Genomic DNA, 57671 nt, shown 5'->3' on the forward strand with positions numbered 1-57671 from the left:
GGCACCGCTGGACATACAGGTCTTAAATTTTGAAGCTGGTAACAATTTTTTCCAGCTGAACGGTCTGCTCTTCCATGGACTGCGCTGCCGCAGCCACTTCCTGCACCAGCGCTGCGTTTTGCTGTGTGGTGCTGTCGAGCTGGTTAATCGCCATATTAATCTGATCGATACCCTTACTTTGCTCGTTACTCGCCGAGCTGATCTCAGAGATTAAGGTGGTTACGCTCTCCACTTTTTCCACCAGGCCGTTCATGGTGACGCCGGCCTGCCTGACCAGACTTCCGCCCTGCTCGATATTCGCAACGGACTCTTCGATCAGCTTTTTGATCTCCTGCGCTGAGGTGGCGCTGCGCTGCGCCAGGGAGCGCACTTCTCCTGCGACCACCGCGAAGCCGCGTCCGTTTTCACCGGCACGCGCCGCTTCAACCGCCGCGTTGAGCGCCAGGATATTGGTCTGGAACGAAATCCCGTCAATGACGCTGATGATGTCGACAATCTTCACGGACGAGTCATTAATTCTGCTCATCGTGCTGACCACCTCGTTCACCACCGAGGCCCCTTCCCGCGCAGCGCCCGACACCTGGCTGGAGAGCTTATTTGCTGCCTGCGCGTTATCGGCATTCTGACGTACCGTGCTGGTCAGCTCTTCCATCGAGGCTGCGGTTTCCACAATCGACGATGACTGATCTTCGGTACGGGCTGACAGATCGCGGTTACCCCCGGCGATCTGGCGCGACGCCGAAGAGATCGCCTGCGCGCTTTGCCCGACCTGCTGCATTAGCTCCTGTAAATAGCTAATGAAGGCATTAAAGTTCTGAATAATGGCATTAAATTCCGGGCTTTTACTCGCGGTTAAACGTTGCGTCAGATCGGCACCGCCGCTGGACAGCGCTTCGATATTTTTATTTAACAGGCTGACGTTTCTGAAAATATTGCGCACAAAAATCATTAAGACGAGGATTAAGACGATCCCCAGCGTTAACTGAACAATGGTTAATTTGGTCAGAATAGAATTCGATGCCTGCTCCAGCTTACTGGCTGGCAGATCGACGGCCAGGAACCAGGGGCTGCCTTCAATGGGCAGCACAAATAATGCGTGCTCACCGTCAGATCCAGAATACTTTCCTTCATAAGACTTTTGTTGACCGGTATTCAGCAGCGACAATAATGCCTGAGAAGATGGCAGATTAAGGTCACGTAAATTATTCAGCGCCTTGCCGCCTTCTGTGGAAGCGCCATTACCGACGATTTTTCCGTCCTGCTCAATAATCAGAACGTTACCCTCAACCGCTTTACTCATGTCTGCGGCCAGCTGATTGAAAAAGCCGAGCGTCACGTCAATGGTCGCCACGCCCCAGGGTTTACCGTCACGCCATATCGCCATGGCGCAGTTAGTCCGCGGCTGTGGGCTGGCAGCATCCTGATAAGCACGCGCCCAGGCACATTCGCCTTTGGCGGCGTTCAGGCCGTCTTTATACCAGGCCTGCTCCCAGTATTTGTCTGCTTCCGGCTGGTTCCACACGGTATTGACCTGCAGTACTCCACCGGCATCGCGGGCAAAGAAGGTGCTGAACTTCTCGCGCTCAGGATCGCGCAGACGGGGTAATGGCCAGATACCGCCGCCGAACACATTCTGATCGCCATACTGGTTTACCAGATTTGGCAGCAGTTGATCGATCTGCGCACTGTCGAGGGTGCCGACAAGTTCAGTGATGGTTTTTTGCTGCGCTTTCACGCGGTTCATTTGTTCTTTAATAGCGTTACTTTGCAGGGCAACGGTATGACGAACCAGTTCCGTTTCCGTGGCGACAATTTGCGGCGAGACAAAATGCTTAATCACGAAAAACGTAACCAGCACTAAAATAAAGAAAAATCCAACAAGAAGCAGGCTAAAACGACCCTGGGTGGTTTTCCATAGCATGATAAATATGACTCAGGTAGGGGAGGTATAGAATGGATAACGGCATAACGCTCAATAACTTTAATTTTATAAATTAGTTAGCAGTGAACGCTTATATAATTAATGGCTGCGGAAAAGCGGAGAAATAAAATAGCCCGATTCTTATCGGGCTATTTGCTAAAAATATTTTGAGTCTATCAAAATTTATTTATCGCTGAGTGCCTGCGCACACGCCCAGGCGCTGGCCCAGGCCCACTGGAAGTTATAGCCGCCCAGCCAGCCGGTGACATCCATCACCTCGCCAATAAAATACAGTCCAGGCACATTACGCGCTTCCATGGTGCGTGACGACAGCTCATGGGTATCCACGCCGCCGAGGGTCACTTCCGCCGTGCGGTAGCCTTCGGTACCGTTTGGCTGCACCCGCCACCGGGTCAGCGTTTCAATAAGCGCCTGCTGATCGCGTGGGTTAAGCTGCTTCAGGGTCACATCCGGGATCTGTCCCAGCGACTGTAAGCACTCCACCAGTCGCTTTGGCAGGTGCATCGCCAGCGTGTTTTTCAGGCTCTGGTTCGGATGTGCCGCCCGCTGCTCATTGAGGACGCTTTCAGGATCGCATTCCGGCAGCAAATTAATGGTGACGAATTCACCCGGCTGCCAGTAGCTGGAAATTTGCAGGATCGCCGGGCCGGACAGACCGCGATGGGTGAAAAGCAGGTTTTCACGGAATACCGTGCCGTCTTCCGCCTCGATCACCGCGGGCACCGACACGCCGGAAAGCGTTTGTAACTGCTCCAGTAATGGTTTATGCAACGTGAAAGGCACCAGGCCTGCCCGTGTCGGCAGCACCTTCAGGCCAAACTGTTCGGCAATTTTATAGCCGAAGGGCGTAGCGCCCAGGCCCGGCATGGAAAGGCCGCCGCTGGCGATCACCAGTTTGTCGGCGCTGACGGTATCGCCGTTCAGCGTCAGCGTATAACCGTCGTCATCGCGGGCCACCTCAAGCACCTCAGTGCGCAGTCGCATCACTACTTTTCCCGCTGTACATTCTGCCACCAGCATATCAACGATCTGCTGGGCGGAGTCGTCGCAGAACAGCTGTCCGAGGGTCTTCTCATGCCACGCGATACCGCGCCTGCCGACCAGATCGATAAAATCCCACTGGGTATAACGTGCGAGGGCAGATTTACAAAAATGCGGGTTCTGGCTCAGATAAGCCGCAGGCTCGACATAAAGGTTAGTAAAGTTACAGCGGCCCCCGCCAGACATCAGGATCTTACGGCCCGGTTTTTTACCGTTATCGAGTAACAGGACGCGTTTACCTGCCTGTCCGGCCTGCGCGGCGCAAAACATTCCGGCCGCTCCGGCGCCAATTACGATGGCATCAAACCTTTCCACACGACGATCCTCTTGATTAATGAGCGGCGAATTGTAAATTTTCGCCGCTGGTCGCACCAGCAAAAATATGTCAATTCGATGACAGCTATTTGAAAAATAAAAGATAATTGTTTTTACGCTTTTACAACCTAAGGAAAATTATCAAAAAAAGTCTATATTTCACTTTCCCCGCACCGCGGTTGTCCACGATAATGCGCCGCGTTCATGACCTCAAAATGGCGTAACGTATATGCTACATTTATTTGCCGGCCTGGATTTACATACCGGGTTATTACTTCTTCTTGCTCTGGTCTTTGTCCTGTTTTACGAAGCCATCAATGGCTTCCATGACACGGCGAACGCGGTGGCAACGGTTATCTATACCCGTGCGATGCGTTCTCAACTCGCGGTCATTATGGCTGCGGTGTTCAACTTTTTCGGCGTTCTGCTGGGTGGACTGAGCGTGGCCTATGCGATTGTGCATATGCTGCCAACGGATCTTCTGCTCAACGTCAGCTCGGCGCATGGCCTCGCCATGGTGTTCTCAATGTTAACGGCGGCGATTATCTGGAACCTCGGCACCTGGTACCTGGGTCTGCCGGCCTCCAGCTCTCACACCCTGATTGGCGCGATTATCGGTATTGGTTTAACCAATGCGCTGATGACCGGCTCTTCTGTGGTGGACGCGCTTAACATTCCTAAAGTTATCAATATCTTCGGCTCGTTGATCATCTCGCCAATCGTTGGCCTGGTGTTCGCAGGCGGGCTGGTATTTTTGCTGCGTCGTTTCTGGAACGGCAGCAAAAAACGCGACCGCATTCATATGACTCCGGCAGAGCGTGAAAAGAAAGACGGCAAGAAAAAGCCGCCATTCTGGACGCGTATTGCCCTGATCCTGTCCGCTATCGGCGTGAGTTTTTCTCACGGCGCTAACGATGGTCAGAAAGGTATCGGCCTGATCATGCTGGTCCTGATCGGCGTAGCGCCAGCGGGCTTTGTGGTGAACATGAACGCCTCCGGTTATGACATCACCCGTACCCGTGACGCGGTAAATAACGTCGAGACCTACTTCCAGCAGCATCCTGCGCTGCTGCAAAAAGCCACCGGTGTGGATCCGCTGATCCCGACGCCGGAAGAAGTGGCGTCCAAACCGAACGAGTTCCATTGCCATCCGGGCCGCGCCATTAACGCGCTGGACCGCGCTAAAGCAATGCTGACCAATATCGAAAGCTACGACAAACTGCCGGTAGAACAGCGCGGCCAGCTGCGTCGCATTTTGCTGTGTATCTCTGATATTACCGACAAAGTGGCCAAACAGCCGGATGTCAGCGCTGAAGACCAGCGTCTGCTGAAGAAGCTGAAAGGCGACATGCTGAGCACCATCGAATACGCGCCGGTCTGGATCATCATGGCCGTTGCGCTGGCGCTGGGTCTGGGCACTATGGTGGGCTGGCGTCGTGTGGCGACCACCATCGGTGAGAAGATTGGTAAGAAAGGCATGACCTACGCACAGGGGATGTCGGCGCAGATGACCGCAGCGGTCTCCATTGGTCTGGCAAGCTATACCGGGATGCCGGTTTCCACCACGCACGTGCTCTCCTCCTCCGTGGCGGGTACGATGATTGTGGACGGCGGCGGCCTGCAAAGAAAAACCGTGACCAACATTTTAATGGCCTGGGTCTTCACCTTACCGGCGTCGATTATTTTGTCCGGCGGACTGTACTGGATCGCGCTGAAACTGATTTAAGCGCGGGCAGGAAGCATACAAAGCGGGTCAGTTTACTGGCCCGCTTTTTTTATGCTCAGTGCCAGATCATGAGGGCGATCAGGCTAACCACCACCAGGCCACACAGCGCGCTGGTTAAAATAAAATGCTGACGAACCCGCTGGCAGCGGCGAATAAACTCATCATCATGATGGTCCAGATAACGTTGCTGGTAGATATACCACACCAGGCGCATCTGCTTACTGGGCTGTCCGTGCGAGGTAAAAAATCCTCCGCCATCCACATATTGATAGAGCAACGGATCGCAACCACGAAGTACCACTAACAATGCGCGTAATGATGAGAAGTAACGCGCCATATTCACCACACAAACGACACACAAAGCCCAAAACAGCGCGACGGTGCTGACCATACCCCCTCCCCGGCGATCCGCCCACGGAGAAATCCCCCGGGACTCTCGCTCCCCGATACTCAGCGAAAACAGTTCAGTGAAGAGTGTTACCAGAAACCGAGCGGGATCACATTTATTTATCCGGACGGTTCATTAAATAGTGTAGGAGATCCGTTAATTTTTTTACCACAAGGTTAATCGTAATCATGGTCTGCAAATCGATTATTTGTTGCAGTAAAGCGTGAGCCAGGCGGATTGACGGCAGAGATCGTGCGTTATAAGGTAGAAATATCTACTACAATTATACTCTTAAGGCCGGGCATTCCCCGCGCAAATAGTATGCAGGACGCGGGACACAGCACAACGCAGGATGAGCTGCTAACCCACTGGTCATCGACAACTTATGGAAGGAGTAACATTATGGCTTACACACATATCCTGATCGCAGTCGATCTCTCCCCGGAAAGCAAAGTTCTGGTCGAGAAAGCGGTATCCATGGCGCGCCCTTACAACGCGAAGGTTTCGCTGATCCATGTTGATGTTAACTACTCCGATCTTTATACCGGCCTTATCGATGTGAATCTTGGCGATATGCAGAAGCGCATCTCCGAAGAGACGCATCACGCGCTGACCGAGCTGTCCACCAACGCGGGCTATCCGATCACCGAAACCCTGAGCGGCAGCGGCGATTTAGGCCAGGTGCTGGTCGATGCGATTAAGAAATACGATATGGACCTGGTGGTCTGCGGTCATCACCAGGATTTCTGGAGCAAACTGATGTCCTCCGCGCGCCAGCTGATCAACACCGTTCACGTTGATATGCTGATCGTGCCGCTGCGCGACGAAGAAGACGAGTAAGGTTCAGATACCCTCTCTCCCTGCGGGAGAGAGGAATTACTCCGGCGTTCCGGCGTAAATATCAAACCGGTGGCCTTTGGTGACCACCGCGTTTGGCGTGGCGACGCCCGCCAGTGGCGGCGCATAGTCCGGGCGCTTCACCACCACGCGCTTGGTCGCCAGCCGCCGCGCAGGTTCCAGCAGCCCGTCTGCATCCAGATCCGGCCCCACCAGCGACTGAAACACCCGCATCTCTTTTTTCACCAGTGCGCTTTTCTGCTTATGGGGAAACATCGGATCGAGATAGACCACCTGCGGGCGCGGCGTGATCTCATCAAGCCCGGTCAGGCTCGAAGCGTGGATCAGCTGTAAACGCTCCCGCAGCCAGGGGCCGATTTCCGCATCCGCATAGCCACGCGCCAGCCCATCATCGAGCAGCGCCGCCACCACCGGATTGCGTTCCAGCATGCGCACCCGACAGCCAATGGACGCCAGCACAAAGGCATCGCGGCCTAAGCCTGCGGTCGCATCAACCACGTCCGGCAGATAACTGCCCTTAACGCCGACGGCTTTCGCCACCGCTTCGCCGCGTCCGCCGCCGAATTTGCGCCGGTGGGCCATCGCCCCTTCGACAAAATCGACGAAGATGCCGCCGAGCTTTGGCTCATCGCGTTTACGCAGCTCAAGATGCGTCGGAGTGAGCACCAGCGCCATCAGGTTATCCGCGTCATGCTCCAGCGCCCAGCGGGCCGCAAGAACAGATAAGGCACCGTCTCCGGTGCCTGATTCATCTGACAAACAAATTTTCACGCTGTTGTCAGCCTTCGATGCCGTAATGCGCCAGCATGGCGTCCAGCTGCGGCTCGCGGCCACGGAAGCGTTTGAACAGCTCCATTGGCTCTTCGGAACCGCCGCGCGTCAGGATGTTATCCAGGAACGACTGGCCGGTTTCGCGGTTGAAGATCCCCTCTTCTTCGAAGCGGGAATAGGCGTCCGCCGCCAGCACGTCGGCCCACAGGTAGCTGTAGTAACCTGCCGCATAGCCACCGGCAAAAATATGGCTGAAAGCATGCGGGAAACGGCCCCAGGTCGGCCCCGGGATCACGGCGACCTGTTTTTTAATTTCCGCCAGGGTTTCGAGGACTTTCGCCCCCTGCTCCGGGCTGAACTCGGCATGCAGGCGGAAATCGAACAGGCCGAACTCAAGCTGACGCAGGATGAAGAGCGCGGCCTGATAGTTCTTGGCGGCGAGCATTTTTTCCAGCAGTGCTTCCGGCAGCGGCTCGCCCGTTTCGTAGTGACCGGAGATAAACGCCAGCGCTTCCGGCTCCCAGCACCAGTTTTCCATAAACTGGCTTGGCAGCTCGACCGCATCCCATGGCACACCGCTGATGCCCGAGACACCCGCCGCTTCGATACGCGTCAGCATATGGTGCAGACCGTGACCGAATTCGTGGAACAGGGTGGTCACTTCATCGTGGGTAAACAGCGCCGGTTTGCCGTTCACCGGGCGGTTAAAGTTACAGGTGAGGTAGGCGACCGGTTTTTGCAGCGAGCCGTCCGCTTTACGCATCTGACCCACGCAGTCGTCCATCCACGCCCCGCCGCGTTTGTTTTCACGGGCATAAAGATCGAGGTAGAAACTGCCGCGCAGTTCGTTGCTCTCGTCGTAAAGCTCGAAGAAACGCACGTCCGGGTGATAAACGTCGATATCTTTACGCTCTCTGGCGGTGATGCCATAAATGCGTTTCACCACTTCAAACAGGCCGTTAACCGCTTTTTCTTCCGGGAAGTACGGGCGCAGCTGTTCGTCGCTGATGCTGTACAGATGCTGTTTCTGTTTTTCGCTGTAGTAGGCAATATCCCATGGCTGAAGGTCATCCACACTGCACTCTTCTTTGGCGAAGGTACGCAGCTGGGCGAGTTCACGTTCACCCTGCGGACGGGCACGGCGCGCCAGATCGGTTAAGAAATCCAGCACCTGGGTCGGGCTTTGCGCCATTTTGGTGGCCAGCGATTTGTGCGCGTAGCTGTCGAAGCCCAGCAGTTGCGCCAGTTCGTGACGCAGGGCGAGGATCTCCGCCATTACCGGGCTGTTATCCCATTTACCGGCATTCGGCCCCTGATCGGAGGCGCGGGTGCTGTAGGCGCGGTACATCTCTTCACGCAGCGCCTGATTGTCGCAGTAGGTCATTACCGGCAGATAGCTTGGAATATCCAGGGTTAACAGCCAGCCTTCCTGCTCTTTGGCTTCGGCCTGCGCTTTGGCGGCGGCCAGCGCGCTTTCCGGCATGCCGGACAGTTCAGATTCGTCGGTGACGAGTTTCGACCAGCCCATGGTCGCATCCAGCACGTTGTTGCTGTACTGGTTGCCGAGTTCGGACAGGCGGGCGGCGATTTCGCCGTAACGTTGCTGTTTCTCTTTCGGCAGGCCAATGCCGGAGAGTTCAAAATCGCGCAGCGCGTTATCGACGGCTTTTTTCTTCGCCACATCCAGTTCGTTATAGGCGTCGCCATCGCGCAGATTGCGGTACGCCTGGTACAGACCTTCGTGCTGGCCGACCCAGGTGCTGTATTCAGACAGCAGCGGCAACGTCTGCTCGTAGGCTTCGCGCAGTTCCGGACTGTTTTTAACAGAGTTCAGGTGGCTGACGGGTGAGAACAGACGGCCCAGACGGTCATCCACTTCCGCCAGCGGCTGGCAGAGATTATCCCAGGTGTAAGGCGCGCCCTGTGCCACCACGCGCTCTACCGCCTCGCGGCAATCGTCCAGCGCTTTGGTGACGGCGGGGACGACGTGCTCAGGTTTAATGGCGGAAAACGGCGGCAATTCGAAAGGCGTCAGTAATGGATTGGTCATAAGCGCTGTCCTGGTTAATAAATAAGTTAAGCGCCCGATCAGCGCTTTTTCCGATAAGGTCTGGTATGGGGTTTAGTGTAGTTAATTTCAATGCCGGACGTTGCGCTTTCGCGGTGGCGGCCACTTTTCGGTATACTGTCGGCATACTTCTTTTCAGGTCATTGGAACGCGCTACATGCTCAGTTATCGTCACAGCTTTCACGCCGGCAATCATGCCGACGTCCTTAAACATACCGTTCAAAGCCTGATCATTGAATCGCTGAAAGAAAAAGAGAAGCCTTTTCTCTATCTGGACACCCATGCTGGCGCGGGTCGTTATCAGCTCGCCAGCGAACACGCTGAGCGCACCGGGGAATACCTCGAAGGTATCGCCCGTATCTGGCAGCAGGACGATCTGCCGGAAGAGCTGACGCCCTACATCACCGTGCTGAACCATTTTAACCGTAGCGGCACGCTGCGTTATTACCCCGGCTCCCCGCTGATTGCCCGCCAGCTGCTGCGCGAGCAGGACACGCTGCAATTAACCGAGCTGCACCCAAGCGACTACCCGCTGCTGCGTTCGGAATTTCAGAAAGATGCCCGTGCCACCGTGGCCCGTGGCGACGGCTATCAACAGCTGAAATCGAAACTGCCGCCGCCGTCCCGCCGTGGCCTGATCCTCATCGATCCGCCGTACGAAATAAAAACCGATTATCAGGCGGTGGTGCAGGGCATCAGCGAAGGCTACAAACGTTTTGCGACCGGCACTTACGCCCTGTGGTATCCGGTGGTGATGCGCGCGCAAATCAAACGTATGTTGAAAGAGCTGGAAGCCACCGGCATTCGCCGCATTCTGCAAATCGAGCTGGCGGTGCGCCCGGACAGCGATCAGCGCGGCATGACCGCCTCCGGCATGATTGTGATTAACCCGCCGTGGAAGCTGGAGCAACAGATGCAAAACGTGCTGCCATGGCTGCACAGCAAACTGGTGCCAGCCGGCACGGGGCATACGCTGGTGAACTGGGTGGTGCCGGAGTAATCGCAACCATCGGTGGAACCTTTTAAGCCGCGCGTTACACTGCGCTCAAATGCGACTCAAATAAGGAACGGTCATGACTAAGCATTATGATTATCTCGCCATTGGCGGCGGCAGCGGCGGCATCGCCTCGATCAACAGAGCGGCCATGTACGGTCAGAAATGTGCGCTGATTGAAGCCAAAGCGCTGGGCGGCACCTGCGTTAACGTCGGTTGCGTGCCGAAAAAAGTGATGTGGCATGCGGCGCAGATCCGCGAGGCAATCGAGCTTTATGGCCCGGACTATGGCTTTGATACCACCCTCAATCACTTCGACTGGAACAAACTGGTCGCCAGCCGTACTGCTTATATCGATCGCATCCACAACTCCTATGACAACGTGCTGGGTAAAAATCACGTTGACGTGATCCGTGGTTTCGCGCGTTTCGTTGACGCCCATACCGTGGAAGTGAACGGCGAAACCATTACCGCTGACCATATTCTGATCGCCACCGGTGGGCGTCCGAGCCATCCGGATATTCCGGGCGCAGAATACGGTATCGACTCCGATGGCTTCTTCGAATTACCGGCCATGCCGCAGCGCGTGGCGGTGGTGGGCGCAGGGTACATCGCGGTGGAACTGGCAGGCGTAATTAATGGCCTTGGCGCGCAGACGCACCTGTTCGTGCGTAAACACACGCCGCTGCGCAGTTTTGATCCCATGCTGAGCGAAACGCTGGTGGAAGCGATGGCGGCCGACGGCCCGACGCTTCACACCCACGCGGTGCCGAAGTCGGTGGTGAAAAATGCCGATGGCAGCCTGCTGCTGACGCTGGAAGATGGCCGCAGTGAAACCGTCGATTGCCTGATCTGGGCGATTGGCCGCGTACCGGCCAACGACAATTTCAACCTCGCGGTAACGGGCGTGAAAACCGACGAAAAAGGCTACATCGTCGTGGATAAGTTCCAGAATACCAGTGTGCCGGGGATTTATGCCGTGGGCGACAACACCGGTGCCGTTGAACTGACGCCGGTGGCCGTGGCTGCGGGTCGTCGCCTGTCCGAGCGCCTGTTTAACAACAAGCCGGATGAGCATCTGGATTACAACAATATCCCGACCGTGGTGTTCAGCCATCCGCCGATCGGCACCGTGGGCCTCACCGAACCGCAGGCGCGCGAACAGTACGGCGACGAGGCGGTGAAAGTGTATAAATCGTCCTTTACGGCGATGTATACCGCGGTAACGTCACACCGTCAGCCGTGCCGTATGAAGCTGGTGTGTGTGGGCGAGGAGGAGAAAATCGTCGGCATTCACGGCATTGGCTTCGGCATGGACGAGATTTTACAGGGCTTCGCCGTGGCGCTGAAAATGGGCGCGACCAAGAAAGATTTCGACAATACCGTGGCGATCCACCCGACCGCCGCCGAAGAATTTGTCACCATGCGTTAATGCCCTTCCTGCTATTTCAGCAATAAAAAAACTGGCGAGTTATCGCCAGTTTTTTTTCGCCATTACGCCGCTAAAAGTTTTTATCCAGCGACAGCGTGATATTGCGCTGATGGTAATCGTAGAAATTGATATTACTGTCGACGCGTTTATAGCTGAAATTCAGCTTCGGCATCACGCCAAATACATAGAGATCCCGGTGCCAGAGCGACAAATTATAATACTGCTCATTGTCTTTGCGGCGGGTGGAGAATATTTCACTGTCGGCCTGGTAATGACGTTTTGCGAAGGCCGTGGAGGCCGAAAATGAAATCTGCCAGGGTAAGTCCACCTGTACCCCGCCGCGCACGCCTGTCCGCTGATTAGTTTCACTTTTTGCCGCGGTTTGCTGATCCTGAATATCGACGCCCGCATAGGCTGACACCAGATTACTGAAGGCATGAGACAGCGTGGTGGAAGAATAACGGCTATAGCCGCGCAAAAAGCCGTATTCGTCGGCATCGTAATGGAGTTTTTGATATTCCAGCGCCTGACTTATCTGCCATGCGGGTGAAAGCAGGTAGCTGTATTCCGCCCGCACGCCGGGGCCGGAAGAATAGGCTTCCGTGCCGTACCATCTTTTTTCATAAAAAGGCAGCAGGGCGAACTGCTGGCGGTAATCCCGCCACTGATAACCAGCATAAAGGCGGCTGGTAATATCATCGAAATCATGATTATTCCAGTAGCTTTTGCCGTTCACTGTGCCCATAAAGCGCAGGCCATGCTGGTTATACAAAGAGACATCCTTTTGTAGTGCGCCGTTAAACCAGAAGCCCTCTCCCCGTTGCGGGAAACTGTCTTTATTGCGTAAAAAGAGCCGATCGCCGATGCGAATGGTTTTACTTGTCGAGGCATTATTGACGTTGCTGTCATTAAGATAGCTGACGCTGAGCCTGCCGGTCAGGTCGCTGCCCTGCTGAATACGCTCAATATAAACGCCAATGATCGCCTGAATATTTTCCGGCGGATTGCTTTGTAGCACGCGGCGAAACTGGTACTCCGCCGTATTGTACTGGTGGTTTTCAAACATGGCGCGCGCCATGTCGAGCCGCACCGCATCCAGTTCAGGGTGTTCACTCAGAATGGCGCGGTAGTGGGCGATAGCCTGATCGTAATTGCCCTTGCTGCGGGCCAGCCCCGCCTTTGCAAAGCGGATCAGCGTGGGATCGGCGCTGGCTGACGCTTCATACACCGGCAGAATGGCTTCCACCATCGGCCATTTGCCTTCGCGCACGGCCTGATCGAGCAGCGCCGTCGCCAGCTGTGGCTGTTCAGCAAGTTGCGCATTGTTAACAGAGATAAAGGTTCCGGCGGCGGAGGTGCTTTTATCCTGCTGTGTCAGACGATCAAAATGGGGTGCAGCGGGAATGACGTCAGTATCCGGCGGTGCGGCTAAGGCGGCGCCGAGCGGAAACAACAGGCTTATTGCGCCTGTACGCAGGACATTCATAGGGATTTATACCATCACGAAAAACCGGCCAGCCAGGCTGGCCGGGAGGCGAGTTACTGACGCGTTGCGCCAAAAGCTACGTTTTTGCTGGTGTCGGCGAAGCTGGCAAGACCGCCCAGCTCCTGCGCGGCAGGGCCATTGAAATGGCCGGTGAAGGTACCGTCCTGACCGCCTGACTGCGCCTTACCGGTGAAGCCGCCGTCCGCAATGGTGCCCTGCATCGCCACAGCGCTGCCGAAGGCGTCGCCTGCGGCAATGTTGCCGTTGATGGTTTTCGCGGCAAAGTCGACGTTGAAAGTGGCATCGCTGCGAATGTCTTCACGCATGCCGTTGCCGACATAGGTCGCTGTACCCTGCGTGGGCACGTTGGCGGCCAGCGTCGGCTCGCCCGTGTAGAACACGTCATGCTTGCCCGTTTTAAAGTCGGTCCAGGTGCCAAAGGTGGTGTAGCTCATACGGCCGCAGCACCAGGAGGTGGCGGAATGACGGGTGCCGTCCGTACTGGTCAGGGACTGAGTAAAGACATAGGCCGGTTCGATACCGGTACCGCGCATGGTATAGGAAAGGCCCTGCGGCGTGGTGTAGGTATAGCCTGACAGGGTGCCCCCGGTCGCCAGGCTTGTCGGCGCGCTGGCAGGCGGTTGCGGCGTGGTGCCGGTATTGTTATTGCCAGCGTTATTGCCAGAACCATTGTCTGTCTGCACCGGCGGCGTTGTGGTCGGCGGCGTTTTATCGCCACCACCGCCACCGCCACCGCCACCGCCRCCACAGGCGGTTAAAATACACACCGAAAGTAATAAGGCAGGCTTTAACGTGGTCATAAAATGAACATCCTTGGTTGTGAAATATGTTGCATTATTTCTGCACAAAATTTTTACATGAATTTACCGTAAAAAATCACGTGCGAACTTAATGAATGTTCATATAACAGGATTATGAGAATTATCTTAGTAAGAAAATACGAATTTTATCACTGGCAGACCCGCTAATTTACGCGGGCCTACCAATATTGGTGGGATTAATTACTTTGCTGCGGAACCGTCATTGGCATATTAACGGTCGATTGCGCGCCATTATCCGGCGTCCTGACCACCATGTTCGGCAGCGCCAGTTCAATATCATTTTCAATCAAGCCTTCCAGAATACGGATATTAATCTCCTGCTGAATATCCATATACTTGTTATAGTCGGCGGTATTAACAATATGTACCACTTCAAAATTCAGGCGATCCTGGGTAAAAGCCAGAAAATGCGCACGGTCAAACTTGGTTTCGCCCACATCCTCAATAATGTCCTGGACCATTTTGCCGATGATACGCAGCTTTTCGGGCGGCGTTGAACTGGCCACCCCAAAGTTGAACACAATACGGCGGGTCTGCATTCGCTTGTAGTTGTGGATGGTCTGCTGCAACAGGATGGCGTTGGCGCAGACGATCTGCTCGCCGCTAAGGCTACGAATTCGGGTGGTTTTTAAGCCAATATGCTCAATGGTACCGGCAACGTCGTTGAAAACAATGAAATCACCGATCTCAAAGGGCTTGTCGAAGCCGATGGACAGTGACGCAAAAACATCGCTGAGCACCGTCTGCACCGCCAGCGCAATGGCAATACCGCCCACCCCAAGACTGGCCACCAGCGCTGTGATATCCACGCCAGCATTGGCAAGGATCGACAGCAACATCATCGACCATACCAGCACCCGTAATATCATGCCCAGAATAACCATGGTGACCGGGTTACGGTTTGATCCCGGCGCATGAAGCAAACGATGCATCCAGGACTGCACGCCCTGATCGAGCCAGATTGCTACCTGCAACGCAAGGACCAGAAACCAGGCGTGGGAAATGGTGGAAAATAAGCGATCCGGCAGCGCGGTAAAACGCAGGCTGAACAGGAACGACGCGAACAGGATTAATAACCGGTTGGTCTTTCTCAGCATATCAAAAAGGATATACCGCAGATTACCGCCATCAGTATGTTTGTTATTCCAGTTCTCGATTGTCTTATAAGCAAATGAAATTAATCGCCTGATTAAGTAATAAGTGATCAGGGTAACGACAACGACAATCGCCACATTGATCCAGAAGGTGGTCGATAACAGTATATTGACAATATTTAATCGGGACAGATATTCCATTTTACCTCCAGTCAGTATATCGCGGTCTAAGTATAGACAGCCTGTCAGTCTGCGGGAGCAGCAATATCAATGTGTTGCATTGTATTAAATTACAGCTGTCGGGGTGCTAAACCGGTTAACAGGGCAGGTTTTGATAGAAACAATCGGCTAAACAGGTATATTAACATTCTGTTAGCAAAATCCGGCAAAGCCTATGACGACTCCTTCTCTGGAACGCACCGTTTATGTGGTTGATGATGAACAAGCGGTCATCTCATCGTTAAGCAATCTTCTCAGCGCGGAAGGTTATACCGTTTCAGCCTTTACCTCACCGCAGGCGTTTTTGTCCCATCCGCACTACCCTGCCCCCTGCTGCCTGATTGTCGATTTGAATATGCCTGATATGAACGGGCTTGAGGTGACGCGCAATCTACGCGAGCTGGGCTATGCCATTCCGGCTATTTTCCTGACCGGTTACGGCACCATCCCGGTTACCGTACAGGCCATGAAAGCAGGCGCTTACGAGTTTCTGACCAAGCCCGTGTTGCCCGATCCGCTGCTGCTGGCGGTGGCGGATGCGCTGGCCTTTTCTGAAGCAGAGATGGCCGTCGCAGAAGAAAGACGTGAACTGATGGCGCGCGCCCGCACCCTGACGCAGCGCGAAAACGAAGTGATGCAGTTGGTGGTGACCGGATTACTCAACAAACAAATTGCGGCGCAGATGGGCATCAGCGAAATCACCGCCAAAGTCCATAAACGCCGCGTGATGGAAAAGATGAAGGTGCGTACCCTTTCCGATCTGGTCAAAGCCACCGAAAAACTTAACCTCGATAATAAACATAGTTGAGGGCGATCAGACGCTCTCTTCCGGCTGCACAGGCAGCGTGAAAGAGAAAATGCTGCCGCCGCTCTCCCGGCTGGCGGCTTTCAGCTTGCCGCCGTGCCGCTTGATGATCTCGGCGCTGATGGTCAGCCCCATCCCCATGCCTTCGGCTTTAGTGGTAAAGAACGAATCAAAAATCTTTTCGATAAGCGCCTCTGTCAGGCCGCTGCCGTTATCCGCGACGTCAAACTGAATGGTTGCAGGATCCGGCTGGGAAGACGACAGCCGCAGGCTGCGCACGCCCATGTTGTCCGCCATCGCATCCATCGCATTGATCACCAGATTGAGCAACACCTGCTGGATCTGCACGCTGACGCAGAAAATGCGGTCATTGGTCGCCCGGAAATCCAGCTCCAGCGAGATGAAACGCCGCTCCATCTCCAGCCGTGACAGGGAGTGAATATTACGCGCCAGGCCATGCAGTCGGGCCTGGGCAAATTCCGCTTCCTGGTTGCGGGTCAGCGCCTGTAAGCCGCGAATAATATCCCCGGCGCGGTTTCCTTCGCTGATCACCTCATTAATACTTTTACAGGCGTTTTCCAGGTGCTGCGGGTCGCGTTTCAGCCAGCGCAGGGCCGCGCCCGCATTGGCGACGATGGACATCAGCGGCTGGTTGATCTCATGGGCGATAGAAGCCGTCAGTTGCCCTACCGTGGTGGCCCGCGCCACGCGCGCCAGATCGGCCTGAGCTATGCGCACCGCGTCTTCAGAGTTACGCTGAGCGGTAATGTCAGTGATGGTGCCAAAATACTCTTTCACTTCCGGCCAGTTTTCTACCGGCTCGCCGATGCCCTTGATGTAGCGGCACACGCCGTCCGGCCTGATAATACGAAACTCTGCCTGCATCGGCTGACCATTGCGCACGCTCATGGTCACCAGATCGTTGATAACGCTGAAATCATCCGGGTGTACGCGGGTCATAAAATCGGCCATCGACAAACTGCCCTGATGATCCGGTAGGCCGACGATACGCGTGTACTCCTCCGACAGCAGCATGATGTCCTGTTCCAGGTGCCAGTGCCAGGTACCGGTGTGACTGATTTTTTCCCCTAACATCAGCGACTTCTGACTGGCGCGCAGCTGTTTTTCCACTTTGCGGCGCTGGATGTTTTCATCCAGCAGTTCAGCGTACAATCGCGCCGTTTCCAGCGATACCGCCGCCTGCGCGCCCAGCATAGAGACGATCCGCGAATGCTCGGCGGTGAACACATCCGGCAGCAGACGGTTTTCCAGATACAGCACGCCAACCATTTGCGCCTGTTTAAACATCGGTACGCACATCACCGCCGCACCCGAGGCCACCAGATAATGGTCCTGACTGAACGGGCTGAAGGTTTCCGGTTTGCCGGTGCGGATCTCCTGCCCGGTGCGGATCACCGCCGCCAGTACGGAGAGCGGCAAATCGGTGGCCAGCGGTGTTTCTTTCACAATGTTGACTTTGATGCCTTCGGCGGTAGTGGTCGCCCGCGCCTGGATCTCGGGAATATTGCCGTCGATCAGACGGATCAGCAGACAGTGCTGCGCCCCGGCCCGTTCCACCAGCATCATCATCAGCGTGTTGATCAGGCGGTTAAGATTGATCTCCTCCGTCAGGGCGCGGATCGCGGTCACCATACTCTGGAGGTCGCTTATCTCGGCGTTCTGCTCGAAAGCGAGCGTATCCAGCGCTGTCTGCGTGCCCTGGGTGGTGAGATGTGGATAGCGGCTCTCCAGCTGACGTACTTTAGCGCCCGCGCCCCAGCGTTCCCACGCGCTGATTGCGCCTTTTATGTAGGCTTCCGCGGCAAAGCGCATGCCGGTGGTGGTGGCAAGGCGGGCGGCCAGTTCACAGGCCAGCGCCTGAATGTGATGGAACTGTCCGTCGCGCGCCAGCGCCAGCGCGGACTCATATTTTTCGGCCGCGCCGGTCGCGTCGCCTTTCAGCCGCAGCAGCTCCGCCTGCAACAGCGCCGCTTTATCGGAGAAGGTTTTCGTATTCTCGGCGCACCAGGTGGTGATTTTGTTCAGATGTCGGTTAAATTTTTCCAGCACGTCATCCGTCACCGCTGTCGGCGACAGGGGCACCGACAGGGTTAAAGCGCTGTAGAGATGGAAATCGAGCATATGGGTATGCCCGGGGATCAGCCCAGTCAGAGCGGCAATCTCCGCAAAGCAGCGGCTCGCGCAATCATATTCACCGGCTAAGAAGTGCGCTTTGCCTTTATACAACCCGGACCAGAACTGCATCAGGAAGATGGGCTCCACGGCGCTACCCGACTGCACAACGTGCAGCTCCGGCGGCGTGAAGCGATGACCGGAAAATCCTTCGCTGCAAGGCTGACGCAGGAACTGAACGTAATCACGTTGCATCAGCAGGATCACTTCGACGTCGCGATATTGCGCCTTGCGCACGTAGCTCAGGCCGCGCTCGATAGAGGTCAGCACGCCGTCCAGGTGATCGCCGCGCGCCAGATAGTTCATCACCACATGGCGCAACGCGAGGCAGGCGGTGGTGCGATCGCCAACTTCCACCGCCACGTCAAAGGTCGCTTTTGCCTGCTCAATGGCGTAAGTCACCGGCATCGTCCAGATGCTCACCTGGTCAAGCGGCAGCAGCGTGCGCGCTTTATAGCTGGCAAAATCGTGTTTATACACCAGCTGGCGGGCCAGCAGCGTGCTGGCAAATCCCCGGCTGTACTCGTCGTAATGATCGCCACACAGCACGCCATACCAGGAGAGCGCGAAGGTTGAGGCGCCGCTGATGCCGCGGGCCAGCGTCAGATGCAGTAGTTTGCAGAGGATCATGAACTGCAAACGCGGGCTGATAAAGGCCGCATAGGTGCTGGCGCTGGCCATTAAATTCATTACCGCTTCGGTTTCGCGGCAGGTCACTTTTGTCAGGTTTCTGAAACGGCTGTAGGGGTTTTTGCCCACATCCGCTTTCAGGGCCTGACGCGCCGTATCGCACTCCTGTTTGTCAGGATGGAGGTTCAACTTGATGCCGAACACCGCCAGCCAGGAGATTGCCGTTTCCAGCGCCAGCTGGCTGTCCGACTGACGCATATGGATCTCCGCCATCAGACAGGCGGCGATGGCTTTATCCGCCAGATCGCCCGGCGCGCCGAGCAGCGTGGCGCATAGTTCACGGGCCGCACAGAGGTTACCGTTGAGGAATTCGCATTCGGCTTCCTCCAGCATAAACATGGCGCGGGTGTCGCCGCTGACCAGCGCATTCAGATGGTGGGCAGTGTGCAGAAAACGCAGCGCCGAGGCGTAATCGCCGGTGACTTTGGCGCGTTTCACCGCTTTCAGGATCAGCGCCGCGAAGGCGTCGGCCTCAGGGCGCAGCAGGGCATAATTCTTGATCGCCCCGATGTGATGCACCGCCCTGAACAGCGGCTCACTGGAGATGGCATTGCCCGCCATTTCTGCCAGCGCGCTGGCCGCGAAGAGGTGCAGGCTGTCTTTCTCATCCGTCGGGATCAGCCCGGCTGCCGCTTCCAGCACGCTGGTGTGCATAAAGGCGTATTTTTTATCGGTCAGGGAAATGAATCGCGCCGTGGCGGCGGGCGTCAGACGGGCGACCAGTTCGGCGACCGACAGGTTAAGGATGTGCGCGGCCAGCATGGTGTCGCCTGCCCCGCCGATACAGGCGAGCCGTCCCAGCAACTGCCGGGCCTGCACCGGTAAGTTTTCCAGCCTGGCGACGATGCCCGAGGCGACATTATCGGAATAATGGAATGCCATGATCGCATGGCGATCCCAGGTCCACTTCATCGGTTTCTGCCAGTTGATTAGCCCGTCCTTTACCGCCTGACGGAACAGTTCATGGGTGAACTGCGGGTTGCCGCCGGTTTTCTCATGCAGGAGCGCCGCCAGCTCGGTGGTTTCGGCGGTTCTGGCATGGAACTGCCCCGCCAGCAGACGGGCAATATTTTTGACCGACAGCGGCTCCGGCGTGATGTCGATAATACGCGAGGCCGCCGCGCGAATGCGCGCCAGATTGGCGCTGGCAATCGGACATGGCATCGAGGCTTCGTCCCGGTGCGACAGCACCAGTAGCAGCGGAATATCATCGCTAAGGCTTAACAGATTCTGTAAAACCTGGAAGGTCGCCTGATCCGCCCAGTGCACGTCGTCGATCAGCATGACCAGCGGTCTGCCCGGCGTCGCAAAGGCTTTCACCAGGTTGCAGGCCATGCAGTTGAATTTGTCCCGCTCATCCAGCGAGTGCACATCGGTAAGCAAGGCCGCCTTTTGCCCGAGCAATACGCCGAGCTCAGGAATAATGCTGATCGCCAGCCCCGCGTAATCGCCCAGCAGTCGCTGAATATGCGTTTTCCAGCGCTGCATCTCCATGGCGGGCAGGCCAAGCAGATGCAGCGCGATGGTTCTGAATGCGGCGGTGAAAATGGCGTAGGGTAAAACCGGGGAGTGCTGATCCGCCTTCACGACGGTGAGCAGCGTTTGTTTCTGTTGCAGGATCTTCAGTGCTGAAGCCATCAGCGAGGACTTACCCGATCCCGGCGGCCCGGCGATCACCACCAGCGCGTGTTTGCCGCTGCTGTGCACTTCGTCATAAGCGGAAAGAATATCCGCCGCCTGCGGATGTTCAGAGCAGAGCGCATCGGACGTCAACCCGCTGCGGCGCGTATCCTGCTGCCCCAGCGAGAACGAACTGAGCAGCCCGTCCGGCATCAGATTCGACTGGCAGCGATAGAGATCCGCCAGCAGTCCTTCCGCCGTCTGATAACGGGTGTCCGGAGACTTGGCTAACAAACGCATAATGATGGCCGACAGCACCACGGGCACGTCCTTGCGCAACCGGTGCGGCGGCAGGGGTTCGGAGGCGATGTGATGATGCACCCACTCCGCCTGGCCGCCGTCGAGATTGCCGTAGGGTAAACGCCCGGTCAGCAGTTCATAAAGTACGATGCCGAGGCTGTATAAGTCACTCAGGCTGCTCACCGGATCGGCGGTGCGTGAGGTATGCTCCGGCGACATATAGGCCAGGGTGCCGCCTGTCACCGGCAGCCGGGATTGCTGCGCCTGGGCGTCAGTAGTCAGACCAAAACCGCCGAGCAGATAACGCTCCTCATCCATAATGAAGAAATTGGCGGGTTTGATGTCGCCGTGCACCAGACCGCTTTGATGCATCTGGCTGAGAGTGGACGTCAGCAGGATCGCCTGCCGGAGGAAATCAGCCAGCGAACCGGTGGGCAGACAGAGGGCGTCGGAAAGGGTGCGCCAGCTGAACGCCGGATACATCAGCGCGTAACGTCCCTGAAACTGGGTATAGCCGAGCGGTTTCAGCGCCCAGCGTTCAGACAAGGTGTCGCGCAGGGCATATTCGTTTTTCAGGCGGCGGGTGATCTGATAACCCGCTTCATCGCAGGCGGGCATCGCCAGCGTAAAGGCCTCGCCCGTTGCGTTATCGCGACACACCAGCCATTCAACGTTCCCTTCCAGGGCGAGCGGAGTAAGGGTCATTTCATCTGACACCAGGAAACTGTCGATTTCGGCCGCCTGGTAAAGCAGAAGCATACTGCTCATTCGCCCTCCTCATGGTGAGAAAACGTCTGATGAATATGTTCAAAAAGTGTATCAATGTTGATCGGCTTGGGTAAAAACGCAATCGCCCCGAGGGTCATCGCGCACCACATCATATTGTCATCGCCGTTACCGGAGATAATAATGCCCGGCGGTTTTTCCAGCCGTTCGCCCAGCGCTTTGAAGAGTTCAAAGCCGGACATGCCTTTCAGTTCAACATCAATAATAAACAGCGCCGCGTCCCGGATGGCGGCGTCATCATTTAACAGCGCTTCTGCCGACTCAAATACCTGCGTACTGTAGCCATCAGACTCAAGTAAATTACTCAGCCCCGTGCGAACGGAACGTTCATCATCAACGACTACAATGCACTTCGACAGCTTCATGCTGATTTCCTTAGACAGGCTCACAACAGGTTGAGAGGCCTTTCTAAGGGCGTTTCTCACCCGAAGGCGGTGGCGTACCACTTATTTTAGGGACGCACTCATGACGGAACCAGGCCAGAGTCACCGGCTGGCGGCTGATTAATCTTTTGCATAACGGAATGACCTGCTCGCCAACCAGCATGCCAAACAGCCCAAGCAGTGCGATCACTGGCGGGGCGGGCGAATTCACTTCGATCAGGGTATAAATCACCCCGGCGAGAATACCCATTAACAGAGAAACAATATAGGTTTTCAGCATGGTTAACCCGCCTGTTTAGCGCTGGACGTTACGGGGGAGGAGTGGGAAGAATCGGCAGGTTTTGCATCGGAAGTACGGGCGACAGGCTCAGGATGCATAAAGGGCGCGGCCAGTTGACCGCCGAGGATCATTCCCAGCAAGCCCACCAGCGCCACCGCGGGCGGCGCAGGGGATCGGACGTTCAGCAGCGCGTAAATCAGCCCGATAAGCAGACCCGCCGCCAGAGAAATCAGTAAAGGACTCACAGGTCCTCCTTGTAAAAAGGCGCTGGCCGCCACACCCGGTGACGGCCAGCGACAGTGATTAGCGAACCGGAGCCGGTACCGGCGCCAGGGTGCGGTGCTCGCTTTCCTGACGTGACGGCGCTTTGTGCACCATGGTGTACGCGTAATCCACGCCCATGCCGTAAGCGCCGGAGTGCTCACGCACAATATCCATCACCGGGGTGTAAGTCTCTTTACGCGCCCAGTCACGCTGCCATTCCAGCATCACTTGCTGCCAGGTTACCGGGATCACGCCCACCTGGATCATGCGCTGCATCGCCATGTCGTGGGCTTCTTTGGAGGTACCGCCAGAGGCATCCGATACCATATAAATTTCGTAATCGCCTTCCAGAATGGCGCACAGAGAGAAGCTGTTGTTGCACACTTCGGTCCACAGACCTGCTACCACCACTTTTTTCTTGCCGTTTTTCGCCAGCGCGTCACGCACTTTCTGGTCATCCCAGGAGTTCATGGAAGTACGCTCAAGGATGTCCTGACCCGGGAAGACATCCAGCAGTTCCGGATAAGTGTTCCCGGAGAAGCTTTCTGTTTCCACAGTGGTGATGATGGTGGGAATGTTGAACACTTTCGCCGCTTTTGCCAGCGCCACGGTGTTGTTCTTCAGTACCTGACGATCTATGGACTGCACACCAAATGCCATCTGCGGCTGGTGGTCGATAAAGATCATCTGGCAGTTATGCGGGGTAAGTAATTCAAGTTTGCTGTTGTTCATAATGTCGCCCATTGAAGTTGATTGTTAAGTGTCTCTGTCGGGGCGCAGTGTAAGAACCTTTTGATTTCCCGCCTATTGTCTCTGCGTATAACTATACCTTCGTATAACTAGACGCTTTTTATCCCGCCTGACCATAATCCCGCCATTCTCCCCCTGCGCTACTGCTCAGGCATTTTATTGTCCACGGTCCACATACCTTTTTTACGGACATCTTCATTCTGGAGGTTCTATGGTTACCCTCGGTAAAGCCGACATCATTCTGACGAATGGTAAGTTTCATACTGTTGATCGCGAGAATCCGCTGGCGGAAGCGGTCGCCATTCGCGATGGCAAGTTTATTGAAGCCGGCACGCTTAATGAGGTGATGCAGTATCACTGCGAGGCCACCAAAGTGATCGACCTGAAAGGTCACACCGCCATTCCGGGCCTCAACGATTCGCACCTGCACCTGATCCGCGGCGGCCTGAACTACAACCTCGAACTGCGCTGGGAAGGCGTGCCGTCGGTGGCGGACGCGCTGCGGATGCTGAAAGAGCAGGCGCTGCGCACGCCAAACCCGCAGTGGGTGCGCGTGGTGGGCGGCTGGAGCGAATTCCAGTTCGCCGAACGCCGTATGCCGACGCTGGATGAAATCAACGAGGCCGCGCCGGACACACCGGTGTTTGTGCTGCACCTTTACGATCGCGCCCTGCTCAACCGCGCCGCGCTGAAGGTGGTGGGTTACACCAAAGACACCCCGAACCCGCCGGGCGGCGAGATCCAGCGCGACAGCAACGGCAACCCGACCGGGATGCTGATTGCCCGTCCGAACGCCATGATCCTCTATTCTACGCTGGCGAAAGGCCCGAAACTGCCGCTGGAGCAGCAGGTGAACTCCACCCGCCAGTTTATGCGCGAGCTGAATCGCCTCGGCCTGACCAGCGCCATTGACGCGGGCGGCGGTTTCCAGAACTACCCGGAAGATTACGAAGTCATCGCCGAGCTGCATGAGAAGAAGCAGATGACCATTCGTATCGCCTACAACCTCTTTACCCAGCGTCCCGGACATGAGCTGGAAGACTTCGAAAAATGGACCGACATGCTGACGCCGGGCCAGGGCAGCGACTATTTCCGTCATAACGGGGCGGGTGAAATGCTGGTCTTCTCCGCCGCCGACTTTGAAGATTTCCTCGAGCCGCGTCCGGATCTGGCGCCGGGCATGGAAGACGAGCTGGAGCGCGTGGTGCGCCATCTGGTGGAGCATCGCTGGCCGTTCCGCCTGCACGCCACTTACGATGAGTCCATCAGCCGTATGCTGGACGTGTTTGAGAAAGTGAACCGCGACATTCCGTTCAACGGCCTGCACTGGTTCTTTGACCATGCGGAAACCGTGACCCAGCGTAATATCGACCGTATTAAAGAACTGGGCGGCGGCATCGCCGTACAGCACCGTATGGCGTTCCAGGGCGAATACTTTGCCGAACGCTACGGCATCGAAGCCACTCGCCACACCCCGCCGGTCGCCCGTATGCTGGAAACCGGCGTGCCGGTCGGTCTGGGTACCGACGCCACCCGCGTCGCCAGCTATAACCCGTGGACCGCGCTCTACTGGCTGGTTTCCGGCCGTACCGTCGGCGGCATGCAGATGTATGACGTCAACGCCCGTCTCGATCGTGAAACGGCGCTGATGCTCTGGACGCAGGGCAGCGCCTGGTTCTCCAGCGAGCAGGGCAAAAAAGGCCAGATTAAAATCGGCCAGCTGGCGGATATGGTGGTGCTGAGCAAAGACTATTTCGCCGTACCGGAAGAAGAGATCAAAGGCATTGAATCCGTGCTGACCATTGTTGATGGCAATATTGTCTATGCCGCCGGATCCTTCAGTGCAGAAGCGCCGCCGTCTATCCCGGTTCTGCCGGAATGGTCGCCGGTGGTGAACGTCCCTGGCCACTACCGCAGCGCGCCGCCGACCGCCCAGACCCGCGTCGGAATGCAGCAGATGCCGCACCAGTGCAGCGGGCCGTGCGGCGTACACAGTCACTCCCATGATATTGCGCGGGGTTCAAACGTACCGGTTGCCGAAAATAACGCCTTCTGGGGCGCGCTCGGTTGCAGCTGCTTTGCGTTCTGATGCCATGAAAAATTCACTGAACGTTAATCCGCCCCGTATTGATATGGGGCTACTCTTCCTGCGTCTGGCGGGCAGCCTGTTGCTGCTGTATGTACATGGCTTACCGAAGATTTTTCACTTCAGCGAGGAACTGACCCGTATCGAAGATCCCTTCGGCATGGGGCCGTACATGAGCCTGATCCCGGCGATTATCGCCGAGGTGATCTGCCCGCTGTTTATCATTGCCGGTGTGTTTACCCGCCTCGCCTGCCTGCCGATCATTGGCGTGCTGCTGGTGGCGATGCTGGTGGTGCATGCGGACTGGTCAATTGCCGAAGGGCAGTTCGGCTGGCTGCTGCTGATCATCTTCGGCACCCTGGCGCTGACCGGCCCCGGCCGCTGGCGCATGGCGTCAGGCGGCATTACGGAGGTGTCCCGTGGCGCAGGTTAATGACATCCACGATATGCCCAAAGCGGATCTGCCGCCGGTCACGGCGGCGGTTTCCCCGTGGCAGCCGCTGCGCCAGCGCGTGTTCCGCATGCTGTGGATCGCCACCGTGGTGTCGAACGTCGGCTCATGGATGAACGATGTCGGCATCAACTGGACCATGCTGACGCTGAGCGCCGATCCGCTCTCCGTCGCCATGGTGCAGGCCGCCAGCAGCCTGCCGATGTTCCTCTTTGCCCTGCCATCAGGGGTGATGGCGGATATCGTCGACCGCCGTAAATACCTGCTGTTCTCGCAAATCTGGGTGTTTATCGCCGCCGCAGGCCTGACGTTTATGTCATGGGCGGATATGGTCACGCCGGGCGTCCTGCTGATCGCCGCCTTCCTGCTCAGTACCGGGGCGGCCATGAGCTCGCCGCCGTTCCAGGCCATAGTGCCGGATCTGGTGAAAAAAGCGGAGCTGGGGCCGGCCATTGCGCTCAATTCGCTGGGGATCAATATCAGCCGCGCCATCGGCCCGGCGCTCGGCGGCCTGGTGCTCTCCTTTGCGGGGCCGTGGATGGTGTTCCTGCTGAACGCCCTGTCGGTGCTCGGCGTCTTCTGGGTACTGTATGTGTGGAAGGCGCAGCCGAATGTGCAGCGTCTGCCGCCGGAGCACTTCTTCCCGGCGGTGCGGGCGGGGGTGCGCTATGTGCATGCCGCGCCGGTGCTGCGTAACGTATTAGTGCGCACCGTCGCCTTCTTTGTTTTCGGCAGCGCGGGCTGGGCATTACTGCCGCTGGTGGCGCGTCGGGAACTGGGTCTGGGGCCGGGCGGTTACGGCATTATGCTCGGCTGCATCGGCGTGGGCGCGGTATGCGGCGCGCTGCTGCTGCCACGCATGCGCAAACGCTTCAACCCGGACCAATTGATGGTGCTGGCGAGCGTGATGTTTGCCGTGACGATGCTGGCGCTGGCCTTTGTCCGCCACTTCTGGCTGCTGAACGCCTTTGAATTCTTTACCGGTTTCGCGTGGATTGCCGTGCTGTCGACGCTCAATCTGGGGGCGCAACGCAGCGCCGCCAAATGGGTGAAAGCCCGCGCGCTGGCGGTCTATCTGACGGTATTTTTCGGTTCGATGACCGCAGGCAGCGCCCTCTGGGGACAGCTCGCCTCGCAGTTCAGTATTCCGTTTTCCCTCTGTGTGGCGACGGCGGGCATGTTGCTTGCCAGCGCCACCGTGCTGCGCTGGCGGCTGGATCAGGATCCGGATCTGAATCTCGATCTGAGCGCCATTAACGAAGCCGCGCCGGAGCTGGAAATTCGCCACGATCGCGGCCCGGTCATGGTGAGCTATCACTACCTGGTCAGCCCGCAAAGCGCCCATGATTTTGTGGTGTGTATGCAGGATATGCGTCGCGTCAGGCGACGCGGCGGCGCGCTGAACTGGGCGATTTACGAAGACATCCTGCAACCGGGCATTTTCGTGGAAACCTTTGTCGTCGGATCCTGGATGGAGCATTTGCGTCAGCGGGAGCGCTACACCATGAACGACAAGAAAATTCAGAATCGGGTGCTAGGATTCCATCAGGGGTCCGATCTTCCGGAAGTTCGTTATCTTATCGCGCCAGAATAAGGCTCGACTTGTTAAATGCAAATTAATCAACGAGGTAAAGCATGAGCACATTTAAGACGCAGGATGGTACGCAGATCTATTTCAAAGACTGGGGCACGGGTAAGCCGGTACTGTTCAGCCACGGCTGGCCGCTGGATGGCGATATGTGGGATAGCCAGCTCAATTTCCTCGCCGAGAACGGCTACCGGGTTATCGCCTTTGACCGTCGTGGCTTTGGCCGCTCCGATCAGCCGTGGAATGGCTACAACTACGACACCTTCGCGTCAGACATTAACGATCTGATCACCCATCTGGATCTGCAACAGGTGACGCTGGTGGGCTTCTCCATGGGCGGCGGCGACGTGACGCGCTACATCAACAACTACGGCACGTCGCGCGTGGCGGGTCTGGTGCTGCTGGGCGCAGTGACCCCGATCTTCGGTAAAACCGCGGATTATCCGGCGGGCGTCGATATGTCCGTCTTCGAAGGTATCCGTCAGGGTCTGCGTAAAGATCGCGCGCAGTTCATCAGCGATTTCGCCACGCCGTTCTATGGCACCAATGCCGGGCAGACCGTCTCCGAAGGCGTACTGACCCAGACGCTGAACATTGCGCTGCTGGCCTCGCTGAAAGGCACCATTGACTGCGTAACCGCTTTCTCAGAAACCGACTTCCGCCCGGATATGGCGAAAATTGACGTGCCGACGCTGGTGATCCACGGCAGCAATGACCAGGTGGTACCGTTTGAAAGCACCGGTAAAGTGGCGGCGGAAATGATCGTCGGCGCTAAACTGAAGGTTTACGACAACGCGCCGCACGGTTTTGCCGTCACCCATACCGACGAGCTGAATGCCGATCTGCTGGCCTTTTTACAGACGCTGTAACGGACGTTTAACACCGCCCCCTGAAGACCGGCCATCGTGCCGGTTTTTTTTATAAGAACATACTCAACTTTAATCCATTTAGAGAGTACGCTTATCCGCACGCACGCTTATTTTCTAAGGATTAAACATGGCTCACCAGTGGTTAAACGTCATTCATCTGATTACAGGGATGGTCTGGCTCGGCGGTTTATTGATGATGGCGGTGGTGGTCGTGGCCTGTGGCGCGGGCAATACCAGCAACTATATTTCGCTGCTCGCCCAGGTTCGCCGCTGGAGCCGCAGCGTGACGTCTCCTGCGATGCTGATCCTCTGGGCCTGCGGGCTGGCGATGATTGTCAGTCATGGCGGCGGCTTGCCCCTCTGGCTGATCCTTAAAATTGTCGTGCTGGTGGTGCTCTCCGGTCTGCATGGCATGCTCTCTGCCACCCTGCGACGTCTGGCGGAAGGACAAAATAAGCCTTTGCGCCCGTTTATTCGTTATACGCCATGGATCGTCGTGCTGGCGACGGCGCTGATTGTTCTGTTTGTTAAAGTGGGGCATGTCATCGGCTAATTGCCGGAAAACATTCATATCGTGTTGCAAAGCGATTGCTCTGAATTGTGGGGGCAGTCGCCGTTCGTGCATTCGGGAAATCAGTAGTGCAAACAGCGATTTATTATTTTCCCGCGCCAGACGAGGCGTGAAGAAATGTGATCTACCGCACAGTATGCAACTCAACGGGTAAAAAGACTGTCTACGCTTATAAGTAGCCGGGCAACACCCGTATCTTTTTACGACGCCATCCGGAGGTCAGCATCACTATGTTCAACCAGAAACTCAAACCAGATGAATCCGTTGAATTCGTGATCGAAGAAAAAACCAGCTTTGACACCGATCCGTACGAGCTCAAGCTTGCGGAAATGCTTGAGGCGGAACCGGAACCGGAAATGATCGAAGGCTACCCCGCCTCCGATGCGCTGACGCCTGCCGATCGCTATCTGGAACTGTTTGAACACGTGCAGTCCACCCGACTGTTTGCCGACAGCAAAACTTTTCCCGACTGTGCGCCGAAAATGGATCCCCTTGATATTCTGATCCGTTATCGCCGTATCAAACGTCGCCCTGATTTTGATCTGCAAAAGTTCGTCATGGCGCATTTCTGGTTGCCGGAACAGTACGGCAGCGAATATGTCTCCGATCCCCAAAACTCGCTCAAAGAGCACATCGACCAGCTCTGGCCAATACTGACCCGCGAGCCGCAGGATCACATCCCCTGGTCATCGCTGCTGGCGCTGCCGCAGGCCTATATCGTGCCGGGCGGCCGCTTTAGCGAAACCTATTACTGGGACTCCTATTTCACCATGCTCGGCCTCGCCGAGAGTGGGCGTAACGACCTGCTGAAATGCATGGCGGACAATTTTGCGTGGATGATCGAACGTTACGGTCATATCCCGAACGGTAACCGGACTTACTACCTCAGCCGTTCCCAGCCGCCGGTCTTTGCGCTGATGGTGGAACTGTTTGAGGAAGACGGCGTGCGCGGCGCGCGTCGCTATCTGGAACATCTGCTGATGGAGTACAGCTTCTGGATGGACGGCGCGGAATCGCTGGTGCCAAACCAGGCGTACCGTTCTGCGGTGCGTATGCCGGACGGATCGCTGCTCAACCGTTACTGGGATGACCGTGATACGCCGCGCGATGAATCCTGGCTGGAGGACGTGGAAACTGCCCGTCATTCCGGGCGTCCGGCCAGCGAAGTGTACCGCGATCTGCGCGCAGGCGCGGCGTCCGGCTGGGATTATTCTTCCCGCTGGCTGCGCGATGCGACCCGTCTCGCCAGTATCCGCACCACACAATTTATTCCTATCGATTTGAACGCTTTCCTGTTCAAACTGGAAAGCACCATTGCCAATATTTCCGGCGTGAAAGGCGACCGGGAAGGCGAAGCGATGTTCCGTCAGCGGGCGAGCGATCGTCGTGCGGCGGTCAATCGCTATCTGTGGGACGACGAGAAAGGCTGTTACCGCGATTACGACTGGCGACGCGGCGAAATGGCGCTGTTTTCCGCCGCCAGCCTGGTTCCGCTCTATGTCGGTATGGCAACGCATGAACAGGCCGACCGGCTGGCCGTGGCAGTACGTGAACGTCTGCTGACGCCAGGCGGCGTGATGGCGACTGAATATGAGACCGGGGAGCAGTGGGACAAACCGAACGGTTGGGCTCCGCTGCAATGGATGGCGATCCAGGGCTTTAAACTTTACGGTAATGATGCGCTGGGAGATGAGATCGCCCACAGCTGGCTGGAGACGGTAAATCTGTTCTACCAGCGTCACCATAAGCTGATTGAAAAGTACCATATCGCAGGCGGTACCCCGCGCGAAGGGGGCGGCGGTGAATATCCGTTGCAGGACGGCTTTGGCTGGACGAACGGCGTGGTACGGCGTCTGATTGGTCTGTACGGCGAACCCTGATCGCTACCCGGCAGCGACGCGCTGCCGGGCATACAGCGGTTAGTCAATCACCTCATAAATCGATGTCTGGATCGCCAGCCATTTTTTGGTGCGGGCATCCGGCTCTGCCAGAGCTCTGCGCTTCGCCTGATCCATTTCATATTGCTGACGCTTCACCACCGCAGGCGTCGTACAGAATGCCCGCAGATAAGCTTTGCGCATTGAGGTGAGCTTTTCGCCGGTGACCATGGCATGGCTCAGGGTGCTGATAAAGCGTCGGCAGGGTTTCAGTTCTACCATTTGCAGGCGATAGCGCAGCAGCAGTTCCAGTACATCATCGTGACCTGCTGACATCGCCTCTTCCGTCCACGACAGCTTCCAGTCCATACCACCCTGCAAGAACAGCTGCACCACCCGCGAATCGTTACGGTTAATGGCCGCACGCAGATTATTTTCGTCCCAGGTAATGCCCATACGGGTCAGATTCTCCCGCGACGAGGGTTTTTCGCGTAGCGGCTCGCTCTGCTCCTGCTGCACTTCTGTCTGGGCGGCCTGCGCAGTTTGTGGGGGATTGCCACCACCACTGAACAACCACAGCCCGCCGCCCATGATGCCGAGCACCATCACGCCTACTGCGCCCCACAGCACTCCCGATACCAGCTGTTCCCGCTGCTCCGGGGTGCGTGGCGCGCGCTGCCCTGGTCGTTCAATACTGTCACGAACCTCAAAAATATCACCGCCGGTAGCGCGCGCTTTTTTACGCGCCCGCTCCCAGAAAGATTGCAGCTCACCCGCGTCTGCCGCCAGTAACAGATCCGGGCTGATGCGGGTGCGCCCTTCTCTGAAGGCGTGCTGCACGGAACTGGTGATCTGCGGGTAATAGCTGTCCAGTAAACGCAGCTGCGCCGGGGAAAGCAAATCCTGGGAGATCAGGGTATTGCGGATCTGCCGGATGTCATCCAGAAAGACCTGAAGCGTTTTGCGTGGCTCGGCAAACAGCATCAGCGTATGCGGATCGTTAAACAGTGCCGAGTAGCGCTGGGTAAACTCTTTTTTATCCACCAGCATCAGCGCCAGCTCGCTGAATAACATGCCGCTTAACACGTCGTTACGCTCGCCCAGCTTCAGCCAGCGCCGCACGCGATCGACGCCGAACTGCGTTTTCAGATGGTTACTGAGCTGGATACTGTCGGGCCAGGCTTCGTAGATTAGCGCTTTGATCATCAGCTCAATCGCCCGTAACTGCGCCAGCGCCTGCTGCTGTTGCTGCGTCTCATCCTGCACAGTGATTTCGGTGCTGTAGGTGAGCTGCGGCTGTTTTTCACGCAGCAGTTCAAGGGAGGTCATAAAGCGCAGCGCCGTGATCAGCTGGTTTTCACTGACCTCCTGCCCGCTTTCATACTGCGGCACCCGCTGCTGCAGATGGCGCAACAACAGGGTGAACTGCGACAGTTCCGCATCGTTCAGCCGCAGCCGGTGAGCCACCGCCGCCCAGCCGCCAAGATTCGCCCGGGCGGCGTCCAGCTGTTCCAGAAACCAGCGTGGATCTTTGCCCTCGGTCACATCAATATCAAGCAGTGATAAAATTTCGGTGGAGGCCTGACGAATGATGCCGATACAGTGTTCAAACTGTTCGCGAATGCCAGACGTTGAATTGCGCATCTTTATTTTCCTTTAAGTGCAACCAGCCGACGTTAATTTTGTGGGCGTTTTTCTTTATTTTTTCTTTTTTTCCAGCCACTTATACGATAGACCAGTTATACAGGAATATCAGTGACGGCTGCACAGATATGGACGCGAAATATGCTTGAGCTGACTACGGAACGCCTCTGGTGCCGACAGATCCAGTCAACGGACTGGCCGTTTTTCCTCGCGCTGTATGAAGATGCGCAGATCATGCGTTTCGTCTCTGACCCGCGTCCGCAGGAGGAGATCCACGCGGCATTCGAGAGCCGCCTGCCGCCGTGGACGCCGGGCAGCGCGCACTGGCTCTGTCTGATGGTATTTGAGCGTGCCACGGGGCAGCCGCTGGGCGTTACCGGTTACGTGCACCATGAAGCGGACTGCGCTGAAGTGGGCTTCCTGTTTGTACCGCAGGCGCAAGGTAAAGGCTTTGGCGGCGAATCCCTGCGGGCAGTGTGCGACTATGCTTTTCAACAGGGCGGCATTCGTCGGCTTATCGCCACGGTCACTGCCGGGAATACGCCATCAAAGGGATTACTGGAAAAAACGGGGTTCATACTGGAAGGTGAACTACGCGAAGCGTTCTGGCTGAATGGGCAGTGGCAAAATGACTGGCTTTTCGGTTTGCTGCGCCATGAATACCGCTGATCCAGACGATTCGCCCTTCATAATGCTGATCCTTATGCCAGGCTTAACAGGATAGCGAGGCAAAATTTAAGGAGTCAGCATGAGAAAAATGATTGTAGCCGCCACGGTAGCGGCGTTATTTGCCCTTCCGGCGCTTGCCGACGATAAGCCCGGCCTGAATACGGATGAAGCGCCGCGACCGGCGCACAAGCTCAATGACGGCTACCGCGGCGCTGAAGAAGCCCACTCAATGACCGTCGACCATGTTACAGAGATGCACGACGATGCCTCTGTGACCCTGCGCGGTAACCTGATCGCGAAAAAAGGTAACGATATTTATACCTTCCGCGATAAAACCGGCCAGATAGACGCTTATATTCCCATGGCGGTATTTACAGAAAGAGAAGTCAGCCCGGATCAGCTGATCAGTATTTCCGGTTCGCTGGACAAGCAGCAAACCCCGCCGCGGATAAAAGTTTCACGTCTGCAAAAAGAATAACCGAACGGGGGCGCTGCCCCCGTTTGTTTTGACACTTACAAAAACATCCCGCCCGATACTTCAATACGCTGCGCGTTCATCCAGCGAAGTTCGTCGCTGAGCAGCGCGGCGATGGCGTCGCCAATATCATCCGGCAGTCCGACGCGGCCCAGCGCGGTTTGCGAGGCGACAAACCGGTTCATCTGCGCGTCATCCCGCACTCGTCCCCCGCCAAAGTCCGTTTCAATCGCCCCCGGCGCAATAATGTTTGCGGTGATACTGCGTGCACCCAGCTCTTTCGCCTGATAACGGGTCAGCACTTCCATCGCGCCCTTCATGGCGGCGTAAGTGCTGGATCCTGGCAGAGCAAAGCGCGCCAGTCCGGAGGAGACGTTCAGGATGCGTCCGCCGTCCTTCATCAGCGGCAGCAGGCGCTGGGTCAGGAAAAAGGGCCCTTTAAGATGAATATTCATCATCTCATCAAACTGCGCTTCGCTGGTATCCGCATAGGGGGCGTACAGTCCCACACCGGCGTTGTTTAATAAATAGTCGAAGTTGTCACGTTGCCAGACATCTTTCAGCTGTTGCCGCACCTGTTCAGCAAATCCGGCGAACTGGCTGACATCACTGACATCCAGCTGCAAGGCAACAGCCTTCGCGCCCGCGCGCTCAATTTCCCCGACCACCGCCGCGGCAGCCTGTGCATTGCTGTGATACGTCAGGATCAAATCCGTTCCCTTTGCTGCCAGCTTCAGCGCAGCGTTTTTACCGAGGCCACGGCTGCCGCCGGTCACTATTGCGATAGGTTGTGTCATAAGAAACCTCATTTCAGGGGGTGTGGTGATTGAGAAGCAGCTTATTAGGTGATAGAAAATCAATAAAGATGTCCCGGTACGCTTCACTGTTTCACTTACAACAACAATAGGGCGCGGTGATGGATAAAGTTTACGCAATGCAGTTGTTCATTCGGGTGGCCGAACTGGAAAGTTTTACCCGTGCGGCGGAGTCGCTGGGTCTGCCAAAAGGTAGCGTATCGCGCCAGATACAGGCGCTGGAGAACCATCTGGGCACGCAGTTGCTGCATCGCACGACTCGCCGCGTACAGCTCACCCAGGACGGAATGGTCTATTACGAACGGGCTAAGGATTTACTTATTAACCTCGATGAACTCGATGGTTTATTTTTGCACGATCCTTCCACCCTCAGCGGACGACTGCGCGTGGATATGCCGGTCGCGGTGGCTAAAAACCTGGTCATTCCGCGCCTGCCCGCCTTTGTACAGCAGTATCCCGGCCTTGAAATTGAACTGAGCAGCAGCGACCGGCTGGTGGATGTGATCCGCGAAGGCTTCGACTGCGTGGTACGCGTCGGCACGCTGAAAGATTCAGGGTTGATTGCCCGTCCGCTGGGCAAACTGTCGGTGATCAACTGCGCCAGCCCTGATTACCTCGCGCGATTTGGCTACCCTGAAACCCTGGAGGATCTGAGCGGCCATGCGGTGGTGCACTATGCGGTTAACCTCGGTACGCGCCCGCAGGGCTTTGAGGTATATCGCGACAATGCCACGCAGTGGATCAAAACCGGCGGCATCCTGACGGTCAACAGTACCGAGACGTACCACGCCGCCTGCCTTGCGGGGCTGGGCATTATTCAGGCGCCGCGCATTGGCGTGCGGGAGGCGCTGCGCAGCCGCAAACTGGTGGAAATCCTGCCGCAGTATCGCGCGCAGCCGATGCCGGTATCGCTGATTTATCCGCATCGCCGCAACTTGTCGCGCCGGGTGCATCTGTTCATGGAATGGCTGACTGACGTGATGAAAGCTTACGTTGACCAATGACCGTCTATAATTTCTGTTACATCACGCTAACAACGAAGGAACACAGCTCTGATGACAGCGGAAAATAGCGAGAAACGACCGACTCAGGACCTGGACTACGAGCCGGTAAAAAAAATGGACACCACGGATAAGCCGGAACCGGAGCCTGAAAAAAAAGGTGAAGGCGGCGGTGCCATCGAAACGGTGAAGGAGACCGCGGAAAAGATCCAGCGGCGCCCGATGGTGGCGCACCTGATCCGCGCCACCGAACGCTTTAATGACCGCATGGGCAATCAGTTTGGCGCTGCTATCACCTACTTTTCGTTCCTGTCGATGATCCCCATTCTGATGGTGTCGTTCGCGGCAGCGGGCTTTGTGCTGGTGTCGAACCCGACGCTGCTGCAGGATATTTTTAATAAGATCCTCACCAACGTCAGCGATCCGACGCTGGCTTCCACGCTGAAAAATACCATCAACATTGCCGTGCAACAGCGTACAACGGTAGGCCTGGTGGGGTTGGGGGTGGCGCTCTACTCCGGTGTTAACTGGATGGGCAACCTGCGCGAAGCGATCCGCGCCCAGTCGCGCGACGTCTGGGAGCGTAACGCCCAGGACGATGAAAAGTTCTGGGTGAAATATCTGCGCGATTTTGTCTCGCTGATTGGCCTGCTGGTGGCGCTGATCATTACGCTTTCCATCACGTCCATTTCCGGCGCAGCGCAGGAGATGATCATTTCGGCGCTCTATCTGGATTCTATCGAGTGGCTGAAACCGGCCTGGCGGCTGATTGGTCTGGCGATTTCCATCTGCGCCAACTATCTGCTGTTCTTCTGGATCTTCTGGCGACTGCCGCGCCACAGACCGCGTAAACGGGCGCTGATGCGCGGGACGCTTATTGCCGCCATTGGCTTTGAAGTGATTAAAATCATCATGACCTATACCCTGCCTTCACTGGTGCAGTCGCCGTCCGGCGCGGCCTTTGGTTCGGTGCTCGGCATCATGGCGTTCTTCTACTTCTTCGCCCGTCTGACGCTGTTCTGCGCCGCCTGGATCGCCACGGCAGAATACAAAGACGACCCGCGAATGCCGGGAAGAAAACACCGCTAAACATATTATCGGGCTGAATAAAAAAGCAAAATTTCAGCCCGATTCATCATTTCAGCATTATAATCCAGTCCGTAACTTTTATTTAACCGAAAACCAGTTTTATATGCTGATATTAAAAAACTGTGAAGCATTTCATGGAAGCCAAATCACAGGCACGAAAATTATTCACTTTTTGCGCAATTAATCACCGCCTCGCCGATTTGTAACAGATTGAAATGTCGCTTTTGCTGTGCGTAATATGGCCGTCCGTTCGCCATAAAATAAGAAATATCTATGCAAGCTACAGCCACAACCCTCGACAATGAGCAGGAAAGCCCGCCGGTAAACTCACGCAATAAGGTCGTTGTTGCCTCCCTGATTGGCACCGCCATCGAGTTTTTCGATTTTTATATTTATGCCACCGCGGCGGTGATCGTCTTTCCACATATCTTCTTCCCGCAGGGCGATCCGACGGCGGCCACGCTACAGTCGCTGGCCACTTTCGCTATCGCCTTTATCGCCCGTCCGATTGGCTCGGCGGTGTTTGGTCACTTTGGCGATCGCGTGGGACGTAAAACCACGCTGGTGGCGTCACTGCTGACGATGGGGATTTCCACGGTGCTGATCGGCCTGCTGCCGGGCTATGAAACCATCGGCATTTTCGCGCCGCTGCTGCTGGCGCTGGCGCGTTTTGGTCAGGGCCTGGGCCTTGGCGGTGAGTGGGGTGGCGCGGCGTTGCTGGCGACAGAAAATGCGCCGCCGCGTAAACGCGCCCTGTACGGCTCCTTCCCGCAGCTCGGCGCGCCCATTGGCTTCTTCTTTGCCAATGGCACCTTCCTGCTGCTCTCCTGGCTGCTGACCGACGAGCAGTTCATGAGCTGGGGCTGGCGCGTACCCTTCATTTTCTCTGCCGTGCTGGTGCTCATCGGTCTGTACGTGCGCGTATCGCTGCATGAGTCGCCGGTGTTTGCCAAAGTCGCCGCGGCGAAAAAACAGGTGAAGATCCCGCTGGGTACGCTGCTGACGAAACATCTGCGCGTCACCATTCTCGGCACCTTCATCATGCTGGCGACCTATACGCTGTTTTACATCATGACGGTCTACTCAATGACCTACAGCACCACGCCTGCGCCTGTGGGACTGGGGATGCCGCGTAATGAAGTGCTGTGGATGCTGATGCTGGCGGTAATTGGTTTTGGCGTAATGGTGCCGGTAGCCGGTCTGCTGGCTGACGCTTATGGTCGCCGTAAATCAATGATTGCCATTACCTCGATGATCATTATTTTTGCGCTCTTTGCCTTCCCACCGCTGCTGGGTTCCGGAAGCCAGGCGCTGGTGATGGTCTATCTGCTGGTGGGTCTGAGCCTGATGGGGCTGACGTTTGGCCCGATGGGGGCGCTGCTGCCGGAGCTGTTCCCGACGGAAGTACGTTATACCGGCGCGTCGTTCTCCTATAACGTATCGTCGATTCTGGGTGCGTCTGTGGCCCCGTATATCGCCGCCTGGCTGACCGCCAATTATGGCCTGTTCTATGTCGGCATCTATCTTGCCGCGATGGCCGGTCTGACGTTAATCGCGCTGATCCTTACGCACGAAACGAAAGATCAGTCGCTGTAATAAATTTGCCCCTCTCCTGTTCAGGAGAGGGGAATATACTCACGCCGTGCGCAGGTTCTGCGCTGCTTTCACCATGTTCGCCAGTGCGCTGCGGGTCTCCGGCCAGCCGCGGGTTTTCAGGCCGCAGTCCGGGTTCACCCATAAACGCTCCGCCGGTACACGCTGCGCCGCTTTTTTCAGCAGCGCTTCGATCCACTCCACGCTCGGCACGTTCGGCGAGTGAATGTCATACACGCCCGGCCCGATTTCGTTCGGGTACTCGAACTCTTCAAAGGACTCCAGCAGCTCCATGTCAGAACGCGAGGTTTCGATGGTGATCACGTCGGCGTCCAGCGCGGCAATGGAATCCATGATGTCGTTAAACTCGCAGTAACACATGTGGGTGTGGATCTGCGTGTCATCGCGTACCACGGCGGCGTTGATCCGAAAGGCTTCGACGCCCCATGCCAGATAGTCAGCCCAGTCACTGCGGCGCAGCGGTAAGCCTTCGCGCAGGGCCGGTTCGTCAATCTGAATGATGCCGATACCCGCCGCTTCCAGATCCGCCACTTCATCACGCAGCGCCAGGGCGATCTGTTTAGCGATGGTTTCACGGCTGACGTCTTCACGCGGGAAGGACCAGCAGAGAATGGTCACCGGGCCGGTCAGCATGCCTTTTACCGGCTTGTCAGTCAGCGACTGGGCGTACTTCGCCCACTCCACGGTGATGGCTTCCGGGCGGCTGACGTCGCCAATCACCACCGGCGGTTTTACGCAGCGGGAGCCGTAGCTCTGCACCCAGCCGTTTTGCGTGAATACGAAACCGTCGAGGTGTTCGCCAAAGTATTCCACCATGTCGTTACGCTCGGCTTCGCCGTGCACCAGCACATCCAGCCCTAAGCGTTCCTGTTCGGCAATTGCCTGTTTGATATGTCCGGCGATGCCGGTGCGGTAATTGCCCGCGTCCAAACGTCCCTGTTTGAAATCCAGACGCAGGCCGCGGATCTCGGTGGTCTGCGGGAAGGAGCCGATGGTGGTTGTCGGCCACGCCGGCAGGTTGAAGCGTTCACGCTGGGCTTTTGCGCGTTCTGCATAAGCACTCTGGCGCTGGCTGTCCTGCGGGGTGATGGCCGCCAGACGCTGCTCCACGGCGGGGTTATGTACCCGCGCTGAACTGCGACGCGCCTGGATCGGGGCGCTCCATTCTGTCAGTTTTACCGTATCGCCGCTGTTCAGCGCATCGCGCAGCAGCGCCAGTTCTTCACATTTTTGCAGCGCAAAGGCGAACCAGCTTTTAACTTCCGCATCAAGGCGGGTTTCCACCGAGAGATCGATCGGGCTGTGCAGCAGCGAACAGGATGATGCCACCCACAGATCGCGTTTACCGACAATCGGCTGGATCTGTGTGTATTTCTCCGTCAGATCGGCACGCCAGACGTTACGGCCATTAATTAAACCGGCGGACAGCAGCCAGTCGGACGGCAGACGGCGATGCAGTTCGTTGACGTCATCCTTGCCGTGAACCAGATCCACATGCAGCCCCTGCACAGGCAGCGCGGTGATGGTGTCGAGGTTAGGCGTCACGCCTTCAAAATAGGTGGTCAGCAGCAGTTTGACCTGTCCGGTGAGCGCATCGTAGGCCGGTTTAAAGGCGTCCAGCCACGCCTGCGGCAGCTCCAGCACCAGCGCCGGTTCGTCAATCTGCACCCACTCAACGCCGCGTTTCGCCAGCTCACACAGCACCTGCTGATAGACCGGCAGAATATCGTCCAGCAGGCTCAGACGATCAAACTGCTCGCCTTTCACTTTGCCGAGCCACAGGTACGTCACCGGCCCCAGCAGCACAGGTTTGACGTTATGGCCCAATGCCAGCGCTTCATCCACCTCTTCCAGCAGCTGCGTCCAGGTGAGTTTGAACTGCTGGCCTTTAGTGAATTCCGGCACCATGTAGTGATAGTTGGTGTTAAACCATTTGGTCATTTCTGCGGCTGCCGCCGGTTCGCCGGTCGGCGCGCGGCCACGACCAATGCGAAACAGGGTGTCGATGTCGACGGATCCATCATTGTTCTGATGACGAGCCGGCACGTTGCCGAGCAGCAGGCTGGTGGTCAGAACATGGTCGTACCAGGCGAAATCGCCCACCGGCAGCAGATCAATGCCCGCCTGTTTTTGTTGATCCCAGTGGCGGGCGCGCAGTTCGCGCCCCACCGCCAGTAATTCTTCACGACTGGTATTACCCGCCCAGTAGCTTTCTTGCGCTTTTTTCAGCTCGCGACGCAGGCCAACGCGAGGGAAACCGAGGGTGTGGTTGCGAATTGTCATAATTTCTTCCTCTAATGAAATATAAATCCTGTGGATTTTGAATTTAGGGAAGGCGGCAAGTTTGCTCATCCCCGGGAGCTTACATCAGTAAGTGACCGGGGTGAGTGAACGCAGCCAACGCACCATAAATTTAAAAGACATTGGATTTTTAGCCGTCCAGATGTTTACACATCCATAATTGGCAGTTACTGTATATTCCTCAAGCGCAAATTGTTCATGCCGGAGTGAAGGACTTTCATGATCGAGATTAAACATCTGAAAACGCTACAGGCGTTACGGAACAGCGGATCGCTGGCGGCGGCGGCAGCCACGCTGCATCAGACGCAATCCGCCCTCTCCCACCAGTTCAGCGATCTGGAGCAGCGCCTTGGCTTTCGGTTATTTGTGCGTAAGAGTCAGCCGCTGCGCTTTACGCCGCAGGGCGAGATCCTGTTACAGCTGGCGAATCAGGTACTGCCGCAAATCAGCCGGGCGCTTCAGGACTGCAACGAGCCGCAGCAAACGACGCTGCGCATTGCCATTGAATGCCACAGCTGCATTCAGTGGCTGACCCCGGCGCTGGAAAATTTCCGCGCGAAATGGCCGCAGGTGGAGATGGATTTCAAATCCGGCGTGACCTTCGATCCCCAGCCCGCGCTGCAACAGGGGGAACTGGACGTGGTGCTGACCTCCGATATTCTGCCGCGCAGCGGTCTGCACTATTCACCGATGTTTGATTTTGAAGTGCGGCTGGTGCTGGCCCCGGATCATCCGCTGGCGGCAAAAGCGCGTATTACGCCGGAAGATTTAGCCTGCGAAACGCTGCTGATTTATCCGGTGCAGCGCAGTCGGCTGGATATCTGGCGGCATTTTCTGCAACCGGCAGGCATCACCCCGGCGCTGAAAAGCGTCGATAACACGCTGCTGCTGATCCAGATGGTGGCGGCAAAAATGGGCATCGCGGCGCTGCCGCACTGGGTGGTGGAGAGTTTTGAGCGCCAGGGCCTGATCGTGACCAAAACCCTGGGCGAGGGACTGTGGAGCCGGCTGTACGCCGCCGTGCGCGATGGCGAGCAGCGTCAGCCGGTAACGGAAGCCTTTATTCGCTCAGCGCGGAACCATGCCTGCGATCATCTTCCTTTTGTGCGGAGCGCGGAGCGACCCACCGGCGATGCACCCACAGCGAAGCCACTATCACCGACCCACCAATAATAAAGCTGGGCCAGTGCGGCTGCTGATGCCAGATCGCCAGGTTAACCAGCAGACCGGCGGGCACATGCATATTGTTCATGATGCCCAGCGTGCCCGCATCCACCTGCGTGGCACCGTAGTTCCACATGAAGTAGCCAATGCCGGAGGCTGCGACGCCAAGAAACACCAGAATGCCCCATTGCAGCGTGGTTTCCGGTAATTTCTGCGCGTTGCCCATCATAAACCAGGCGATCGCCGCCACCACGAACGCGCCCATATAGAACCAGGCAAAGGCGTTATGCTGCGGCATCGGACGGGTTTCCATCAGGCGTTTATAGCCCACCATTCCCAGCGCAAAGCTGATGTTTGACAGCTGCACCAGCAGCAGGCCCATCCAGAAGTGATCGGTGACCTGATCGTAACGGATAATCCCTGCGCCAATCACCGCCAGCAGGGCGCTAAATGCATAGCCCCAGCGCAGGCGGCGCTTGCTCATCAGATCATAAATCAGGGTGATGTACAGCGGCGTGAGCACGGTGAACAGCAGCAGTTCCGAAACCGTCAGGTACAGATAAGCATGGAAGCTCAGCATATACATGATGCCGAGCTGCATGGCGCCCACCAGCATATAGAGCGCAATGGTTTTCAGATCGTGCCCGCGGGTGCGCAGAAAAGGTAAAAAGACCAGCGCCGCGAGGCCGACGCGCACCAGCACGGCGAAATAGCTGTCAACGTGACCGGCAAGGTATTCGCCAAACAGGCTGAAGGAAAACGCCCACAGAACAGTGGTGATGATCAGTAACGCCACAATGAATGTCTCTTTGATTAATGAGCACTCATTGTAGCGGACTTCATGGTTGACAACTGATTGCTATTTAATCAATCGAGAAACAACTTGCGCAGGTAATTGGGCACAGCGTTGTCGGCGTTGGTGCCGATCACTTCCAGCTCCGGATGCAGATCTTTCAGGCGCTGGTGGGCGTTAGCCATAATGCAGCCTTTACCGGCCATTGAGAGCATTTCCGCATCGTTCATGCCGTCGCCAAAGGCGATGCAATCCGCTAAGCCATAGCCCATCGCTTTGGATACCGCTTCCAGCGCGTGGCCTTTCGAGACGCCGCCCGCCATCACTTCCAGACAGGTGAGCGTGGAAAAACTCACGTTCACGCGATCGCCCCAGCGGGCGTTGATCGCCTGCTCCAGCGGCAGCAGCTTTTCGTGGCTTTCGCAGCTGAAGAAAATTTTGCTGACGTTGTCCGCGTCCAGCAAGCCAGGCTCAAAGAGGGAATAGCTGAAAACTGCCTCTTTGAAAAAGCGCATTTCATCGGGACGATGACGGTTGATAAACCATTCGTCGTCACGGTAGACGTTGGTGAGAATATCCGGATTCGCATGCACCACGCCAAACAGGTCGCTGGCAATATCGCGATCCAGGTTATGAGTGAAGACCAGATTGCCATCGGTATCATGCACACGCGCACCGTTGGAGGTGATCATATAGGCTTTGATGCCGAGATTATCGCGGATCTGGCCCACGTCGACGTGGTGACGGCCAGTGGCGAAGACAAAGTTAACGCCCCGCGCGGTCAGCAGTTTTAACGTCTCTTTCGCATAAGGAGAAAGGGTATGGTCGGGCGAGAGCAGCGTGCCATCTAAATCAGACGCAACAACCTGATACATAAGAAAATTCAACCTCTGGACAAAGCGGGAGACCCGCCGGGTGAGTTATGCCTGTCGAAAAAATCGACGATGGCGTTAAGCGCGACTGAGCGCATAGCGTCCTTTTCAAAAAGGATCTCATGGTAAGCGCCATTAATGACCAGCGGTTTGCCTCCTTCACAGGGATGGCCCGCTGCGGCGCGAATTTCACAATAACGATCGTGCATGCGGTTATCCACTACCCGCTCTTCTTCTGCCTGGATAAGCAGCATGGGCGTGGCGTCGTTGGCGGCGCCTTCCAGCACCATCTCGCCCGCGCGTATTCCTTCCCGTACCCAGTGATTCGTTGGCCCGCCGACGCGTAACTGCGGATCGTCAGCATAAAAGCGCAAATTGCGCCGGTAGCGTTCCCGGCTGTGGGTCAGCACGTTGAGGCTGTAGGGCAGCGGCTGCCAGCGTCCGGTGCCGATGGCATAGCTTTCGCGCATACGCGGGTTGCCTTCGGCCCAGTCAAGAATGTGTCGCACCATCCAGTCCGGCAGACGGATAACAATGCCAAACATCGGCGCGGTCAGGGCGATGGCATCACAGGCCTGCGGCGTGCGTTGCAGAAACAGCGTGGAGATCGCGCCGCCCATGGAATGCCCCAGAATGTAGCGTTTGCGCCACGGGCCTGGCGTCACTTCCTGCGCCCAGAAAGCCGCCAGATCGTCGACGTAATCATCAAAATTATCGACGTGACCGCGATGGCTGTCGGAAAGCAGACGCCCGGAGCGCCCCTGCCCGCGGTGATCGATGATCAATACGTCAAAACCGAGATGAAACAGATCGTACGCCACTTCGGCATACTTCACGTAGCTTTCGATGCGTCCGGGGCAGACGACAATCACCCGATCGTGGCCGGGCGCACGAAAGCGCACAAAGCGGATCGGGATATTATCGACGCCGATGATTTCGGCTTCCTCGCGCTGACGCCAGAAATCGGTCAGCGGTCCGTGAGTGAAGGCCGCAAACGCGTTTTCTCTTGTTTCCCAGTCCATTTTCTGCCGAAACATTGGGTCTGAACCCCCGACTGCCGTGTATTATCGTTTTTTCAGGCCGCGCTACACCGTACCCAAACACCAGGGTATTGTGGCATAAAAAATGTCATCCAGGGAGTTTCACATGACCTTCGAATGGTGGTTCGCTTACCTCATCACGTCAATTATCCTCAGCCTGTCGCCGGGCTCCGGGGCGATCAACACCATGACTACCGCCATGACGCACGGCTATCGCGGCGCTGCGGCGTCGATCAGCGGCCTGCAGACCGGGCTTGCCATTCATATCGTGCTGGTGGGTATTGGCCTGGGCACGCTGTTCTCCCGTTCGGTGATGGCCTTTGAAGTGCTGAAGTGGGCGGGCGCGGCCTATCTGGTATGGCTGGGTATTCAGCAGTGGCGCGCGGCGGGGGCACTGGATCTCAATACGCTGGCGAGCACCCAGTCGCGCGGGCATCTGTTCCGCCGGGCGGTGTTTGTGAACCTTACCAACCCCAAAAGCATTGTGTTTCTTGCCGCGCTCTTCCCGCAGTTTATCGTGCCGCATCAGCCGCAAATCATGCAGTACGTGGTGCTCGGCACCACCACCATCGTGGTGGATATTATTGTGATGATTGGTTACGCCACGCTGGCGACGCGGATTGCGTCATGGATTAAGGGCCCGCGCCAGATGAAAGCGCTCAACCGGATCTTTGGATCGCTGTTTGTGCTGGTCGGCGCGCTGCTGGCTTCCACCCGTCATGCGTAAGTAAATCGGGAAAGCGGCTCGCAAATTTTGTTTTGTCGCAGTGCCAGAATGCCGCCACTGATGTCACCACGGACGGCATAACATGGCGCGAGCTGCGACACCCCATGATTCGGTATTCAAAACTTTCCTCTCCCGCGTGGAAACCGCGCGGGATTTTATTGACATTCACCTGCCGCCAGACCTGAGAACGCTCTGCGATCTGGATACGCTGCGCCTGGAATCCGGCAGTTTTGTCGAAGACGATTTGCATCCCTACTACAGCGATATTCTTTATTCGCTAAAGACGACCAGTGGCGATGGCTATATCTATGTGCTTATCGAGCACCAAAGCTCGCCCGATAAACATATGGCATTCCGGCTGATGCGCTACGCGGTGGCCGCCATGCAGCGCCACCTGGAGGCCGGGCATTCCACTCTGCCACTGGTGATCCCGGTGCTTTTCTATCAGGGGCGGCGCAGCCCCTGGCCCTGGAGCCTGAACTGGCTGGACGACTTTCAACAGCCGCAGTTGGCCCGGCAGCTCTACAGCAGCCCGTTCCCGCTGGTGGACATTACGATGATCCCCGATGAGGAAATCATGCAACATCGCAGCATGGCGGCGCTGACCCTGATCCAGAAGCATATCCGCCAGCGTGATATAGCCCTGCTGCTGGACAGACTCGCCAGCCTGCTGCGGGAAAAGCACATGAGCGGACAACAAATTGCGGTACTGATAAAATATATGATTCAGGCAGGAGAAACGCATGACGTGAAAACGTTATTGTATGAACTGGCGCGCCGCGTGCCACAACAAGGAGACAAGCTGATGACAATCGCTGAACAGTTAAAAATGATGGGGCGGACAGAAGGACTCCTGCAAGGGATACAAGAGGGAATACAGGAAGGAATACGGGAAGGACTACAACAAGGGATACRGGAAGGACTACARMAAGGGATCCTCGAAGGTCAACGCGCTGCTCGACAGGAGATTGCGCGACAGATGCTGCAAAAGGGCTTCGACAAAGACGCGATTATGGATATGACCGGCCTGACGCAGGACGAGTTGCAGCACCTTTGCCACTAAAAATCACCCACCCGTCTTTTATGCCGGGTGGGGAAAAGTTAGCGGGAAATGATCAGATGAATGCCGAAGCCCGCGAACAGCACGCCGGCAACGCCATCGATCCATTTCGCCATCCGCTGATAACCGCGACGCATCGACGGCAGCGCGAACAGGCTCGCCACGACGGTGAACCAGGCGAAGGTTTCCAGCGAGATCAGTACGAAAATGCCCCAGCGTTCCGCGGAGCCGACGTTATCGCCGACAAATAGCGAGAACACCGAACCGAAGTAAATAATCGCCTTGGGATTCGCCAGATTAGTCAGCAGACCTTTCAGGAAACTACGTCCGCTGGTCGCCAGTTCCACCTGCGGCGTCGGTGCGCTGCTGTCCTGCTTTTTCAGCGCCCCGCGCAACAACTGGTAACCCATCCAGCACAGATACAGCCCGCCGCCGACCATAATAATGTTATGCAGCCACGCCATTTTTTCGAGGATCAGGTGCAGGCCAAGCAGCGCCACGCCCGCCCAGACCATCACGCCCGTGGTGATGCCCAGCACGCCCATCATGGCTTCTTTACGTGAACGGCTAACGGCAGTCTGTGAAACAAAAAAGAAATCCGGCCCCGGGCTCATCAGTGCAACGATATGCACCAGCGCCACGGTCAAAAACAGCATTAACATAACTCGCTCGCGGGGAAATAAATGATCAGGATCTCATCCTGACACTTTTTTACGTCCTTGACTACTCGTCATCGTCACCATCGACATGCGAGCGGATCAGCGCCATAAACTCTTTGCCAAAACGTTCGAGCTTACGCATCCCCACGCCGTTAACGCTCAGCATTTCGCTGGCGGTGATCGGCGTCTGCTCCGCCATCTCAATCAGCGTTGCATCGTTAAATACCACATACGGCGGGATATTCTCTTCATCGGCAATGGCCTTACGCAGTTTGCGCAGTTTGGCGAACAGCTTGCGGTCATAGTTGCCGCCGAAGACTTTCGGGTTATTACGCGCTTTGATGGCCACCACGCGCGGTACGGCGAGCTGCAGCGGGACTTCCGCCCGCAGGAACGGACGCGCGGCCTCGGTAAGCTGTAGCGCTGAATGCTGGGCGATATTTTGCGTTACCACGCCAAGATGGATCAGCTGGCGGATCACGCTGACCCAGTGCTCGGTCGTATGGTCGCGCCCTTCGCCGTAGATTTTAAGTTTGTCATGGCCCAGTTCGCGGATACGCTGATTATTCGCGCCGCGCAGCACTTCCACGACATAACCCATACCGAAGCGCTGGCCAACGCGATAAATCGCCGACAGCGCCTTTTGCGCGTCCATCAGCCCGTCGTACCGGCGCGGCGGATCGAGGCAAATATCGCAGTTGCCGCACGGCTCCTGACGACCTTCACCAAAATAGTTGAGCAGCACCAGACGGCGGCAGGTTTGTGCTTCCGCGAACGCCCCCATGGCGTTCAGCTTGTGGCGCTCGATATCCTGCAGCTGGCCGGGCGGCTTCTCTTCCAGACATTTACGCAGCCAGCCCATATCGGCCGGATCGTAGAACAGCATGGCTTCAGCGGGCAGGCCGTCACGCCCGGCGCGACCGGTTTCCTGATAGTAGGATTCGATATTGCGCGGAATGTCGAAATGCACCACAAAGCGCACGTTCGGCTTGTTGATGCCCATGCCGAAGGCTACCGTCGCCACCACGATTTGCAGATCGTCGCGCTGGAACTTCTCCTGAACTTCGGCGCGAACGCTGTTTTCCAGCCCGGCATGATAGGCTCCGGCGCTGAAACCCCGGCTTTGCAGACGGGCGGCGGTGTCTTCCACTTTGGCGCGGCTGTTACAGTAGATAATGCCGGATTTGCCTTTCTGATCCTGCACATAACGCAGCAGCTGATCGAGGGGCTTGAACTTTTCCATCAGCATATAGCGGATGTTCGGGCGGTCGAAGCTGCTGACCTGGATCAGCGGATCCTTAAGACCCAGCAGGTGCACAATATCATGGCGGGTGGTGTCGTCAGCCGTGGCGGTCAGCGCCATAAACGGCAGCGCCGGGAAGCGCGCACGCAGCTGCCCCAGGGCGGCGTATTCCGGGCGGAAATCATGGCCCCACTGGGAAATACAGTGCGCTTCATCGACGGCGACCAGTGCCGGGTTCCAGTGAGCAAGATGCTCAAGGAAGTTATCCAGCATCAGGCGTTCAGGAGCGATGTACAGCAAGCGGATTTGACCGTTTCTACAGCCCGCCATCACCTCTTGCTGCTGCTCGCGGGTTTGTGTCGAGTTAAGACAGGCGGCGGCCACGCCGTTCGCCAGCAGTTGATCCACCTGGTCTTTCATTAGCGAGATCAGAGGAGACACGACAATGGTCAGCCCTTCGAGCACCAGCGCCGGGATCTGATAGCACAGGGATTTGCCGCCGCCGGTGGGCATCACGACCAGACAGTCGCGGCCTTCCAGCACGGTATCAATGATTGTTTGCTGACCGGGGCGGAATTGCTGATAGCCGAAGGTTTCCTGCAAGACCTGTTTCGCCAGCGATGCCTGATTCATTACTTCCGCCTGCGCCACATCTACCCCATTTACCTGAAATAAAAACAGGCGCTATTTTCAGCGCCTGCGAGTGAAACTGCAATGCCTTAGAACAGATCGTTTAGCATAACGCCAACGCCGACACGCGTCTGGTTAAAGTTGTAATCAATTAATGATTCGCCGTAACCGCTATAAACCTGAGTATAAAGACGGACATGGCGGGTGATCGGATAACTCACGCCCAGTTCTGCGCCGCCGTAACCGGTATTCCAGTTATATTGCCCTTTTGCGCTCAGGATAGCTTCCCCCAGCTGATAACCCACTTTCAGCTGGTAGTAGCCCATATATTTGGTGATGTCCGGATTGTCGTCGGTATCGCCCACCACGTACCAGGGCTTCACTTCCACCAGCCAGTTGCTGTTCTGCGCCATCAGGCGGGTATAAACACGGTTCCAGCTACGGGATGTCGGATCGGAGCGACCGTTAGAGTCGTGGTTAAAACCAAACTCCACATCGCGCAGCGTCCAGCCAGCCAGCTCGTAGTCGGTGGCAAAGCCGAGGAACAGCTGGGGTTCGTAGTTGGTTTCGCGGAACGGGGATGACTCGCCGCTGTTGGAGAGCTGCCACCAGGATTTCTGCGTATAGGATGCGCCAAGCACCGAGTTCGGCCCCATGATCCCGCGCCAGAACGGGAAGGCCAGACTCAACTGAAACTTCACTTCATCTTTGCGTGAGTTTTTCGCCCAGTTGTAAGTTTCGATTGCCTCTTTGTTCAGATCGCTGGTGGCCGTGTAAATGGCATAGTTCGATTCATACGGATACAACGTAAAAGGATTATCGTGCTCTTGTAAAAGGTTGGCGATGATACTCCCCCGCACTGCCGGGGCGTCATGCACGGCTTTAACCGTCGCTTCCTGCGCAAATGCTGTAAACGGCAGCGCAACGGCCGTCAGAAACCAACCCAGAAACGTCCGCATCGGTCTTGCTCTCCTGAACAAAAAATAGAGGTGAATAATAATCAGACGCCCATTCTACATATTTATTAATTAACTGCGCAGTTATCGTTTCTGAAAGTGGAAATCAACATTGGCGAAGCATAAAATCAACATTTCTTTAACCAATGGATCAGGTGATTATGTCAGCCGTCCTTACAGCCGATGAAGCGTTACAGCTGGTCGGTGAGATTTTTGTTTATCATATGCCCTTCAACCGCGCGCTGGGACTGGAGCTGGAACGCTACGAAAAAGACTTTGCCCAGCTGAGTTTTAACAACCAGCCGATGATGGTGGGTAACTGGGCGCAGAGCATTTTACACGGCGGGGTAATCGCCTCGTCGCTGGACGTCGCCGCGGGGCTGGTGTGCGTCGGCAGCACCTTAACGCGTCACGATACGATCAGCGAAGATGAGCTTCGCCAGCGCCTGTCGCGCATGGGCACTATCGATCTGCGCGTCGATTATCTGCGTCCGGGCCGGGGAAATCGTTTTACCGCCTCCAGTACTTTGCTGCGCGCCGGTAATAAAGTGTCAGTCGCCCGCGTTGAACTGCACAATGAAGAACAGCTGCATATCGCCACCGCCACGGCGACGTATATGGTAGGTTGAGCGGCAGAGATCGGGTAAAATGTCGTTACTTTTTAGTAACAGATGTTGGATGTACCCATGGATGCAAAGCAGACGCGGCAGGGGGTATTGCTCGCCCTCGCCGCTTATTTTATTTGGGGTATCGCACCGGCCTACTTCAAACTGATCGATTTCGTTCCCGCCAGTGAAATTCTGACCCACCGCATTATCTGGTCGTTCTTTTTCATGGTGGCGCTGATTAGCGTAAGCCGTCAGTGGTCGCAGCTGAAGAAGCTCCTCAGCCAGCCGAAAAAAATCCTGCTGCTGGCCCTGTCGGCGGTGTTAGTTGGCGGCAACTGGCTGCTGTTTATCTGGTCGGTGAATAACCATCATCTGCTGGAAGCCAGCCTCGGCTATTTTATTAATCCGCTGGTGAATATTCTGCTCGGAATGATTTTCCTCGGCGAGCGTTTTCGCCGTATGCAGTGGCTGGCGGTGCTGCTTGCCGGTTGCGGCGTGCTGGTGCAGCTGTGGACCTTTGGCTCGCTGCCGATCATCGCGCTGGGCCTGGCCTTCAGCTTTGCGTTTTATGGCCTGGTGCGTAAAAAGATCGCCGTTGACGCGCAAATCGGCATGCTGATCGAAACGCTGTGGCTGCTGCCGGTCGCCGCCATCTGGCTGTTCGGCATCGCCGATACCGCCACCAGCCATATGACGCAGAACCCGTGGTCGCTGAATCTGTTGCTGATGGCGGCGGGCGTGGTGACGACGATCCCGCTGCTGTGTTTTACCGGCGCGGCGACGCGTCTGCGCCTGTCCACGCTGGGCTTCTTCCAGTACATCGGGCCGACGCTGATGTTCCTGCTGGCGGTGCTGTTTTACGGCGAAGTGCCGGGCGCGGATAAGATGGTCACCTTTGGGTTTATCTGGGTGGCGCTGGCGGTGTTTGTAATGGATGCGCTCTATACGCAGCGCAGGGTCCGGAAAGGGTTGTGATGTTTTGCCGGGTAAGCGAAGCGCCATCCGGCATAAACACTACAGCCAGTTACGGCGCTTGAAGTACAGATAGGGCGCCAGTCCCGCGAGCATCATCAGAATGATCGCCCCCGGATAGCCGAAGCTCCATTTCAGCTCCGGCATAAACTCAAAGTTCATACCGTAGCTTGAAGCCACCAGCGTCGGCGGCAGGAACACCACGGACACCACCGAGAAGATCTTGATGATGCGGTTCTGCTCGATATTGATAAAGCCCATCGCCGCCTGCATCAGGAAGTTAACTTTCTGGAACAGGGATTCATTGTGCGGCAGCAGGGATTCGATATCGCGCAGGATCTCACGCGCCTGCTCCAGCTGACCGCCCGGCAGGCGCGCCTTACGCACCAGGAAGTTCAGCGCGCGCTGGGTATCCATCAGGCACAGCCGTACCTTCCAGCCGATATCTTCCTGCTCCGCCAGCGCCGACAGCGCTTCGTCGTACTCATCGCCCTGCTGGCCTTCCATAATGACGCGGCTCAGCTTTTCCAGGTCGCTGTAAATATTTTCGATCTCATCCGCCAGCTGTTCGATTTTGGTCTCGAACAGATCGAGCAGCAGTTCGTAGGCGTTGCCGTCGATCATCGCCTGGCTGCGGGCGCGCATACGGTATAACCGGAAAGCGGGCAGTTCACGTTCACGCAGGGTAAACAGACGGCCATCGCGAATGGTGAACGCCACGGTGGAGTTACCGGCGTGATCTTCCGCATCTTCAAAAAAGAAGAAGGAGTGAATGTGCAGGCCGTCTTCATCTTCAAAGAAACGTGCCGAGGCTTCGATGTCTTCCAGCTCGGGGCGGGTCGCCAGGCTTTGCCCCAGTTCGGACTGTACGCGGTGTCGCTCATCGTCATCCGGTTCGACCAGATCCACCCAAACGGCGTCAATAAGGGGTTGTGACTCTTCCGCTTCCAGACGAGTCAGGCGATTATTTTCCAGTTGAAATGCGCTCAGCATGACCGGGACTCCCAATGCAAAAATTATCGGACAGTTCGGTGGGCACACAGAAACAAATTGGGTTTCAGACCATTAAACAGCCTGACTCAGTGCGACGGGTAAAAAAAGCGGTCGCTGACAACCACTAAGGCCATCAGCGCGAGGAGATAGCCTTAGGAGTTGTTCCTGGATGACAGGGAATTGAGCCAGCATCTACTGGGTGTGTCCAAGGCGAATGTCCTCTTAGCGTAATCGTGCGCGCATGTTACGCCAGCAGAAAAATGGCGTCAACACGCAACGGAACGGCTGAGGATATTAATTAACCTTCCCGGTATAAGGCTAGCAGAATATTACAAAATTATGATATTTTTCTTAATGTTACACCGTTTCCAGCTTCGCATAGGCGGCTACCAGCCATTTGATGCCCTGACCGGGGAACGCGATTTGCAGACGGCTGTGCTCGCCGCTGCCTTCCAGATTCACCACCGTACCTTCGCCGAATTTTGCATGGCGCACGCGCTGTCCCAGCTTAAAGCCGGAATCGCTTTGGGTGATGGGCGTACCTAACTGCTTGTGCGTCACCGGACGGCTGATGCTGGCGCGCAGACGCACCTCCTCCACGCACTCTTCCGGCAGCTCGCCGATAAAGCGTGACGGGCGGTGATAAACCTCTTTACCGTACAGACGGCGGGTTTCCGCATAGGTGATGGTCAGTTTTTGCATGGCGCGGGTAACGCCCACGTAGGCCAGACGGCGCTCCTCTTCCAGACGGCCGCCTTCATCCAGCGACATCTGGCTCGGGAACATGCCCTCTTCCACGCCGACGATAAATACCTGCGGGAACTCCAGCCCTTTCGCGGAGTGCAGCGTCATCAACTGCACCGCATCCTGCCAGGTATCCGCCTGCCCTTCGCCCGCTTCCAGCGCTGCGTGGGACAGGAATGCCTGCAACGGCATCAGATCTTCTTCTTCGTCGTTGTAGCTGAACTGGCGCGTTGCCGTCACCAGTTCCTCTAAGTTCTCCACGCGCGCCTGGCCTTTTTCGCCTTTCTCCTGCTCATACATGATGAACAGCCCGGAATCTTTGATCACCCGGTCCGCCTGCACGTGCAACGGCATGTCGGAGGTTTCCTGCGCCAGCGCTTCGATAAGCTCCATAAAGCGTTGCAGCGCGCTGGCGGCGCGGCCTGCAAGGGCTCTCTCCTGCAATAATTCCCGGCTGGCCTGCCACAGGGTCAGCTGCCGGTCGCGCGAGGCCTGACGTACCACGTCCAGCGTACGGTCGCCTATGCCCCGCGTGGGGGTGTTCACCACGCGTTCGAAGGCGGCGTCGTCGTTACGGTTGGCGATCAGACGCAGATAAGAGAGCGCGTCTTTGATTTCCTGACGTTCGAAGAAGCGCATGCCGCCGTAAATGCGATACGGCATCCCCACCTGCAGGAGCGCCTCTTCCAGCACGCGCGACTGGGCGTTGCTGCGATAGAGAATGGCGCACTGCTCCAGCGCGCCGCCGCTTTCCTGCCAGGCCTTGATGCGGTTCACCACGAAACGCGCTTCGTCGAGCTCGTTAAAGGCGCAGTAGAGCGAAATCGGATCGCCATCAATGCCTTCAGTCCACAGCTTTTTCCCCAGTCGCCCGTTGTTGTTTTCAATCAGGGCGTTGGCGGCACGCAGAATATTGTTGGTGGAGCGGTAGTTCTGCTCAAGACGGATGGTTTCCGCACCGGGGAAGTCGTTCAGGAAGCGCTGGATGTTTTCCACCTGCGCGCCGCGCCAGCCGTAAATCGACTGGTCATCGTCGCCCACAATCATCACCTTACCGGTATCGCCTGCCAGCAGGCGGATCCAGGCGTACTGAATGTTGTTGGTATCCTGGAATTCGTCCACCAGAATATTGGTGAAGCGCTCGCGGTAGTGATTGAGGATGTGCGGCTTATTGAGCCATAGCTCATGGGCGCGCAGCAGCAGTTCGGCAAAATCCACCAGCCCTGCGCGATCGCAGGCTTCCTGGTAAGCCTGGTAAACTTTCTGCCAGGTCTGCTCCACGGGGTTGCCGAAGCTCTGAATATGATGCGGACGAATGCCTTCGTCTTTCTGACCGTTGATGTACCACATCGCCTGACGCGGCGGCCACTGCTTCTCGTCGAGGTTCATGGCTTTGATCAGGCGACGTAACAGACGCAGCTGATCTTCGCTGTCGAGGATCTGAAAATCCTGCGGCAGATTCGCATCCATATGGTGCGCGCGCAGCAGACGGTGCGCGAGGCCGTGGAACGTCCCGACCCACATGCCGCCCTGGCTGTTGCCCATCAGCTGGCTGATACGGTGGCGCATTTCCGCCGCCGCTTTGTTGGTGAAGGTCACCGCCATAATGGAGTACGGCGAGCAGTTTTCTACCGTCAACAGCCAGGCGATACGGTGGACCAGTACGCGTGTCTTACCGCTGCCTGCGCCTGCCAGCACCAGCATATTGGTGCGCGAGGCGGCTACCGCATCACGTTGTTTGTCATTGAGGCTGTCGAGCAGGTAAGAAACGTCCATTGGCACCGCCACGTAGTAATCAGAAACAGAACGAATTGCCTGGTGGCGCTTCGCTTACCGGGTCTGCGTTATCGCAGGGCGGACAAGCAGAGCGCCATCCGCCAAAACCCTGGTATTTTATACAGAACTATTGGTGATTATATCAGCGAGGTCAGAGATGCCAACTGCGAAATTTCAAGGTGCGGCAATAAACGGCTGTCGGTGGCGGTCATCAGGCTGGCCCCTTGCGGTTTGATCCAGCACGCCTGCATGCCATAACGGATCGCCCCGGCCACGTCAGTGGTGAGGTCGTCGCCCACATGCAGGATCTCCCCTGCGGGCACGCCGAGCTTTTCCGCCGCCAGCTGATACATATCGCTGAAGGGTTTCGAGCGGCCGTGCGGACCGGCGCGCAGCACAAAGGCAAAGTAATGACCCAGACCGAACCGTTCAGGCTCGGCGTTGCCATTGGTGATGGCCACCAGCGGCCACTTTTTGCCCAGCGCCGCCAGAGTGTCGTGCGTGGCCTGCGGCACATCAATGCGGCTGCGCCAGTGGGCGAAGTTTTCCATGGCGGCACGGGCGCCGGCATCGGCCTCTTCCGCGTTCAGTCCGGCGTTCAGCATCGCCTGCATCACTGCCCGACGCCGCCATTCGGTTACGTCATGATAAATATCCGGCTCGCTTTCGCGTAACGCCTGGCGCAGCTGCTGAAAATCGCCCTTTTGCAGCGCCTTCAGCGCCGGATGGTAATTTTGTACGAAGGTCAGCGATTCCTGTTCGGTACGCAGGATCACCGGATGGTTGTCATACAAGGTGTCGTCGAGATCGAACGTCAGGGCCGAAATGTGGCCCAAAGGACGGTAAAAACGCATTATTTCCCCCGTTTGGCGCGCGGATGCGCCGCGTCATACACTGAGGCAAGATGTTGAAAATCAAGGTGGGTATAGATCTGCGTGGTGGACAGGTTCGCGTGCCCCAGCAGCTCCTGCACGCCGCGCAGATCGCCGCTCGATTCCAGCATATGGGTGGCAAAGGAGTGACGGAGCTTATGGGGATGAACATGGCTGTTCAGCCCCTGCTTAATACCCCACTCCGCAAAGCGTTTCTGCACGTTACGCGCGGAGATCCGCTTACCAAGCTTCGATAAAAACAGCGCGTCCTCATCGCTGCCAAACAGGCCGCGCAGATCCAGCCAGTGCTCGATCCAGCTTACCGCGTTACGGCCAATCGGCAGACGGCGCTCTTTGCTGCCCTTCCCCATCACCCATACTTCACCGGTTGATAAATCCAGATGTTTGATGTCGAGCCCGATCAGTTCGGACAGTCGCAGGCCCGCGCCGTACATCACCTCCAGCATCGCCCGGTCGCGCACCGCCAGCGGATCGTTGAGATCGATATCCAGCAGGCGGTTAACGTCATCGACATCAATATTTTTCGGCAGATGGCGCGGGGCTTTCGGGGCGGCGATGCCTTTTGCCGGATTGGCGGGCAACTCGCCCTGCGATACCAGCCAGTCAAAGAAACTGCGCAGGGCAGACAGGCGCAGCGCAAGGCTGGCCGCGCCAAGGCCATGGCGACGGCTGCGAACCGCAATAGTGCGCACGCTGGCGGCATCACAATCTGCCCAGCGGGTGATGCCGGTTTCCCCGGCGATCGCCATGATGGCGTCAAGCTGACGCCGGTAGTTGAGCAGCGTGATGGGGCTGAGCTGGCGCTCAACGCCCAGGTAGCGCAGAAAACGGGTTACCGCATGGTCAAGAGAGGTGTCGCTCATATGCGCTCGATCCAGCGCTCCAGCAGCTCCGGCAGCATCAGCGCAATCTCCTGAAGCAGCTGCGTTCCCTGCCCTTGCTGATAATGGTGCACATCGCGGCTGCTGAAGAGGATCACCCCAAGATCGCCGTCACGCCCCATCATCGACATCGCCACCGAGCCGATGGCTTTCGCGTCAGGGAGTATCACCAGTAATTCCGGGCCGTTCAGGGTACCAAGATAGTGATTTTCATGACCAAGGCGCTGAATACGCAGCGGCTCAAAGGCCTGACGGCTCAGCGCCAGATGGGTGAAGCCGGACGGCGCGCCAATGCGCCAGCGATCGGGGAATAAACGAATGCTCGCCCCCGCCAGGCCTAATTCACGCGCCCAGCGGTGAAAACGGTTGAGCAAATCCTCAAGGCTGCTGGCGGACGCCAGACGGCCCTGTAAACGCAGCAGGCGGTTAAACAGGCTTTCGTTGGTACTGGCCTGCTCCATCAGCAGCGTCATATTCTCTTCGAGCACATTGATGTGATGCCGGGCGCGGGCCATCTGCCATTCGACGAGAGAGACGGCGCCGCGCACCGGGTGCGGCACGTGGAGGAGTTCCACGGCGCGCGCATTACGGATAAAGAACTCAGGATCGCGCAGCAGATACTCCACCACATCACTGTCATTGAGTGTGGCCGTCGCTTCCTGCTGTTCTTCCCCTGTCTGCTTCATAAATGAATAAATCCGTCGTAAACATGTGTCGCCGGGCCAGTCATATACAGAGGATGGCCCGGCCCCTTCCAGGCGATGTCGAGACGCCCGCCCGGTAAATCCACGCGCACCTCTTCCGCCAGTAAGCCTTGCTGAATGCCGACCGCAACCGCCCCACAAGCGCCGCTGCCGCAGGCCTGGGTTTCACCGGCACCGCGCTCAAAGACGCGCAGGCGGATCTGTTCGCGCTTTACTACCTGCATAAAGCCGATATTAGCCCGCTCCGGGAAGCGCTCATGGCTTTCCATGGCCGGGCCGAGGGTTTCCACCGGCGCGCTGTCGACATCATCCACCTGAATGACGCAGTGCGGATTGCCCATAGAAACCACGCCGCAGAGAATAGTCTGCTCGGCAACGCGCATAATATAGGTCTTTTCCGCTTTGTTGGCGCGAAACGGCACCGCGGACGGCTCGAAGTTTGGCTCGCCCATATTCACGCGCACCAGCTCATCTTCCGTGACGCTCAGCACCATGCGGCCATTGGCGGTGCTGACGCGAATATCGCGTTTATTGGTCAGCCCTTTCAGCCGCACAAAGCGGGCGAAACAGCGCGCGCCGTTACCGCACTGGGAGACTTCGCTGCCATCGGCGTTAAAGATGCGGTAATGAAAATCGAGATCCGGATCGTAAGGCGGTTC

At 56.8% G+C, this 57671-nt stretch carries 50 protein-coding genes (1 of these 50 cut by a window edge); 21 read left to right on the plus strand and 29 right to left on the minus strand.

The genetic code is table 11. The annotated features are described in order from the left end of the window. Positions 1–22: 22 nt before the first annotated feature. Both QRD42_RS03830 and QRD42_RS03835 read right to left on the minus strand, forming a co-directional pair. Entirely contained in the window at positions 23–1921 is a 1899-nt protein-coding gene (locus tag QRD42_RS03830; protein ID WP_318376882.1) for a methyl-accepting chemotaxis protein, read from the minus strand. Between the two features lie 183 nt (positions 1922–2104). Continuing rightward, positions 2105–3298, minus strand: a complete 1194-nt coding sequence (locus tag QRD42_RS03835) for an NAD(P)/FAD-dependent oxidoreductase (RefSeq protein WP_321988217.1) — start codon at positions 3296–3298, stop codon at positions 2105–2107. A gap of 229 nt (positions 3299–3527) precedes the next feature. On the opposite strand from QRD42_RS03835, the gene pitA reads away from it, so the two are divergent. Further along, the gene (gene pitA / locus QRD42_RS03840; protein ID WP_072571141.1) at positions 3528–5024 is read left to right on the plus strand and encodes an inorganic phosphate transporter PitA; all 1497 of its coding nucleotides are present in this window, start codon (positions 3528–3530) and stop codon (positions 5022–5024) included. A gap of 55 nt (positions 5025–5079) precedes the next feature. Here pitA and uspB read toward each other — a convergent pair whose 3' ends face one another. Further along, the gene (gene uspB, locus QRD42_RS03845; protein WP_072571140.1) at positions 5080–5415 is read right to left on the minus strand and encodes a universal stress protein UspB; all 336 of its coding nucleotides are present in this window, start codon (positions 5413–5415) and stop codon (positions 5080–5082) included. A gap of 399 nt (positions 5416–5814) precedes the next feature. On the opposite strand from uspB, the gene uspA reads away from it, so the two are divergent. Beyond that, positions 5815–6252 carry a universal stress protein UspA gene (gene uspA / locus QRD42_RS03850; RefSeq protein WP_072571139.1) on the plus strand — a complete coding sequence of 146 codons (438 nt, stop codon included), beginning with the start codon at positions 5815–5817 and terminating at the stop codon, positions 6250–6252. 36 nt (positions 6253–6288) lie between these two features. Here the strand turns inward: uspA and rsmJ are convergent, their stop codons facing one another. Both rsmJ and prlC read right to left on the minus strand, forming a co-directional pair. After that, on the minus strand, positions 6289–7041 hold the full coding sequence (rsmJ, locus tag QRD42_RS03855) for a 16S rRNA (guanine(1516)-N(2))-methyltransferase RsmJ (protein WP_321988218.1): 753 nt from the start codon (positions 7039–7041) through the stop codon (positions 6289–6291). Positions 7042–7048: 7 nt separating this feature from the next. Further along, entirely contained in the window at positions 7049–9091 is a 2043-nt protein-coding gene (prlC, locus tag QRD42_RS03860) for an oligopeptidase A (protein WP_321988219.1), read from the minus strand. Positions 9092–9266: 175 nt separating this feature from the next. Between prlC and QRD42_RS03865 the strand changes: the two genes are divergently transcribed. After that, positions 9267–10109, plus strand: a complete 843-nt coding sequence (locus tag QRD42_RS03865; protein WP_072571136.1) for a 23S rRNA (adenine(2030)-N(6))-methyltransferase RlmJ — start codon at positions 9267–9269, stop codon at positions 10107–10109. 73 nt (positions 10110–10182) lie between these two features. Then, positions 10183–11535 (plus strand): glutathione-disulfide reductase, encoded by a 1353-nt coding sequence (gene gorA / locus QRD42_RS03870; protein ID WP_321988220.1) that lies wholly within the window; start codon positions 10183–10185, stop codon positions 11533–11535. 70 nt (positions 11536–11605) lie between these two features. Here the strand turns inward: gorA and QRD42_RS03875 are convergent, their stop codons facing one another. From QRD42_RS03875 to QRD42_RS03885, 3 genes are all read right to left on the minus strand, one after another. Continuing rightward, entirely contained in the window at positions 11606–13021 is a 1416-nt protein-coding gene (locus QRD42_RS03875; protein ID WP_321988221.1) for a porin family protein, read from the minus strand. A gap of 53 nt (positions 13022–13074) precedes the next feature. Continuing rightward, positions 13075–13842: a Slam-dependent surface lipoprotein gene (locus QRD42_RS03880; protein ID WP_318377212.1), complete on the minus strand. Its 768-nt coding sequence runs from the start codon at positions 13840–13842 to the stop codon at positions 13075–13077. Positions 13843–14039: 197 nt separating this feature from the next. Further along, entirely contained in the window at positions 14040–15158 is a 1119-nt protein-coding gene (locus QRD42_RS03885; protein ID WP_321988222.1) for a mechanosensitive ion channel family protein, read from the minus strand. Between the two features lie 208 nt (positions 15159–15366). Here QRD42_RS03885 and QRD42_RS03890 point away from each other — a divergent pair, with 208 nt between their 5' ends. Then, a complete protein-coding gene (locus tag QRD42_RS03890; protein ID WP_318362687.1) occupies positions 15367–15984 on the plus strand; it encodes a response regulator transcription factor in 618 nt (205 codons plus the stop codon). A gap of 6 nt (positions 15985–15990) precedes the next feature. Here the strand turns inward: QRD42_RS03890 and QRD42_RS03895 are convergent, their stop codons facing one another. Genes QRD42_RS03895 through QRD42_RS03915 form a run of 5 tightly spaced genes read right to left on the minus strand, consistent with a single transcriptional unit; the run spans position 15991 to position 23229 of the window. Then, a complete protein-coding gene (locus QRD42_RS03895; RefSeq protein ID WP_321988223.1) occupies positions 15991–21552 on the minus strand; it encodes an AAA family ATPase in 5562 nt (1853 codons plus the stop codon). Beyond that, positions 21549–21935 (minus strand): response regulator transcription factor, encoded by a 387-nt coding sequence (locus QRD42_RS03900; protein WP_072571131.1) that lies wholly within the window; start codon positions 21933–21935, stop codon positions 21549–21551. The genes QRD42_RS03895 and QRD42_RS03900 overlap by 4 nt, the downstream gene beginning before the upstream one ends. Positions 21936–21978: 43 nt before the next feature. Next, positions 21979–22233 carry a XapX domain-containing protein gene (locus tag QRD42_RS03905; protein WP_072571130.1) on the minus strand — a complete coding sequence of 85 codons (255 nt, stop codon included), beginning with the start codon at positions 22231–22233 and terminating at the stop codon, positions 21979–21981. 2 nt (positions 22234–22235) lie between these two features. Beyond that, positions 22236–22478 carry a DUF1427 family protein gene (locus QRD42_RS03910; RefSeq protein ID WP_318373453.1) on the minus strand — a complete coding sequence of 81 codons (243 nt, stop codon included), beginning with the start codon at positions 22476–22478 and terminating at the stop codon, positions 22236–22238. Between the two features lie 58 nt (positions 22479–22536). Continuing rightward, on the minus strand, positions 22537–23229 hold the full coding sequence (locus QRD42_RS03915) for a hydrolase (RefSeq protein WP_072571297.1): 693 nt from the start codon (positions 23227–23229) through the stop codon (positions 22537–22539). Between the two features lie 229 nt (positions 23230–23458). On the opposite strand from QRD42_RS03915, the gene QRD42_RS03920 reads away from it, so the two are divergent. From QRD42_RS03920 to QRD42_RS03945, 6 genes are all read left to right on the plus strand, one after another. Continuing rightward, a complete protein-coding gene (locus QRD42_RS03920; RefSeq protein WP_318373452.1) occupies positions 23459–25336 on the plus strand; it encodes an amidohydrolase in 1878 nt (625 codons plus the stop codon). Positions 25337–25340: 4 nt separating this feature from the next. Then, on the plus strand, positions 25341–25766 hold the full coding sequence (locus QRD42_RS03925) for a DoxX family protein (protein WP_072571296.1): 426 nt from the start codon (positions 25341–25343) through the stop codon (positions 25764–25766). Continuing rightward, on the plus strand, positions 25753–27378 hold the full coding sequence (locus QRD42_RS03930; protein ID WP_321988224.1) for an MFS transporter: 1626 nt from the start codon (positions 25753–25755) through the stop codon (positions 27376–27378). The genes QRD42_RS03925 and QRD42_RS03930 overlap by 14 nt, the downstream gene beginning before the upstream one ends. A 41-nt stretch (positions 27379–27419) precedes the next feature. After that, positions 27420–28241, plus strand: a complete 822-nt coding sequence (locus tag QRD42_RS03935; protein ID WP_072571126.1) for an alpha/beta fold hydrolase — start codon at positions 27420–27422, stop codon at positions 28239–28241. 127 nt (positions 28242–28368) lie between these two features. After that, positions 28369–28794 carry a CopD family protein gene (locus QRD42_RS03940; RefSeq protein WP_072571125.1) on the plus strand — a complete coding sequence of 142 codons (426 nt, stop codon included), beginning with the start codon at positions 28369–28371 and terminating at the stop codon, positions 28792–28794. 248 nt (positions 28795–29042) lie between these two features. Continuing rightward, positions 29043–30692 (plus strand): alpha,alpha-trehalase, encoded by a 1650-nt coding sequence (locus QRD42_RS03945; RefSeq protein WP_321988225.1) that lies wholly within the window; start codon positions 29043–29045, stop codon positions 30690–30692. A gap of 39 nt (positions 30693–30731) precedes the next feature. Here the strand turns inward: QRD42_RS03945 and QRD42_RS03950 are convergent, their stop codons facing one another. Next, positions 30732–32333, minus strand: coding sequence for an STY4199 family HEPN domain-containing protein (locus tag QRD42_RS03950; RefSeq protein ID WP_321988226.1), 1602 nt, complete (start codon positions 32331–32333; stop codon positions 30732–30734). A gap of 141 nt (positions 32334–32474) precedes the next feature. Here QRD42_RS03950 and QRD42_RS03955 point away from each other — a divergent pair, with 141 nt between their 5' ends. Continuing rightward, entirely contained in the window at positions 32475–33002 is a 528-nt protein-coding gene (locus QRD42_RS03955; protein ID WP_321988227.1) for a GNAT family N-acetyltransferase, read from the plus strand. 79 nt (positions 33003–33081) lie between these two features. Then, the gene (locus tag QRD42_RS03960) at positions 33082–33480 is read left to right on the plus strand and encodes a YgiW/YdeI family stress tolerance OB fold protein (protein ID WP_072571121.1); all 399 of its coding nucleotides are present in this window, start codon (positions 33082–33084) and stop codon (positions 33478–33480) included. A gap of 35 nt (positions 33481–33515) precedes the next feature. Here the strand turns inward: QRD42_RS03960 and QRD42_RS03965 are convergent, their stop codons facing one another. Then, on the minus strand, positions 33516–34274 hold the full coding sequence (locus QRD42_RS03965; protein ID WP_321988228.1) for an SDR family NAD(P)-dependent oxidoreductase: 759 nt from the start codon (positions 34272–34274) through the stop codon (positions 33516–33518). Positions 34275–34393: 119 nt separating this feature from the next. On the opposite strand from QRD42_RS03965, the gene QRD42_RS03970 reads away from it, so the two are divergent. From QRD42_RS03970 to QRD42_RS03980, 3 genes are all read left to right on the plus strand, one after another. After that, entirely contained in the window at positions 34394–35296 is a 903-nt protein-coding gene (locus QRD42_RS03970) for a LysR family transcriptional regulator (RefSeq protein ID WP_318373444.1), read from the plus strand. Between the two features lie 51 nt (positions 35297–35347). Beyond that, on the plus strand, positions 35348–36382 hold the full coding sequence (gene yhjD / locus QRD42_RS03975; RefSeq protein ID WP_072571118.1) for an inner membrane protein YhjD: 1035 nt from the start codon (positions 35348–35350) through the stop codon (positions 36380–36382). A gap of 273 nt (positions 36383–36655) precedes the next feature. Continuing rightward, a complete protein-coding gene (locus QRD42_RS03980; RefSeq protein ID WP_318362589.1) occupies positions 36656–37978 on the plus strand; it encodes an MFS transporter in 1323 nt (440 codons plus the stop codon). A 39-nt stretch (positions 37979–38017) separates the two neighbouring features. Here QRD42_RS03980 and metE read toward each other — a convergent pair whose 3' ends face one another. Beyond that, the gene (gene metE, locus QRD42_RS03985; protein ID WP_321988229.1) at positions 38018–40279 is read right to left on the minus strand and encodes a 5-methyltetrahydropteroyltriglutamate--homocysteine S-methyltransferase; all 2262 of its coding nucleotides are present in this window, start codon (positions 40277–40279) and stop codon (positions 38018–38020) included. Between the two features lie 237 nt (positions 40280–40516). Between metE and metR the strand changes: the two genes are divergently transcribed. Beyond that, positions 40517–41470: an HTH-type transcriptional regulator MetR gene (gene metR, locus QRD42_RS03990; RefSeq protein WP_072571115.1), complete on the plus strand. Its 954-nt coding sequence runs from the start codon at positions 40517–40519 to the stop codon at positions 41468–41470. Here the strand turns inward: metR and QRD42_RS03995 are convergent. From QRD42_RS03995 to pldB, 3 genes are all read right to left on the minus strand, one after another. Beyond that, positions 41358–42257 carry a carboxylate/amino acid/amine transporter gene (locus QRD42_RS03995; RefSeq protein WP_072571114.1) on the minus strand — a complete coding sequence of 300 codons (900 nt, stop codon included), beginning with the start codon at positions 42255–42257 and terminating at the stop codon, positions 41358–41360. The genes metR and QRD42_RS03995 overlap by 113 nt on opposite strands. A gap of 71 nt (positions 42258–42328) precedes the next feature. Beyond that, positions 42329–43129 carry a sugar/pyridoxal phosphate phosphatase YigL gene (yigL, locus tag QRD42_RS04000; RefSeq protein ID WP_072571113.1) on the minus strand — a complete coding sequence of 267 codons (801 nt, stop codon included), beginning with the start codon at positions 43127–43129 and terminating at the stop codon, positions 42329–42331. A gap of 8 nt (positions 43130–43137) precedes the next feature. Continuing rightward, on the minus strand, positions 43138–44163 hold the full coding sequence (pldB, locus tag QRD42_RS04005) for a lysophospholipase L2 (protein WP_318373440.1): 1026 nt from the start codon (positions 44161–44163) through the stop codon (positions 43138–43140). A 109-nt stretch (positions 44164–44272) separates the two neighbouring features. Here pldB and rhtB point away from each other — a divergent pair, with 109 nt between their 5' ends. Together rhtB and QRD42_RS04015 are read left to right on the plus strand one after the other, a co-directional pair. After that, the gene (gene rhtB, locus QRD42_RS04010; RefSeq protein WP_072571111.1) at positions 44273–44893 is read left to right on the plus strand and encodes a homoserine/homoserine lactone efflux protein; all 621 of its coding nucleotides are present in this window, start codon (positions 44273–44275) and stop codon (positions 44891–44893) included. Positions 44894–44975: 82 nt separating this feature from the next. Further along, positions 44976–45956 (plus strand): Rpn family recombination-promoting nuclease/putative transposase, encoded by a 981-nt coding sequence (locus QRD42_RS04015; RefSeq protein ID WP_321988230.1) that lies wholly within the window; start codon positions 44976–44978, stop codon positions 45954–45956. A 38-nt stretch (positions 45957–45994) separates the two neighbouring features. On the opposite strand, the gene rhtC is transcribed toward QRD42_RS04015, so the two are convergent. The 3 genes from rhtC to pldA all read right to left on the minus strand — a co-directional run bounded on the left by rhtC (position 45995) and on the right by pldA (position 49444). Continuing rightward, positions 45995–46615 carry a threonine export protein RhtC gene (gene rhtC / locus QRD42_RS04020; protein WP_321988231.1) on the minus strand — a complete coding sequence of 207 codons (621 nt, stop codon included), beginning with the start codon at positions 46613–46615 and terminating at the stop codon, positions 45995–45997. A gap of 61 nt (positions 46616–46676) precedes the next feature. After that, positions 46677–48506 (minus strand): ATP-dependent DNA helicase RecQ, encoded by a 1830-nt coding sequence (gene recQ / locus QRD42_RS04025; RefSeq protein WP_072571108.1) that lies wholly within the window; start codon positions 48504–48506, stop codon positions 46677–46679. Between the two features lie 68 nt (positions 48507–48574). Continuing rightward, the gene (gene pldA / locus QRD42_RS04030) at positions 48575–49444 is read right to left on the minus strand and encodes a phospholipase A (RefSeq protein ID WP_321988232.1); all 870 of its coding nucleotides are present in this window, start codon (positions 49442–49444) and stop codon (positions 48575–48577) included. Positions 49445–49602: 158 nt separating this feature from the next. On the opposite strand from pldA, the gene yigI reads away from it, so the two are divergent. Together yigI and rarD are read left to right on the plus strand one after the other, a co-directional pair. Further along, a complete protein-coding gene (yigI, locus tag QRD42_RS04035; RefSeq protein ID WP_072571295.1) occupies positions 49603–50070 on the plus strand; it encodes an acyl-CoA thioesterase YigI in 468 nt (155 codons plus the stop codon). Positions 50071–50127: 57 nt separating this feature from the next. Then, entirely contained in the window at positions 50128–51024 is an 897-nt protein-coding gene (rarD, locus tag QRD42_RS04040) for an EamA family transporter RarD (RefSeq protein ID WP_072571106.1), read from the plus strand. A gap of 39 nt (positions 51025–51063) precedes the next feature. On the opposite strand, the gene corA is transcribed toward rarD, so the two are convergent. From corA to dapF, 7 genes are all read right to left on the minus strand, one after another. Further along, on the minus strand, positions 51064–52014 hold the full coding sequence (gene corA / locus QRD42_RS04045; RefSeq protein WP_072571105.1) for a magnesium/cobalt transporter CorA: 951 nt from the start codon (positions 52012–52014) through the stop codon (positions 51064–51066). A gap of 152 nt (positions 52015–52166) precedes the next feature. Continuing rightward, positions 52167–52223: a YsgD/CorL family protein gene (ysgD, locus tag QRD42_RS19580; RefSeq protein ID WP_368073599.1), complete on the minus strand. Its 57-nt coding sequence runs from the start codon at positions 52221–52223 to the stop codon at positions 52167–52169. Between the two features lie 148 nt (positions 52224–52371). After that, positions 52372–54534: a DNA helicase II gene (gene uvrD / locus QRD42_RS04050; protein WP_318362584.1), complete on the minus strand. Its 2163-nt coding sequence runs from the start codon at positions 54532–54534 to the stop codon at positions 52372–52374. Positions 54535–54671: 137 nt separating this feature from the next. Continuing rightward, positions 54672–55388, minus strand: coding sequence for a 5-amino-6-(5-phospho-D-ribitylamino)uracil phosphatase YigB (gene yigB / locus QRD42_RS04055; protein WP_321988233.1), 717 nt, complete (start codon positions 55386–55388; stop codon positions 54672–54674). After that, positions 55388–56290 carry a tyrosine recombinase XerC gene (gene xerC, locus QRD42_RS04060; protein WP_321988234.1) on the minus strand — a complete coding sequence of 301 codons (903 nt, stop codon included), beginning with the start codon at positions 56288–56290 and terminating at the stop codon, positions 55388–55390. Before xerC ends, yigB begins: the two co-directional genes overlap by 1 nt. Then, entirely contained in the window at positions 56287–56994 is a 708-nt protein-coding gene (locus tag QRD42_RS04065) for a DUF484 domain-containing protein (RefSeq protein WP_321988235.1), read from the minus strand. Before QRD42_RS04065 ends, xerC begins: the two co-directional genes overlap by 4 nt. Then, positions 56991–57671 carry the 3' portion of a diaminopimelate epimerase gene (gene dapF / locus QRD42_RS04070; RefSeq protein ID WP_072571100.1) on the minus strand. It continues 144 nt past the right edge of the window, so the window shows 681 of its 825 coding nt (coding positions 145–825); its start codon lies beyond the right edge, outside the window; the stop codon is at positions 56991–56993. The genes QRD42_RS04065 and dapF overlap by 4 nt, the downstream gene beginning before the upstream one ends.

Source organism: Enterobacter sp. PGRG2 (assembly GCF_030291195.1).
Taxonomy (GTDB): Bacteria; Pseudomonadota; Gammaproteobacteria; order Enterobacterales; family Enterobacteriaceae; genus Enterobacter_D.

Excerpts from the sequence above, each read along its gene's own strand:
- QRD42_RS03830 (WP_318376882.1), bottom strand. The coding sequence starts at position 1,921 with ATGCTATGGAAAACCACCCAGGGTCGTTTTAGCCTGCTTCTTGTTGGA.
- pitA (WP_072571141.1), top strand. The coding sequence starts at position 3,528 with ATGCTACATTTATTTGCCGGCCTGGATTTACATACCGGGTTATTACTT.
- uspB (WP_072571140.1), bottom strand. The coding sequence starts at position 5,415 with ATGGTCAGCACCGTCGCGCTGTTTTGGGCTTTGTGTGTCGTTTGTGTG.
- uspA (WP_072571139.1), top strand. The coding sequence starts at position 5,815 with ATGGCTTACACACATATCCTGATCGCAGTCGATCTCTCCCCGGAAAGC.
- prlC (WP_321988219.1), bottom strand. The coding sequence starts at position 9,091 with ATGACCAATCCATTACTGACGCCTTTCGAATTGCCGCCGTTTTCCGCC.
- QRD42_RS03865 (WP_072571136.1), top strand. The coding sequence starts at position 9,267 with ATGCTCAGTTATCGTCACAGCTTTCACGCCGGCAATCATGCCGACGTC.
- gorA (WP_321988220.1), top strand. The coding sequence starts at position 10,183 with ATGACTAAGCATTATGATTATCTCGCCATTGGCGGCGGCAGCGGCGGC.
- QRD42_RS03875 (WP_321988221.1), bottom strand. The coding sequence starts at position 13,021 with ATGAATGTCCTGCGTACAGGCGCAATAAGCCTGTTGTTTCCGCTCGGC.
- QRD42_RS03885 (WP_321988222.1), bottom strand. The coding sequence starts at position 15,158 with ATGGAATATCTGTCCCGATTAAATATTGTCAATATACTGTTATCGACC.
- QRD42_RS03895 (WP_321988223.1), bottom strand. The coding sequence starts at position 21,552 with ATGAGCAGTATGCTTCTGCTTTACCAGGCGGCCGAAATCGACAGTTTC.
- QRD42_RS03900 (WP_072571131.1), bottom strand. The coding sequence starts at position 21,935 with ATGAAGCTGTCGAAGTGCATTGTAGTCGTTGATGATGAACGTTCCGTT.
- QRD42_RS03905 (WP_072571130.1), bottom strand. The coding sequence starts at position 22,233 with ATGCTGAAAACCTATATTGTTTCTCTGTTAATGGGTATTCTCGCCGGG.
- QRD42_RS03915 (WP_072571297.1), bottom strand. The coding sequence starts at position 23,229 with ATGAACAACAGCAAACTTGAATTACTTACCCCGCATAACTGCCAGATG.
- QRD42_RS03920 (WP_318373452.1), top strand. The coding sequence starts at position 23,459 with ATGGTTACCCTCGGTAAAGCCGACATCATTCTGACGAATGGTAAGTTT.
- QRD42_RS03925 (WP_072571296.1), top strand. The coding sequence starts at position 25,341 with ATGAAAAATTCACTGAACGTTAATCCGCCCCGTATTGATATGGGGCTA.
- QRD42_RS03935 (WP_072571126.1), top strand. The coding sequence starts at position 27,420 with ATGAGCACATTTAAGACGCAGGATGGTACGCAGATCTATTTCAAAGAC.
- QRD42_RS03940 (WP_072571125.1), top strand. The coding sequence starts at position 28,369 with ATGGCTCACCAGTGGTTAAACGTCATTCATCTGATTACAGGGATGGTC.
- QRD42_RS03945 (WP_321988225.1), top strand. The coding sequence starts at position 29,043 with ATGTTCAACCAGAAACTCAAACCAGATGAATCCGTTGAATTCGTGATC.
- QRD42_RS03950 (WP_321988226.1), bottom strand. The coding sequence starts at position 32,333 with ATGCGCAATTCAACGTCTGGCATTCGCGAACAGTTTGAACACTGTATC.
- QRD42_RS03955 (WP_321988227.1), top strand. The coding sequence starts at position 32,475 with ATGCTTGAGCTGACTACGGAACGCCTCTGGTGCCGACAGATCCAGTCA.
- QRD42_RS03960 (WP_072571121.1), top strand. The coding sequence starts at position 33,082 with ATGAGAAAAATGATTGTAGCCGCCACGGTAGCGGCGTTATTTGCCCTT.
- QRD42_RS03965 (WP_321988228.1), bottom strand. The coding sequence starts at position 34,274 with ATGACACAACCTATCGCAATAGTGACCGGCGGCAGCCGTGGCCTCGGT.
- QRD42_RS03970 (WP_318373444.1), top strand. The coding sequence starts at position 34,394 with ATGGATAAAGTTTACGCAATGCAGTTGTTCATTCGGGTGGCCGAACTG.
- yhjD (WP_072571118.1), top strand. The coding sequence starts at position 35,348 with ATGACAGCGGAAAATAGCGAGAAACGACCGACTCAGGACCTGGACTAC.
- QRD42_RS03980 (WP_318362589.1), top strand. The coding sequence starts at position 36,656 with ATGCAAGCTACAGCCACAACCCTCGACAATGAGCAGGAAAGCCCGCCG.
- metE (WP_321988229.1), bottom strand. The coding sequence starts at position 40,279 with ATGACAATTCGCAACCACACCCTCGGTTTCCCTCGCGTTGGCCTGCGT.
- metR (WP_072571115.1), top strand. The coding sequence starts at position 40,517 with ATGATCGAGATTAAACATCTGAAAACGCTACAGGCGTTACGGAACAGC.
- yigL (WP_072571113.1), bottom strand. The coding sequence starts at position 43,129 with ATGTATCAGGTTGTTGCGTCTGATTTAGATGGCACGCTGCTCTCGCCC.
- pldB (WP_318373440.1), bottom strand. The coding sequence starts at position 44,163 with ATGTTTCGGCAGAAAATGGACTGGGAAACAAGAGAAAACGCGTTTGCG.
- rhtB (WP_072571111.1), top strand. The coding sequence starts at position 44,273 with ATGACCTTCGAATGGTGGTTCGCTTACCTCATCACGTCAATTATCCTC.
- rhtC (WP_321988231.1), bottom strand. The coding sequence starts at position 46,615 with ATGTTAATGCTGTTTTTGACCGTGGCGCTGGTGCATATCGTTGCACTG.
- pldA (WP_321988232.1), bottom strand. The coding sequence starts at position 49,444 with ATGCGGACGTTTCTGGGTTGGTTTCTGACGGCCGTTGCGCTGCCGTTT.
- yigI (WP_072571295.1), top strand. The coding sequence starts at position 49,603 with ATGTCAGCCGTCCTTACAGCCGATGAAGCGTTACAGCTGGTCGGTGAG.
- rarD (WP_072571106.1), top strand. The coding sequence starts at position 50,128 with ATGGATGCAAAGCAGACGCGGCAGGGGGTATTGCTCGCCCTCGCCGCT.
- corA (WP_072571105.1), bottom strand. The coding sequence starts at position 52,014 with ATGCTGAGCGCATTTCAACTGGAAAATAATCGCCTGACTCGTCTGGAA.
- uvrD (WP_318362584.1), bottom strand. The coding sequence starts at position 54,534 with ATGGACGTTTCTTACCTGCTCGACAGCCTCAATGACAAACAACGTGAT.
- yigB (WP_321988233.1), bottom strand. The coding sequence starts at position 55,388 with ATGCGTTTTTACCGTCCTTTGGGCCACATTTCGGCCCTGACGTTCGAT.
- xerC (WP_321988234.1), bottom strand. The coding sequence starts at position 56,290 with ATGAGCGACACCTCTCTTGACCATGCGGTAACCCGTTTTCTGCGCTAC.
- QRD42_RS04065 (WP_321988235.1), bottom strand. The coding sequence starts at position 56,994 with ATGAAGCAGACAGGGGAAGAACAGCAGGAAGCGACGGCCACACTCAAT.